General features: G+C 49.6%; 56 protein-coding genes and 2 tRNA genes. 16 read left to right on the top strand and 42 right to left on the bottom strand.

Annotated features, from left to right (window positions below):
• Positions 1-47 precede the first annotated feature (47 nt).
• The 3 genes from AC0LWF_RS20505 to AC0LWF_RS20495 form a co-directional block, all read right to left on the bottom strand.
• On the bottom strand, positions 48-698 hold the full coding sequence (locus AC0LWF_RS20505; protein WP_474653391.1) for an MBL fold metallo-hydrolase: 651 nt from the start codon (positions 696-698) through the stop codon (positions 48-50).
• A gap of 70 nt (positions 699-768) precedes the next feature.
• Positions 769-1,971 (bottom strand): MFS transporter, encoded by a 1,203-nt coding sequence (locus tag AC0LWF_RS20500; protein WP_474653390.1) that lies wholly within the window; start codon positions 1,969-1,971, stop codon positions 769-771.
• A complete protein-coding gene (locus AC0LWF_RS20495) occupies positions 1,968-3,542 on the bottom strand; it encodes an ABC-F family ATP-binding cassette domain-containing protein (protein ID WP_474653389.1) in 1,575 nt (524 codons plus the stop codon). Before AC0LWF_RS20495 ends, AC0LWF_RS20500 begins: the two co-directional genes overlap by 4 nt.
• A 164-nt stretch (positions 3,543-3,706) precedes the next feature.
• On the opposite strand from AC0LWF_RS20495, the gene AC0LWF_RS20490 reads away from it, so the two are divergent.
• A tRNA-Met gene (locus AC0LWF_RS20490) sits at positions 3,707-3,783 on the top strand.
• Positions 3,784-3,863: 80 nt separating this feature from the next.
• Here the strand turns inward: AC0LWF_RS20490 and AC0LWF_RS20485 are convergent.
• Positions 3,864-5,603 carry an ABC-F family ATP-binding cassette domain-containing protein gene (locus AC0LWF_RS20485; protein WP_474653388.1) on the bottom strand — a complete coding sequence of 580 codons (1,740 nt, stop codon included), beginning with the start codon at positions 5,601-5,603 and terminating at the stop codon, positions 3,864-3,866.
• Between the two features lie 189 nt (positions 5,604-5,792).
• On the opposite strand from AC0LWF_RS20485, the gene AC0LWF_RS20480 reads away from it, so the two are divergent.
• A complete protein-coding gene (locus AC0LWF_RS20480) occupies positions 5,793-6,644 on the top strand; it encodes a glycoside hydrolase family 16 protein (protein WP_474653387.1) in 852 nt (283 codons plus the stop codon).
• Here the strand turns inward: AC0LWF_RS20480 and AC0LWF_RS20475 are convergent.
• Both AC0LWF_RS20475 and AC0LWF_RS20470 read right to left on the bottom strand, forming a co-directional pair.
• Positions 6,545-7,264 carry an SDR family NAD(P)-dependent oxidoreductase gene (locus AC0LWF_RS20475; protein ID WP_474653386.1) on the bottom strand — a complete coding sequence of 240 codons (720 nt, stop codon included), beginning with the start codon at positions 7,262-7,264 and terminating at the stop codon, positions 6,545-6,547. The genes AC0LWF_RS20480 and AC0LWF_RS20475 overlap by 100 nt on opposite strands.
• 147 nt (positions 7,265-7,411) lie before the next feature.
• Positions 7,412-8,290, bottom strand: a complete 879-nt coding sequence (locus AC0LWF_RS20470) for a MerR family transcriptional regulator (protein WP_474653385.1) — start codon at positions 8,288-8,290, stop codon at positions 7,412-7,414.
• A 181-nt stretch (positions 8,291-8,471) separates the two neighbouring features.
• Between AC0LWF_RS20470 and AC0LWF_RS20465 the strand changes: the two genes are divergently transcribed.
• Together AC0LWF_RS20465 and AC0LWF_RS20460 are read left to right on the top strand one after the other, a co-directional pair.
• Positions 8,472-9,404 carry a methyl-accepting chemotaxis protein gene (locus AC0LWF_RS20465; RefSeq protein WP_474653384.1) on the top strand — a complete coding sequence of 311 codons (933 nt, stop codon included), beginning with the start codon at positions 8,472-8,474 and terminating at the stop codon, positions 9,402-9,404.
• Positions 9,405-9,438: 34 nt separating this feature from the next.
• The gene (locus AC0LWF_RS20460) at positions 9,439-10,440 is read left to right on the top strand and encodes an EAL domain-containing protein (RefSeq protein ID WP_474653383.1); all 1,002 of its coding nucleotides are present in this window, start codon (positions 9,439-9,441) and stop codon (positions 10,438-10,440) included.
• A gap of 148 nt (positions 10,441-10,588) precedes the next feature.
• On the opposite strand, the gene rlmH is transcribed toward AC0LWF_RS20460, so the two are convergent.
• The 3 genes from rlmH to AC0LWF_RS20445 all read right to left on the bottom strand — a co-directional run bounded on the left by rlmH (position 10,589) and on the right by AC0LWF_RS20445 (position 12,810).
• Entirely contained in the window at positions 10,589-11,068 is a 480-nt protein-coding gene (rlmH, locus tag AC0LWF_RS20455; protein WP_474653382.1) for a 23S rRNA (pseudouridine(1915)-N(3))-methyltransferase RlmH, read from the bottom strand.
• A gap of 3 nt (positions 11,069-11,071) precedes the next feature.
• A complete protein-coding gene (locus tag AC0LWF_RS20450) occupies positions 11,072-11,239 on the bottom strand; it encodes a CxxH/CxxC protein (protein WP_126012416.1) in 168 nt (55 codons plus the stop codon).
• A gap of 119 nt (positions 11,240-11,358) precedes the next feature.
• Positions 11,359-12,810 (bottom strand): S1C family serine protease, encoded by a 1,452-nt coding sequence (locus AC0LWF_RS20445; protein WP_474653381.1) that lies wholly within the window; start codon positions 12,808-12,810, stop codon positions 11,359-11,361.
• Positions 12,811-12,995: 185 nt separating this feature from the next.
• On the opposite strand from AC0LWF_RS20445, the gene AC0LWF_RS20440 reads away from it, so the two are divergent.
• Complete coding sequence (locus tag AC0LWF_RS20440; RefSeq protein WP_474653380.1) at positions 12,996-13,241, top strand: hypothetical protein; 246 nt, start codon at positions 12,996-12,998, stop codon at positions 13,239-13,241.
• Here the strand turns inward: AC0LWF_RS20440 and AC0LWF_RS20435 are convergent.
• From AC0LWF_RS20435 to AC0LWF_RS20370, 14 genes are all read right to left on the bottom strand, one after another.
• Positions 13,210-14,016 (bottom strand): MBL fold metallo-hydrolase, encoded by an 807-nt coding sequence (locus AC0LWF_RS20435; protein WP_474653379.1) that lies wholly within the window; start codon positions 14,014-14,016, stop codon positions 13,210-13,212. The genes AC0LWF_RS20440 and AC0LWF_RS20435 overlap by 32 nt on opposite strands.
• 49 nt (positions 14,017-14,065) lie before the next feature.
• The gene (gene yycI / locus AC0LWF_RS20430) at positions 14,066-14,782 is read right to left on the bottom strand and encodes a two-component system regulatory protein YycI (RefSeq protein WP_474653378.1); all 717 of its coding nucleotides are present in this window, start codon (positions 14,780-14,782) and stop codon (positions 14,066-14,068) included.
• A 50-nt stretch (positions 14,783-14,832) separates the two neighbouring features.
• On the bottom strand, positions 14,833-16,389 hold the full coding sequence (locus AC0LWF_RS20425; RefSeq protein ID WP_474653377.1) for a YycH family regulatory protein: 1,557 nt from the start codon (positions 16,387-16,389) through the stop codon (positions 14,833-14,835).
• Positions 16,389-18,227, bottom strand: a complete 1,839-nt coding sequence (gene walK, locus AC0LWF_RS20420) for a cell wall metabolism sensor histidine kinase WalK (RefSeq protein ID WP_474653376.1) — start codon at positions 18,225-18,227, stop codon at positions 16,389-16,391. The genes AC0LWF_RS20425 and walK overlap by 1 nt, the downstream gene beginning before the upstream one ends.
• The gene (locus tag AC0LWF_RS20415) at positions 18,224-19,003 is read right to left on the bottom strand and encodes a response regulator (RefSeq protein WP_474653375.1); all 780 of its coding nucleotides are present in this window, start codon (positions 19,001-19,003) and stop codon (positions 18,224-18,226) included. The genes walK and AC0LWF_RS20415 overlap by 4 nt, the downstream gene beginning before the upstream one ends.
• Positions 19,004-19,184: 181 nt before the next feature.
• Positions 19,185-20,708, bottom strand: a complete 1,524-nt coding sequence (locus AC0LWF_RS20410; RefSeq protein WP_474653374.1) for a peptidoglycan DD-metalloendopeptidase family protein — start codon at positions 20,706-20,708, stop codon at positions 19,185-19,187.
• A gap of 134 nt (positions 20,709-20,842) precedes the next feature.
• Complete coding sequence (locus AC0LWF_RS20405) at positions 20,843-21,532, bottom strand: hypothetical protein (RefSeq protein WP_474653373.1); 690 nt, start codon at positions 21,530-21,532, stop codon at positions 20,843-20,845.
• Positions 21,533-21,667: 135 nt separating this feature from the next.
• The gene (locus tag AC0LWF_RS20400; RefSeq protein WP_474653372.1) at positions 21,668-22,954 is read right to left on the bottom strand and encodes an adenylosuccinate synthase; all 1,287 of its coding nucleotides are present in this window, start codon (positions 22,952-22,954) and stop codon (positions 21,668-21,670) included.
• 199 nt (positions 22,955-23,153) lie between these two features.
• Positions 23,154-24,518 (bottom strand): replicative DNA helicase, encoded by a 1,365-nt coding sequence (dnaB, locus tag AC0LWF_RS20395; RefSeq protein WP_474653371.1) that lies wholly within the window; start codon positions 24,516-24,518, stop codon positions 23,154-23,156.
• A gap of 31 nt (positions 24,519-24,549) precedes the next feature.
• Positions 24,550-24,993: a 50S ribosomal protein L9 gene (gene rplI, locus AC0LWF_RS20390; protein ID WP_474653370.1), complete on the bottom strand. Its 444-nt coding sequence runs from the start codon at positions 24,991-24,993 to the stop codon at positions 24,550-24,552.
• On the bottom strand, positions 24,990-26,951 hold the full coding sequence (locus AC0LWF_RS20385; RefSeq protein WP_474653369.1) for a DHH family phosphoesterase: 1,962 nt from the start codon (positions 26,949-26,951) through the stop codon (positions 24,990-24,992). Before AC0LWF_RS20385 ends, rplI begins: the two co-directional genes overlap by 4 nt.
• A 19-nt stretch (positions 26,952-26,970) precedes the next feature.
• On the bottom strand, positions 26,971-27,885 hold the full coding sequence (locus AC0LWF_RS20380) for a DUF2232 domain-containing protein (RefSeq protein WP_474653368.1): 915 nt from the start codon (positions 27,883-27,885) through the stop codon (positions 26,971-26,973).
• A gap of 160 nt (positions 27,886-28,045) precedes the next feature.
• Complete coding sequence (locus tag AC0LWF_RS20375; RefSeq protein ID WP_474653367.1) at positions 28,046-28,486, bottom strand: CBS domain-containing protein; 441 nt, start codon at positions 28,484-28,486, stop codon at positions 28,046-28,048.
• A 65-nt stretch (positions 28,487-28,551) separates the two neighbouring features.
• Entirely contained in the window at positions 28,552-29,640 is a 1,089-nt protein-coding gene (locus AC0LWF_RS20370) for an LCP family protein (RefSeq protein ID WP_474653366.1), read from the bottom strand.
• Between the two features lie 196 nt (positions 29,641-29,836).
• Here AC0LWF_RS20370 and AC0LWF_RS20365 point away from each other — a divergent pair, with 196 nt between their 5' ends.
• Complete coding sequence (locus tag AC0LWF_RS20365; RefSeq protein WP_474653365.1) at positions 29,837-30,184, top strand: DUF4870 domain-containing protein; 348 nt, start codon at positions 29,837-29,839, stop codon at positions 30,182-30,184.
• Between the two features lie 88 nt (positions 30,185-30,272).
• On the opposite strand, the gene rpsR is transcribed toward AC0LWF_RS20365, so the two are convergent.
• The 3 genes from rpsR to rpsF are packed head-to-tail and all read right to left on the bottom strand — an operon-like array spanning position 30,273 to position 31,438.
• The gene (gene rpsR / locus AC0LWF_RS20360) at positions 30,273-30,551 is read right to left on the bottom strand and encodes a 30S ribosomal protein S18 (protein WP_090574546.1); all 279 of its coding nucleotides are present in this window, start codon (positions 30,549-30,551) and stop codon (positions 30,273-30,275) included.
• Positions 30,552-30,570: 19 nt separating this feature from the next.
• A complete protein-coding gene (gene ssb / locus AC0LWF_RS20355; protein WP_474653364.1) occupies positions 30,571-31,104 on the bottom strand; it encodes a single-stranded DNA-binding protein in 534 nt (177 codons plus the stop codon).
• Between the two features lie 49 nt (positions 31,105-31,153).
• Positions 31,154-31,438, bottom strand: coding sequence for a 30S ribosomal protein S6 (gene rpsF, locus AC0LWF_RS20350; protein ID WP_474653363.1), 285 nt, complete (start codon positions 31,436-31,438; stop codon positions 31,154-31,156).
• Positions 31,439-31,674: 236 nt separating this feature from the next.
• On the opposite strand from rpsF, the gene AC0LWF_RS20345 reads away from it, so the two are divergent.
• Positions 31,675-31,854: a YjzC family protein gene (locus AC0LWF_RS20345; RefSeq protein ID WP_090574541.1), complete on the top strand. Its 180-nt coding sequence runs from the start codon at positions 31,675-31,677 to the stop codon at positions 31,852-31,854.
• A 365-nt stretch (positions 31,855-32,219) separates the two neighbouring features.
• On the opposite strand, the gene AC0LWF_RS20340 is transcribed toward AC0LWF_RS20345, so the two are convergent.
• From AC0LWF_RS20340 to AC0LWF_RS20330, 3 genes are all read right to left on the bottom strand, one after another.
• Positions 32,220-32,310, bottom strand: a tRNA-Ser gene (locus tag AC0LWF_RS20340).
• 61 nt (positions 32,311-32,371) lie between these two features.
• Positions 32,372-32,611 carry a DUF951 domain-containing protein gene (locus tag AC0LWF_RS20335; RefSeq protein ID WP_474653362.1) on the bottom strand — a complete coding sequence of 80 codons (240 nt, stop codon included), beginning with the start codon at positions 32,609-32,611 and terminating at the stop codon, positions 32,372-32,374.
• A gap of 39 nt (positions 32,612-32,650) precedes the next feature.
• Positions 32,651-32,890 (bottom strand): putative Se/S carrier protein, encoded by a 240-nt coding sequence (locus AC0LWF_RS20330; RefSeq protein WP_474653361.1) that lies wholly within the window; start codon positions 32,888-32,890, stop codon positions 32,651-32,653.
• A 189-nt stretch (positions 32,891-33,079) separates the two neighbouring features.
• Between AC0LWF_RS20330 and yyaC the strand changes: the two genes are divergently transcribed.
• Positions 33,080-33,673 (top strand): spore protease YyaC, encoded by a 594-nt coding sequence (gene yyaC / locus AC0LWF_RS20325; protein WP_474653360.1) that lies wholly within the window; start codon positions 33,080-33,082, stop codon positions 33,671-33,673.
• On the opposite strand, the gene AC0LWF_RS20320 is transcribed toward yyaC, so the two are convergent.
• From AC0LWF_RS20320 to rpmH, 12 genes are all read right to left on the bottom strand, one after another.
• A complete protein-coding gene (locus tag AC0LWF_RS20320) occupies positions 33,645-34,139 on the bottom strand; it encodes a DUF4446 family protein (protein WP_474653359.1) in 495 nt (164 codons plus the stop codon). The two genes, yyaC and AC0LWF_RS20320, sit on opposite strands and share 29 nt — an antisense overlap.
• Before the next feature lie 28 nt (positions 34,140-34,167).
• On the bottom strand, positions 34,168-35,373 hold the full coding sequence (locus AC0LWF_RS20315; RefSeq protein WP_474653516.1) for an aminotransferase class V-fold PLP-dependent enzyme: 1,206 nt from the start codon (positions 35,371-35,373) through the stop codon (positions 34,168-34,170).
• Positions 35,374-35,499: 126 nt separating this feature from the next.
• The gene (locus tag AC0LWF_RS20310) at positions 35,500-36,354 is read right to left on the bottom strand and encodes a ParB/RepB/Spo0J family partition protein (protein ID WP_474653358.1); all 855 of its coding nucleotides are present in this window, start codon (positions 36,352-36,354) and stop codon (positions 35,500-35,502) included.
• Entirely contained in the window at positions 36,335-37,108 is a 774-nt protein-coding gene (locus tag AC0LWF_RS20305; RefSeq protein WP_474653357.1) for a ParA family protein, read from the bottom strand. Before AC0LWF_RS20305 ends, AC0LWF_RS20310 begins: the two co-directional genes overlap by 20 nt.
• Before the next feature lie 118 nt (positions 37,109-37,226).
• Entirely contained in the window at positions 37,227-38,054 is an 828-nt protein-coding gene (gene noc / locus AC0LWF_RS20300; RefSeq protein WP_474653356.1) for a nucleoid occlusion protein, read from the bottom strand.
• 295 nt (positions 38,055-38,349) lie between these two features.
• Positions 38,350-39,072 (bottom strand): 16S rRNA (guanine(527)-N(7))-methyltransferase RsmG, encoded by a 723-nt coding sequence (rsmG, locus tag AC0LWF_RS20295; RefSeq protein WP_474653355.1) that lies wholly within the window; start codon positions 39,070-39,072, stop codon positions 38,350-38,352.
• A 7-nt stretch (positions 39,073-39,079) separates the two neighbouring features.
• Entirely contained in the window at positions 39,080-40,969 is a 1,890-nt protein-coding gene (gene mnmG, locus AC0LWF_RS20290) for a tRNA uridine-5-carboxymethylaminomethyl(34) synthesis enzyme MnmG (protein WP_474653354.1), read from the bottom strand.
• Between the two features lie 34 nt (positions 40,970-41,003).
• Positions 41,004-42,383: a tRNA uridine-5-carboxymethylaminomethyl(34) synthesis GTPase MnmE gene (gene mnmE, locus AC0LWF_RS20285; protein ID WP_474653515.1), complete on the bottom strand. Its 1,380-nt coding sequence runs from the start codon at positions 42,381-42,383 to the stop codon at positions 41,004-41,006.
• An 80-nt stretch (positions 42,384-42,463) separates the two neighbouring features.
• Entirely contained in the window at positions 42,464-43,138 is a 675-nt protein-coding gene (gene jag, locus AC0LWF_RS20280; RefSeq protein WP_474653353.1) for an RNA-binding cell elongation regulator Jag/EloR, read from the bottom strand.
• The gene (locus AC0LWF_RS20275; RefSeq protein ID WP_474653352.1) at positions 43,135-43,911 is read right to left on the bottom strand and encodes a YidC/Oxa1 family membrane protein insertase; all 777 of its coding nucleotides are present in this window, start codon (positions 43,909-43,911) and stop codon (positions 43,135-43,137) included. Before AC0LWF_RS20275 ends, jag begins: the two co-directional genes overlap by 4 nt.
• A gap of 209 nt (positions 43,912-44,120) precedes the next feature.
• Complete coding sequence (gene rnpA / locus AC0LWF_RS20270) at positions 44,121-44,477, bottom strand: ribonuclease P protein component (protein ID WP_474653351.1); 357 nt, start codon at positions 44,475-44,477, stop codon at positions 44,121-44,123.
• Positions 44,478-44,555: 78 nt separating this feature from the next.
• Positions 44,556-44,690, bottom strand: coding sequence for a 50S ribosomal protein L34 (gene rpmH, locus AC0LWF_RS20265; RefSeq protein WP_090574515.1), 135 nt, complete (start codon positions 44,688-44,690; stop codon positions 44,556-44,558).
• Positions 44,691-45,337: 647 nt separating this feature from the next.
• Here rpmH and dnaA point away from each other — a divergent pair.
• From dnaA to gyrB, 6 genes are all read left to right on the top strand, one after another.
• Positions 45,338-46,690 (top strand): chromosomal replication initiator protein DnaA, encoded by a 1,353-nt coding sequence (gene dnaA / locus AC0LWF_RS20260; protein WP_474653350.1) that lies wholly within the window; start codon positions 45,338-45,340, stop codon positions 46,688-46,690.
• A 253-nt stretch (positions 46,691-46,943) separates the two neighbouring features.
• Complete coding sequence (gene dnaN / locus AC0LWF_RS20255; RefSeq protein WP_474653349.1) at positions 46,944-48,086, top strand: DNA polymerase III subunit beta; 1,143 nt, start codon at positions 46,944-46,946, stop codon at positions 48,084-48,086.
• 19 nt (positions 48,087-48,105) lie between these two features.
• A complete protein-coding gene (gene yaaA / locus AC0LWF_RS20250; protein ID WP_090574507.1) occupies positions 48,106-48,321 on the top strand; it encodes a S4 domain-containing protein YaaA in 216 nt (71 codons plus the stop codon).
• A 40-nt stretch (positions 48,322-48,361) separates the two neighbouring features.
• The gene (recF, locus tag AC0LWF_RS20245) at positions 48,362-49,471 is read left to right on the top strand and encodes a DNA replication/repair protein RecF (protein ID WP_474653348.1); all 1,110 of its coding nucleotides are present in this window, start codon (positions 48,362-48,364) and stop codon (positions 49,469-49,471) included.
• A 36-nt stretch (positions 49,472-49,507) separates the two neighbouring features.
• Complete coding sequence (remB, locus tag AC0LWF_RS20240) at positions 49,508-49,756, top strand: extracellular matrix regulator RemB (RefSeq protein ID WP_090575630.1); 249 nt, start codon at positions 49,508-49,510, stop codon at positions 49,754-49,756.
• A gap of 65 nt (positions 49,757-49,821) precedes the next feature.
• The gene (gene gyrB / locus AC0LWF_RS20235) at positions 49,822-51,732 is read left to right on the top strand and encodes a DNA topoisomerase (ATP-hydrolyzing) subunit B (protein WP_474653347.1); all 1,911 of its coding nucleotides are present in this window, start codon (positions 49,822-49,824) and stop codon (positions 51,730-51,732) included.
• A gap of 39 nt (positions 51,733-51,771) precedes the next feature.
• On the opposite strand, the gene AC0LWF_RS20230 is transcribed toward gyrB, so the two are convergent.
• Positions 51,772-52,533, bottom strand: a complete 762-nt coding sequence (locus tag AC0LWF_RS20230; RefSeq protein ID WP_474653346.1) for a YheC/YheD family protein — start codon at positions 52,531-52,533, stop codon at positions 51,772-51,774.
• 360 nt (positions 52,534-52,893) lie between these two features.
• On the opposite strand from AC0LWF_RS20230, the gene gyrA reads away from it, so the two are divergent.
• Both gyrA and AC0LWF_RS20220 read left to right on the top strand, forming a co-directional pair.
• Entirely contained in the window at positions 52,894-55,386 is a 2,493-nt protein-coding gene (gene gyrA, locus AC0LWF_RS20225; RefSeq protein ID WP_474653345.1) for a DNA gyrase subunit A, read from the top strand.
• A gap of 35 nt (positions 55,387-55,421) precedes the next feature.
• On the top strand, positions 55,422-56,519 hold the full coding sequence (locus AC0LWF_RS20220; RefSeq protein ID WP_474653344.1) for an HD-GYP domain-containing protein: 1,098 nt from the start codon (positions 55,422-55,424) through the stop codon (positions 56,517-56,519).
• Positions 56,520-56,852: the final 333 nt, after the last annotated feature.

Below are 56,852 nucleotides of genomic sequence, written 5' to 3'. Positions count from 1 at the left end.
AAAAGGGCACCCAGTTGTAGTTGTGGGTGCCCTTCTCTTTTGCGCTCTTACCTATAATCCATCGTAACGACGCCTGCATATCGGGCAAGACTTTCTTTAGATAGGTCTAATATCTTCACGTCTGTCGTCTGCGTTCTTGCAGCCTCGAGGAATTTGTCTACCTTAGCGAAGATAATCCTTCCGAGAAGCCCCAATGCCTTCGTGCTGTAATGCATCGGAATCGCTACAGTCGCTTGCAACTGGCGCATCACTTGAACGGCCTCCGGCCCATCGAGCGTCATCCTTCCCCCTACGGGAACGATGAGAACGTCCACTTTGCCGATAGCCTGGACTTGTTCCTCTGTGAGCAAATGCCCCAGATCCCCGCAATGACAGATCGTCAGCCCGTCCATTTGGAAACGGAAAACAATATTAGGTCCTCTTTTCTTGCCTTGCACCTTGTCGTGGAAAGTTTTGAAGCCGCTTATGCTCACATCGCCACAGCTGTATTCCTTCGGTTCATTCACAAGCAAGTAATTGCCCGAAGCAGCCTTAATCTTATTGTGATCGCCATGATTATGCGTAACGACGACAATGTCCGATTCAACCGGAACCGGCATACGGTAGCCAAGAAACTTATAATAGGGATCGATGAGAATCCTCGTTCCGGCATCCGATGTCAGCAGAAATGAAGAATGACCAAACCATTTGATCTTCATGAGTCAAGCACTCCCTCCGTACCCGGTTATGACTCCCTGCAATATTAACCGGAGACATCTCCACTTCATATTAATTTGAGAGGTCTCTGCTTGTCAAGGCGATTGACTTATGAATGTGCTTCTGAATAATAGACATCCCGATAAAGATACAGGAGGAAATAAGGGCTAATACGGAGCCTATTGTATATAACACATTAAAGTCATAATGATCGATAATCCAGCCGCCGCTGCTGCTCGCGATAAGGCTCGCCAAACTGCCAGCAATAATGGCGAAGATGGTTTGGCCTGTTGCTTTTAGGCCCCCAGGGCTCATTTCATAAATAAAGTTGACCGCCGCTGCCGTGTACAAACCGAAAGTAATCCCATGCAGCATCTGGCTCATGAACAATAGCTGGAACGTCGGTTCCAAGGAAAGCACGAACCACCGAAGGGTTGCAGCGCCCGCACAAAAAGCGAGTACATTGAAATAACCGAACCGTCGCAGCAAGTACGCAGAAAAAATAAACAGCGGTAACTCGCTTAGCGCTGAAACCGTGCTGAGCACACCGAGCTCTTGGGCTACTTCTCCGCCTAATTTATTGACAAGTAACGGGAAGAATACCATATTGAAGCCATTAGCAAGCCCGATCAAAAAAGCGGATAGTAGAAATACTACAAAATAGCGATTGGTTGCTAACTGACGGAATCCGGCAGCCATGGCATTTGTTTTTGCTTTCTTCCCTTCGGAAGACGGTTTCACTTGCAGCAGCGCGAAGAGTGCAACTAAACTCGTAACGAGATAAGTAACAAAAATCGTATTAATGCCCAAGTGATTGTACATAATGCCAAGCGGAGTCACTGTGAGCGCAAAGCTAATCGATCCTAATACACGGATGCCCCCATAGCTTTGACCATTTGCCCTGGCATGGCTGATCGTAATTTCTTCCATATTCGGCCTCACGGCCAAAGACAGAAAGAAATATACCGCAGACACAATGATATACATGTAAAACCGCTCTTTGCCTAGCAAGAAACCGAAAGTAACGACCGGCGTCAGCATTAAGCTCACCATTAACAATCGCTTTCCTATTCCATAACGATCGCTAAGATAACCCCAGAGCGTCTGAGCCGCAAGTCCGATTAACGGTCCCAGTGAGTATAGAAATCCGATCTGTTGGTTGCTTAGCCCATTCTGGGAAAACCAGTAGCTTAAGAATGGAACGAATGAGGCATTGGATATGTAGAACAAAAACATAAACACATGCATCGAATATTTGTTGATTGATGGGTTCATAAACTCTGTTCGCTCACTCCCGTTACTGGATCGAATGTCAGCATCTTGGTCCCAATCTTATCAATGAAGAAGCGATCATGGCTTACCGTAATGACGGCGCCGGGGAAGTGGATCAGAGCTTGCTCCATGACCTGAATGCTCATGAGATCCAAGTGATTGGTCGGCTCGTCCAAGATGATAACCGCCGCACCGGATAGAAGACACTTGGCTAGCGCCACCCGAGCCTTCTGGCCGCCGGACAGCTGGCTGAGCATCTTGCTCAGATCCGCCTCCGAGAATTGCAGCATGGACAGAAACTTATTCACCTTTTTGCGCGGAGCATCCAGTCCTAATCCGTACGTATTCACCGCATGGCTGACGGTATCCTTCGGATCAAGCTCCTCCCACATTCGGTTGAAGTAAGCATAGCTAACGCCCTTCTCCCAGATAACCTCTCCGGACTCCGGGTTCTCCTGCCCGGTAAGCGCCTTAATGAGCGTGGATTTCCCGCTTCCGTTCGGTCCCACGATGACCAAGCGATCTTCCTTCTGAATATCGAAGCTAACGTTCTCGAAGATCTGCCGCCCCTCGTAGGTTTGCCCGATCTGCTTCACTTCGCATAGCTTGTCCGGAAAGCGCAGTTTCTCGTAGATATCGGTGATCAGCACGTTAACGGGATGCGGCTCTATCCGCTTCTTATTATCTGCCAGCTTGCGCGAGAGACGGTCCTTGGAACCGGACTTCCTGCTTGCACGGGCGTCGATCGCCTCGGATTCCATAAGAAGCAGCTCTTCTTCCCACTCGAACTGGCGGTCCAGCTCCTTCTTGCGCATTTTCTTCTTACGGATGTAGTCGGTGTAGTTGCCTTCGTATTCTTGAAAATGGTAGTTCTCGATCTCGATCGTGCGCGTGACAACCTTGTCGATAAATTGCCGGTCATGCGACACCAGAATCATGGCTCCCTTGAATCGGTACAGCCACTGCTCCAGCCACGCGATGCCTTCCATATCCAAGTAATTCGTCGGCTCGTCGAGCAGAACGACATCGGGCAGCTCGATTAACATCTTCGCGAGCGCCGCGCGGTTACGCCATCCTCCGGACAACTCATCGATCGGCTGATTGCGAGAGCGGTCGTTAAACCCCAGCTTCGTAAGCACGGTATTAATCTCGACGGACACGTTCCAGCCATCAAGATGATCCATCTGCTCGAATAGCTCCGCCTGCCTCGCCAGCAGCTTGTCCATCTCGCTATCGTCAGTAACCACCCCCAGCTTGTCTCCGACCTCTTGCAGCTCACGTTCAATAAGGGCCACCTGTTCGAAGCAGGCTTCCAGTTCTTGCTGAACGGACAGGCTTCCTCTCAGCTCCGAGAATTGCGAGAAATACCCGATCCTGACATTCGGATCTATCTCCACCTTGCCGGATGTCGGCTCTTCTTGGCCCATAATGAGCCTAAATACCGTCGACTTGCCGGCACCATTCCGACCGATTAAGCCGATCCGTTCCCCTTGGATAACGCGAAAATAAATATCTCGAAAGATCATGGACTCTTCATACTTCTTCGTTACGTTCTCCAAACGTATTACGCTCATGGCAATCACCCTTCTGGTTTCAACACTCTAGCGTGATTATACCATCGCCGCCTTACGAATACTCCTTGAGTGAGATTTCCATTAAAGAACTTGCACTTTAGCTCGAACTGCTGTAGTATGAGAGACCTGAACAACGTTACGACCAACATGCTTAGTTATTCTATCGCGGGGTGGAGCAGCCCGGTAGCTCGTCGGGCTCATAACCCGAAGGCCGCAGGTTCAAATCCTGCCCCCGCAACCAACTTACAATCAACTCGTTCTTATATACAAATGCCTTTAACCCGCTGATTGCGGTTTAAAGGCATTTTTCTTTGTTCTCTTTTAAAGCAACTTAATCAGCTCTTCTAGCTCCTCAACCAATCCTTTTGCAAGTTCAAAATTAGCATCTTTTAGAGCCAATTCTATTTTTATTTCGAGTGCTTTTTTATTTTGTTCCGTTTCTAGATAGTCTTTATCAAAATGACTCGCATAAATCATCTGTCTAAATTTGCGCATACTCATTTTTCTAATCGTCTTATCTTCAATGATTAGAACATAATCCATACCATTTACAACCGAATAGAAATCATGAGAAATCATGATAATTGCGCCTTGATATGCCTCAATGGCTTGCTCCAGTGCTATTTGGGTATAGGTATCTAAATGGCTTGTCGGCTCATCAAGAAGCAATACGTTTGCTTTACTGGCAGCAACTTTAGCCAATTGAAGAATATTTTTTTCTCCGCCAGATAATGATGCTATCTTCTGATTAACGATTTCTCCTTCAAAGCCATAGCTTGAAATATACGATCTGACTTCATCATAAGTGTTAAACCCAGCATCGATGAATTCTTCGAGTATTGTATTAGAATCCTTTAGCATTTCGCCTTGAATTTGAGATAAATAGGCCACTTTAACATCAGCATTGATTTCAATTGAAGCATGATTATTTTTAAAGATATCTCGGAGTAAAGTCGTTTTTCCGGTACCGTTTGAACCAATAATGGCTACTTTATCCGTAGATTTTATCTCAAAGTTAACATTGTCCAACAGCAGCTCATCAAAGGAAACACGATAATCTTTGACATTTACAACAATGGCGTCTTCCATTTCATGTTCAATACCAAAACGAATATTCGGCTGCTTAATATCAACGAATGGCGCTTTAATTCTACGCGCTTCCAATCTTTCTTGAAACCTAACTCTAGCTTTTAGTGCTTTTCCTCTAGAGGCTTCTGAATTATAAGTTGCGATCACTCTAAGATTATTGATTATGTTCTCGTTTCGCTTCATTTCTTCATCCTCAGCGATTGTAATTTCTTGTAACTCAACCTTAGTCTGAAGCAATGAGAAGTTATAATCTATATATCGCCCATCAAACTCTTGAAGCTCCGTGTTCTCAAGGTGAATAATTTTGTTGAAGCAATGATTCAATAGATATCGGTTATGCGTAACAACCAGCAGCATTCCTTTGTGAGAATTAATAAGATTTTTAAGCGCATTTAGGTTTTCAAAGTCTAGAAACACATCCGGTTCGTCCATAATCATTAAGTCCGGACTACTCAGCATTTCCTTCATCACTTGAATAAGTTTGAATTCCCCACCACTGAGGTCGGATACCCTATGATCTTTTAGCCTCATGAGGTTTGCTAAATTTAGTTTCTTATTAATGCTGCTTTCAAAATCATCCCCACCGATGGAATCTAATGCGTCTAAAGCGAGTTGATACTTTTCCAATAACGGCTCAATATCCGATGATGTTTCCATTTCAGTGCAAATAGATGTTATTTCATTTTGCAGCTTAATAAATGGTTCCCCTATATATTCGAAAACGGTTGTTTCTTTGGTTTTGTCTAGCTGCGAGAATTGACTTACATACCCGATTTTGCAAGTTGGGTCTATTTCTAACATGCCCTCGAACATATGTCTTTCCGGATCCATCAGTATATCTATCAATGTGCTTTTCCCACTGCCGCTCGTTCCTATAAAAGCGCAATGCTGTGACTCTTCAAGCGTAAATGAAATGTTTTTATATAGCTCTTTTTGCGGAAATGAGAAGGATAGGTTATTAACTTTTATCATCGTGTTACCTTTCTTTATATCTAGAATGGTGTGCTCTCTTCGTAGGACATGACTCAAACGGATGCTAACCAATTGTAACATGCATTACTACTATCCTGCCCATCAGAACCGTCTTAAGCAATATTTAATACATGTAGCATATTAAGGAAGTCCGTAACGGCAGAATCTTGCCAATGCGCCACCATGAGCATGCTTGATTTTCCAAGGAACCCTTTAGAAAAGCCAGACTACACCCTTATATTCCACGATGACTTCGAGACAACCGAGTTGGATCGCACGAAATGGCTACCTTATTATTTACCGCAATGGAGTAGCCGGCAGAATGCTGCTGCAAATTATCAATTCGAGAATAGTGAGCTCTTATTGAGCATCACCAAGGACCAACAGCCGTGGAGCCCGGAATTCAATGGCACTGTGAAAGTAAGCAATTTACAAACAGGAGTATTCTCAGGACCGCTAGCCGGTGCGTTTGGCCAGCATCGGTTCTCGCCTCATTGTCTCGTTCGCGAGGAACAAGCTGAGGAGCGTTTATTTGTCCCGCAATACGGCTTTTTCGAAATACGGGCTAGAGGTCTAGGCACGCCACGAAATGTTTGCGCGTTCTGGATAATAGGCTTTGAGGATTCGCCCGAACGATCCGCGGAAATTTGCCCGTTTGAGCTGAAAGGATGGAACGTGAGGGAAGGATCATGCACGCTCGGGTTTGGCATCCATGCATTCGGTGACCCCAGTATAGAAGAAGAGTTTTTCGAACGGGATTTTGCCATTGATCCGACGCACTACCATATATACGCGGTAGATTGGACTCCTGAAGGAGTCGACTTCTATGTTGACAACGAACTCATCCATCGCTCGCAACAATCACCAAGCTATCCCGTGCAGCTGATGCTAAACATCTATGAGGTCCCGACGCAAGAGAGCGGAAATATCGAGTGGACTGACTACGCATTTGTATCCAGCATTGCTGGCATATTTATTTCTTTTACACATGAGGCTTTGGAAAGGTTCATTACGCATTTAACTAAAGAAACAATATCTTGAAGAGGAATCTGTGTGCCGTTGTATGCCGACAAGACCTTCTCAATTCCATCTTCCAATGGAATTTGGGTTGCAATTTCGCCAGGATTTATACAAGTTACGCCGATCCCATACTTTTTTACATGCTCCCTTATCGAATTTCCGATACCACGCAATCCGAATTTAGAAGCTACGAATGAAACTTGCGTGAAATCATTATGTTCAAGACCTGCCGTAGAACCAATCAAGAAAATTTTAGCGTTATCTGACTTTTTCAGATTCGGTAGAAGCTTCTGTATGCAGGTAATAGCGGAAGTCGCATTTATATTCATGATGTTGACGATCTCGGCTGGATCATCTTTCTCAAAATCATAGTCATCTCTGAACCCTTTGCTCTCCCATATCCCGACATTATATATCAATACGTCTATCGTAACGTCTTTAAGTGTATTCGCAATCAGATTGCTTGCATCAAGCTTCGCTAAATCAGCCTCAATCCAATATTTCTGAACACCATCTTCAAGATCTAAACTGTTAGGATAAGTTCTAGAAACCATCCAAACACGATCTCCTTTCTCTGGCAATCCTTTGACAAATGCCTCTCCCAATCCTTTACTTGCTCCGAAGATAATAAAATTTCTCATGATTTTTCCTTTCGATTGATCTTACTTGTGGTCCGGCTCACCGTATCATCAATAGAGCGAGAACGAAAGGCACCCGACTGGGTGCCTTTCTGTCATTGAGGTCAATTCCCTCCGCTGATACATGTCCCCTTACTGACCCAGCTTTTCTTAAGCCTTGTGCCAATCTTCCCATTGTTCGGCAGACAGGTAGCGTACGTTAGCCTTAACAGGACGCCATTCCGCTCGGTCGAAGGCCGCCCCTCCAAGGAGGAACCGCAATTGGGGATGATTCCGCGCGGCTGCTTCAATCCACTCCATGAGCTTGTCCACATAACAGCGGTCCGTAACGGAAGCCGCGATGAAAGAAACAGACTGATTTGCGATAATCCCGTCCAGATCCTTCAAAGGAGTATCGGGTCCCAAATACAAAACGGCGGCTCCGCGTTTCCGCAAGAAGAGGCTGAACGACATGAGTCCGAGATGGTGGCGTTCTCCCTCGGGGCAAAAAGCCAATACGACGGGCAAACTGGGATTCACGGGAAAGACCCGAAACAAGGCAGATAGTCTGCGCAAAATCGTTTCCGTAGCAAAATGCTCCTGAGCTACGACGATTTTGCCGGACTCCCACTCCGCTCCGGCCCTATAAAGAACGGGAACGATGATACGTCGAAACGCCTCTTCGAAGTCGTATAAGGCAAAAGCCAGATCAATCGTCTTATCCGCCTGGACGGAATTGAATTGGATTAATTCCATGTATAGCTTGTCGACCAAACCGTCGACTGTCCGGCTGCTTGCCGTCTGTTCTGCGGCCTGTTCCGGAGGGACGGAATCGCTTTGCCGCAGCAGTCGCACAGCTTCGCTGATCTTCAAGCCGTTTTGTTCGATTTGGTTTTTAAGGAAGCGAAGCCTAGATAGATCCTCTTCGCTTAATTGGCGGTGTCCGCCTCCGCTGCGTCTCGGGGCGATGACCCCGTATCTGTTCTCCCAAGCCCGGATCGTTACAACCGGGATATCCAGCAGCTCGGATGCCCTCTTCATACTATACATGATACGTTCCCTCCTCTATGTAATTATACATAATCGATACAAAATAAGGAGAGCCTGGCCAAAAAATTGTTCACTTTTAAATAATCTTTCCAAATACCTTGCTGTTTATGTATAGATTTTGTACAATTATAGTCAATAATCTATACAAAATAATCTATACACAATTGAGGAGCACATTCCAATGATTAGAGAACAGGAGACGGCTTCAATAGAGAGACAAGGCGATAAGAAGCTTTTTGCACTGATGACGGCGATTGAAAGCTCCCTTGCCATGATCGAATTCGACATGGAGAGCTGCGTGCTTTATGTCAACGATAACTTCGCGCGGTCCATGGGCTATCAACCGTCGGAAATGATCGGAATGCGACATGCGTCGTTCTGTACTCCGGAATTCCAAAACAGCCCCCAATACTTTAAGCTGTGGGAAGGTTTACGGCAAGGAAAGTCGTTCCAGGACAAAATCCAAAGAGTGAGAAAAGAAGGCCGTCTCGTCTGGCTTGAAGCGACTTATATGCCAATCCTCGACGAAGAGGGTACACCTTCCGGCGTACTGAAGATCGCGACGAACATCGACGAGCGGGAACAGGCGGCTGCCCGATTGACGGAGGACCTCTTGCAGATGTCCGAAGAGCTGCTCGGCCGGGCTCGAGAAGGCATGGCTTGCAGCAAGCAGATCGAGGAAGCGGTCGGCAACGTCGTATCGGGCTCCGAAGACAATATGGTCGTGCTGCATCAGCTGGAAAGCCAGTCCGATTCCATTCGCGGAATCGTACGGTCGATTAAAGATGTTGCCGCGCAAACGAACCTTCTTGCTCTTAACGCGGCGATCGAGGCTGCCCATGCCAAGGAGCACGGGCGCGGTTTCGCGGTAGTCGCCAGCGAGGTTCGCAAGCTGGCTGCCCAAGTCGAGCAAGCGACTAAGGATGTAAGCGGATTCGTCGAAGGAATTCAAGCCCGAGTACGGGAAGTCGCGAAAAGCACGAAAAGTACCCGAACACTTGCCACCGAAAGCCAGAACGGGCTTCAGCAAGCCGTCGATGAATTCCAGGGTATCGAGGAGGCCGCCCATAAGCTCGACGGAAAGGCGAACGAAATCAGGCGGATCCTGAATTAAACGACGAATCCGATCACAGCGGGAGGGAAAGCCATTGAGCTGTCAGGGCTGCGGACTAAATGAATTGCTAATCGATATTAAGGCCGAAGGGCCCCTTAACCTGCATTTGCTGCGTGATGCGTCTAGACTTATGCGAATTAAGAACGCCGTGCATTACACGGACGAAGACGTTTTAACGATTAAAGAATCCGGCGCTCGCGAGTTTGCGGACTTTTGCGACGATCATATGGATGGAGAGAAGATGCGGTTTCGGCTGCCGGGAGAGGACTGGAGGGCTATGTCGGAGCTCTCGGCGGTTCTTGAAACGAATTGGATCGATAAATTAATCGCCGAGCGTCGAATATGCATGTATTTTCAACCTATTGTGGACATCGAAGAACGGATTTATGCCTACGAAGCATTGGCGAGGTTCACGGACCAAAACGGCTCCATGCTGTATCCAAACCAGGTTTTCTCGGCCGCAAAGACGCGAGGCCGCCTTTATGCGCTGGATCGGCTATGCAGGATGAAAGCGGTGGAAGAAGCAGCGCCCCTCCGCGCGAAGACGTTTATTAATTTTATCCCGACGTCCATTTATTCTCCTGAATACTGCTTAAAGTCCACGATCGAATTAGCTGAAAAATTGAACGCAGACCCCTCGCTGTTCGTTTTCGAAGTCGTCGAAACCGAGAAGACGGAGGACTTGGCGCATTTGAAGCGTATATTGGCGTTTTACAAAGAGAAGGGGTTTCAATACGCCCTCGACGATGTCGGCGAAGGCTTCAGCACGGTGGAAATGCTGGCGGAGCTCAAGCCTCATTATATGAAATTGGATCGTGCGCACGTTCACGGAGTCTCTGGAGACTCGACTAAACAGCGGACGGCGGAACTTTTCCTCGAAACGGCTTTACGCATCGGATCCGAACCGCTCGCGGAAGGTATAGAGTCCAGAGAAGACCTCGAATGGTTAAAACACCGAGGGTATCGACTATTCCAAGGCTACTTATTCGGAAAACCCAGCCTTCCTCGGAGCCCAAGCGGCGCATCTGACTGCTGAAGAAGCTGCCTTTAGGCTGCATGTAAGCAGAGCCACCTATTTTAGAATCCGTAGAGACGCTTTAAGAGGAATAAGAGAATTGCTTTCAGACCGTGATCGCTCCGGATCATAGGAGCATATCAACGTGTATCCCTTTCTATGCCGTCCGTTACTTGTGATACGGTTCCCCCCGGTTAATCTTCACCGCCCGGTACACCTGCTCCAGCAGCACCAGCCGCATCAGCTGGTGCGGCAAGGTCATGCGCCCGAAGCTCAGCTTCTGCTGGGCGCGCTTCAGCACGGCGGGCGCGAGGCCGTTGCTCCCGCCAATAACAAAAGCCACGTGGCTCCGCCCATACGTGGCTAAATGATCGAGCTGCCCGGCGAGGTCCTCGCTCGACCACAGCTCACCGTCCAACGCCAGCGCGACGACATGCGCGTCCGGCTTAATAACCGCGAGCAGCCGCTCACCCTCGCGCTCGCGAACAATGGCTTCCTCGGCGGCGCTCATCGTCTCGGGCGCCCGCTCGTCCGGCACCTCCGTGAGCGTGAGCTTCACGTACGGACCAAGACGCTTCGCGTATTCGGCGATGCCGAGGACGAGATACTTCTCCTTCAGCTTTCCAACTGCTGCTATCTGAATATGCATCGCCTACACCACCAAGTACTCGGCAATGCTCTGACACATGTCGCAGGTTGCCGGCGCTTCCCATTCCGTAAATTTCGTCGTCACCAGATCGACGATATCCGGTGCATCCTCATACTCATCTACAAACTTATCAATCGCCAGCTCCACATGCTCTTTGCATACACAAAACATCGTTTCTATATCCCCCAGCTTTGTTATTTTCGTCCCCATCCACGCAAAGAGATCAGCCCGTCATACGCAGGCCTCCATCAGGAGCTGCACGAGCTGATCCGCTTCTTCATGACTATAGTCTAGTCTTCCGTCTTCTCTTCAAGCTTAAACGTCGTCGTCTGCTTCTCGCCGTCTCGATAGTACGTCATCTTGATATTATCCCCGATGGACTTCTCGCCATACAGATACTTGCGAAGCTCCAGCGTGCTGCTGATCGGCTGATTGTCCAGCTTCACAATAACGTCGCCGTACTTCAGACCCGCTTCCTCAGCCGGACCAACAGCTTGCAGCACGATAACGCCGTCATGCACATTATCCGGCAGCTTCAGCTCCCCTTGAGGCGCCATCACACCTTCACTGTCGTCGCCTGGAGCAACGCCACCGCCAGCACCCGCATCAGAACCATCCGAGCCACCTGCATCAGCGGAACCATCCGCACCATCAGTGCCGTTCGGAGCTGCTTCATCCCCGCCTAGACCACCATTACCGCCATCGCCCTGTGCCGCCGCAGCTGCTGCTGCTTGCTGATCCATGTAACGCGACAGATCCATCGTGTACACGCCAAGGTAAGGTCGCAGCACTTTGCCATGCTCCAGCAAGCTCTGCACGATCGGCATCGCCGAATGCGATGGAATCGCAAAGCCCACGCCTTCAACGCCATAATCGGCAATCTTCATGCTGTTGATGCCGACCACATGGCCGTCCAAGTCGATGAGCGGACCGCCGCTGTTGCCTTGGTTAATCGAAGCGTCAATCTGAACGACTTCCTGCTCCCAGTCATAATTGCCGTCCTGGCTGAGCGACACCGGAATGATCCGCTTCGTCTTGCTTACAATACCCATCGACAGCGAGTCGCTAAGGCCCAGCGGATTGCCGATCGCCATAACCCACTGACCTGCGCGCAGATCTTCGGACTCGCCGAACTGGGCTACCGTATCAATGCCTTTTGCATCAATTTCGAGCACCGCTAGATCCGTGATCTCATCCTTGCCGATAATCTTCGCGTCACGCGTCTCGCCATTGCTCAGCACTGCTTTCACAGCCGCTGCATCTGCAATTACGTGATTGTTCGTAATGATATGCGCCTTGCCGCCGACCTTTTCAAAAATAAAGCCCGAACCAAGAGCAGCCTGCTCCAGCTCCGTTGAACCATCACCAGACGTCTCCCCGTCGCCATTAGCACCAGCGCCCGAACCAGCTCCACCCTGACCAGCTGGCATCGCCTGCTCATTAATGATGCTCACGACAGCCGGACGAACCTTCGCCGCCGCCGAAATCGTCTTCTCCAGCGGATCGTTCATCGACACATTGGTAATGCCCGCTACTGCTTTAACCGCTTCACTGCCCCGGTCAAAGCCGGTGAACAGACCGAACACAATCGCCACCGCTGCCGCGCTAATCAGCGAAGAAGTAAGCGCAACGCGCATCACCGAACGGCCGCCGCTGCGACGCGCCGAGACCCCACGGTTCTTCTCCCAAAGCGTACGCCGCGACACACGCGTTGAATAGAAATCATCATCGAATAAGCTCATCTATAATCGCTCCTCTCGATGCCTCACTCACTCTCGCAAGAACCTGCGAACGAACGAGCAGCCATCAGAGATTATTATTTTTCGAATCTAGGAATGATATCGGTAGAATAGACTACAATAATAATATGAACTTCCAAATTAGCCCAAACACCGCCGGGCAATGGCGATAAAAGGAGCGAATCCCTATGCCGCGCAAAGCAACGCCTGCCACATCCTCATCGGCAGCATCCGCACTTGATCATCTGAATCTCGTAGCCAAGCTCGCTGATCTCAAAGAGGATCACTATCGAACTCTCCTCACGCTCAGCGCCGTGACCGAGCTGCTCATCGACAAAGGGCTAATCTCCCCAGAAGAGCTGGAACGCAGAATCAACACGCTCGACTCGGAGCTGGACGAGCTTATCGTCGCCTCACTTCATCCCATGCCGTAGGCCGGTCATGGTACGTTTCCCGCAGCGGATGCTCTTCTCTCTTAAAGAAGAATCCGTTGTTCTCGAGAATCTCGTTCACCGTCATCCGCGCAAGGTCCATCATGTTATGATCGAGGCTTAAGTGTGCCAGATAGACCCGCTTCGTCCGGTCCGTCATCAGCTGACATAAAGCTTCACCAGCCGCTTCATTCGACAAATGCCCGACATCGCTTAAGATACGCCGCTTAATATTCCACGGGTAACGCCCCATCCGCAGCATATTTACGTCATGATTCGACTCCAGCACGAGCACATCGGAATCCTCGATCATACGCCTTACTTTATCGCTTACATAGCCAAGGTCTGTCGCCAGACTCAGCTTTACATGATCATCTTCAAACACATAGCCGACCGGCTCAGCCGCATCATGCGAGATCGCGTAAGACGTCGTTCGCATAGAACCGAAGTTAGCCGTCTCGCCTGTCTCCATAATAACCCGCTGCTCCGCCGTAATTTGTCCTACATGCCGCTCCAGCGCGCCCCAAGTCGCCTCGTTGGCGTAGATCGGCACATTATGCTTCCTTGCAAAAGCGCCCAGACCTTTAATATGATCGGAATGCTCATGGGTCACAAGAATCGCATCAATCTCATGCCCCGCAACGCCTTGCATCCGCATCAGCTCATCCAAACGTTTCATACTCAAACCGGCATCGATGAGAACTGTAGAATCCTCGCACTGCACAATCGTTGCATTACCGGTCGACCCGCTCCCAAGTACCGTAAACCGAATTCCCATATCCCCTGTTCAAACCTTTCCCCAAAAGCACCTTTATTCCGTTATTCCCTTATTCCGTTACAACTTCCCCACTGATCGCATTCATGTAGTACTGCCCGCCATCCTCCAGCAGCACGCGCCACGTCGGTGCCGACACCTGCGTATCCGAGTTGAAAATCTGCCCATGATAGCCCAGCTTAATCTCCTGAATGACCGCGCCGTTCTTCAGCTGGTTCTCGATGAGGCTTGTCACTACTTTCGTCGCGGACAGAACCGTCTGCGCCTGTGCCTTCTCCGAGGGAAGGAGCTCAATCAAATCCTGCTTATATGCGGTAATCTTCTGGTTGCTGTAGAACAGCTCCAGCTTCACATCGAACATTGGACGGCCCTCTGCCATCCGGTACAGAATAAACTCATTCTCAAGTCTTGGACCAAGCGTATATTCATCAAGCTCCGGAATGATACCACCGAGACTAGCCTGTAGATCTTTATCGACAAACACCACTTTACTATCAACCGGCGTCTTCAGCTCATGCCGCTCGCCCTTGCCGAGACCGACCTTCACCTTGTACGTGAGATCACGCAGCTCAGGCGTCTCCGAAGGAATGCTCGTCCCTAGCTTAATCTTCTTCTCTTCAATGAGCGCCTGTGTCTCGGGAGACAGATCACTCACGTTCGCGCTCGTGCGCAGCCCTTCCCGGATATTGGACCAGAGCTGGTAGCCAAGCACGAGATTCAGCAGCAGAAACGCAAAAATCAACACACTCTTCGCCCTGCCCCAGTCCATCCCTTCAACCCCTTCACAGGCCATGCCATCTGAAAATAGAACCGTACCCGTTAATTGCCATTGCCAGCATTGCTCGAAGCCGTGGACGTCCCATCTACTGTGGAGCCCGCCTTCGCGCCGCTGCTTCCGCTAGCTGTGCTCACCGCATTCCCGCTGTTGGTGCTCGAACCTGCACCCCCGTCGGCGCCCGGCAGAACCATCCGCCCATCGGTCAGGCCGACGCTGCCGATGCTGCCGACGCCGCCAGTCGTTGCCGGCGTCTGCTTCACGATCGGCGCACCGCCCGGCTCGCCCGGCTGTGGCTTATAGCCGCCCGGGATTGCCGGAAGCAGCACTAACTGCGTCCCGTCGAGCAGCCGCACCGCCCATACCGGCGCAAGCAGCATCGTGTTCTTGTCCGCCGGCGAAGCTTGCAGTGCCGGGAATAGCGCAGTCACTTCCAGCCTGCGCGAGTAATGCTCGAGCGCGCTCTCAACCATGCTGCCGCCCGGCAACCAGCGAATATCCCGCTTCTGCGGCTTCTTCTGCAGCGTCAGCAGCGACCGCTCATATTCCGAGACGTTGCCCTGAAGCATCCGCAGCTTCATGCTGCCGAACAGGAACGTCTCCTGCGGAATGATTGGATACGAGCCGTAATACTGCTGGAACCGCAGCACTTGTACGCTCTGCTCGAATGAGCCCGCATGCACGAACCGGTGCATGCCGTCCCAGCCGCCGTGCTGGTTAATGAACTGAATAGCGGCGTAGACATTTTGGCTCTCATTGTCTTCTTGGCCTTGCCCGGCAACCGGATCGGTATAGCTGATCCAACGCCCGTTCTGCTCGACCTGCAAGCCGCGCTTGCCGTCCGTATAGATCTGCGAGCCGCCTCTATCGCTTATGACCCGCGTGACTCCGGGATCGAAGAACAGATAACGCTGCATCTGTTCAGGCGAATAGCTGTCATACTCGACCACCGACTGCATCGATTCGATCGGTCCGTCCGGAATATAGATATCGTCGCCGATCTTCCGGTAGCCCACTTGATACTCGCCATAGCCGACATACATTTGCACGTCTTGGGCGGTTAAATCTGCCTTCACTGATTCGTATACCGTTATATTGTCCGTGCTGAAGAAGTAGGTCCGCACTTCATCACGGTCGCTGCTTTTGTAAATCCAGATTCGGTTGATGGCGTCATTCAAGAAGGTTACATCACCCTCAAGCTTCAGCACTTTGCTGAGCAGCTGGGCCGGCACACCGCGCCCGAACCGAAGCTCAAGCCCTTGATCTCGGTCCCGAACATCATCCCAATCGACTACAACCGCAGGGCTCCGTTGGAATCCTTTGAACTCGCGGCTTTTGATTTTGCCGAAGATCAGATTGTAGAAGTTGGACGCCGGATACAGCACCGTGTGCTTCCCTTTGCCAAGATGCAGCACCATATCCTCTGGGAAAATAACGTTCTCGACTTTCTCCTCTTGCCCCATCGGTTCCGACTGCACATAACCTTGCTGCTGCGGTGTCGTGGTGACCCCGAGCCCCGGCATGCTGTAGGCAAGCAAATAGCTTTGAATCAAACTCATCACGACGAGCGCCGTCAGCACAATTGTCTTCAGCTTGTCCATTATGCGCGCTCACCTCCGCTCACTTGTGTAGGGAGGATGACCGTTACCGTTGTTCCCTCATTCAGCTCAGAATCGAGCGTAATATTACCTCCATGCGCCTTCACAATTTCCCGGGCAATTGACAGCCCGAGGCCTGTCCCGCCCATATTGCGCGAGCGCGCTTTATCAACACGGTAGAACCGGTCGAAGATGCGGCCGAGATCCCGCTTCGGAATGCCGATACCCGTATCCTTCACGCTGATCGCAATGGAGGCGGGTTCGATCTTGCGGGCAGCGATCTCAATGTGTCCGCCATCAAGCGTATATTTGATCGCATTGGACACAAGGTTGTCCAATACTTGATCGATCTGGTCCCGGTCGAGCCACACTAACGAGATGGAATCCTCCACCCGAACGGTCGCCCGAATCGCCTTCTTACGCAGCTGGAAGGAGAACCGATCGGCCACTTCTTCCAGCATATCCGGCACATTCGTCTGCTGCCGGCGCAGCGGCGCCTGATTCGAGTCCAGCCGCGACAGGTGGAGCAAATCCGTGACGAGCCGAATCATCCGCTCGGTCTCGTTCCGAATAACACCGACGAAGCGCTGTCCAAGCTCTCTCTCATCCATCGCGCCGTCATCAAGCGCCTCCGCGTAACTCTTGATCGTCGTTAGCGGCGTCCGCAGCTCATGCGATACGTTCGCGACGAACTCGCGGCGCGATTGCTCCAGCCGCTCTTGCTCCGTCACGTCCTGTAGCACCGCAATCGTGCCTGAGATGCCTTGATCGCGGCGATGAATCGGCGTCATCGTGAGCCGCAGCATCTCTTCTTCCTCTTCGCCCTCTGTCTGCACCTGGTACAGAACCGCCGATTGATCGCCGCCTCGCAGCAGCGCCGTAATCTGCGACTCTTCCATGCCGAACAGATCGCCGAGGCGGATGCCTTCGTAATCGTCCCGGCGCAGCATCTCCTGCGCCCGCCGGTTCGTAATCATAACGACGCCGCGTTCATCTGCTGCAACGACGCCGTCGCTCATGTTTGCGAGAATCGAGGAGATCTTCTCCTTCTCCTCTTCATTCGCCGACAGCGCATCGCGCAGGCGCAACGTCATATCATTGAACACTTCGCTCAGTCGGCCAATCTCGTCATTGCCGAGAATCGGCACGCGCTGGTCGAATTGACCTTCCGCAACGGCCGCGGCCTGCCTTGTCAGTGCTTTTATCGGATTCGTAATCGTCGTTGCCAGCAGAATGCCGAGTACGCCGGTGAGTCCAAGCGCGAGCAGCATTCCCGACATGAAGATCCGGTTGATTCGGTCGACCGTCGCATATAGCTCCTTCATCGAAGCGACAAGGTAGACGGCGCCTACAATTTTGTCACTGTATACGATCGGCTTTGCGATGACCTTCTTGCGAATGCCATCCTCATCAATAATCTCCTCTTCATTGTCACGAATGCCTTGCAGCGCGCGGCTAACCACGAGCGACGTATTCTTCTTGCCAATGTAGGATTGATGGGACTGCAGCGACGTCGCTAGCACCTTGCCGCTCGCATCTAGAATTTGAATCTCAGCCTCGCTAATGCTGAACAAGCTGCTAACGAGCACACCGAGGTACTCCTCCGTTGTCTGCTCGCCGGTATTGCTTGCCTGATCCGGTTGATTCGATAATGTCTGAGCCGAGATTTGCGAGAGCAAATTCGCCTGCTCGTTCATGTTATTGGTGAACGTCGACGTTAGCGACGTCTTCATCGTGCTTATGAAATAAACGCCGATCAGCTGCATTGCGATGAGAATGAGCAATACATAGATGATGATCAGCTTCACTTGAATCGTTCGGAAAAAACGTATCCCGTTCATCCGTAGCCGAACCCTCCGGATTTCGGATTGCGCATTAAATACCCGAGACCCCGGCGGGTCAAAATATACTCCGGACGGCTTGGGTCGTCCTCAATCTTCTCGCGCAGACGCCGTATCGTCACGTCGACAGTACGCACATCGCCGAAATACTCAAATCCCCAGACCGCTTGCAGCAAATGCTCGCGCGTCATGACCTTGCCGCAGTTCCGCGCCAGGTAATATACAAGCTCGTATTCGCGGTGAGTCAGGTCAAGCGGTTCATTGTCCTTGTAGACGACATACATGTCCGTATCTATAAACAGATTGAAGATGCCGAGGCCTTGCTTCTCCTCCACACCAGCTGCCGCCCCTGTACCTGCACCGGAAGCAGCTCCACTAATCACAGCAGCTGCAGCAGCCGAAGCAGCATCGTTCTTCGTCCGGCGTAAATGCGCTTTCACCCGTGCAAGCAGCTCGCGCGTGCTGAATGGCTTCGTGACGTAATCGTCTGCTCCAAGCTCCAGGCCGAGCACTTTATCAAGCTCTGTATCTTTCGCTGTCAGCATAATGATCGGCGTCTGCAGACGAGTGCGCACCTCGCGGCACACGTCCATGCCGTCCTTCACTGGCAGCATCAAATCAAGCAATATCAAATCAGGCAGCTCCTCGAACGCGAGCCGCACCGCTTCTCCCCCATCGAAGGCGCAAATCACTTGATAGCCTTCCTTCTCGAGGTTGAATTTTATAATGTCCGCAATCGGTTGTTCATCATCAACTACTAATATTTTACCGTGCATCGCTACACCGCCTGTCGCTTATGCAATCTTTATCTATTTTAACATAGGTAGGACAGCAGTTCCCAATGAAAGTTCCCTCATATCAGGGGAGATTTGGTCATAATCTGTCACCGCCCGGTCTTTCCTTACAAAACCAAAAAAAAACACCACCCGGCACAACGACCGGATGGTGTCTCGACTCTTACAAATATTTTAACGGATTTTGCAGAACCCCGTTCTTATGAACCTCAAAGTGCAAATGCGTACCGAAGGAGTGGCCCGTATTGCCCATAACTCCAATACTTTGTCCTTGCTCGACTGTCTGGCCCTTCTTGACCGTAATTTTGCTCAAGTGGCCGTAGTACGTTTCGTAGCCGTTATTGTGATTGATAATGATACAGTTGCCAAGCCCCGGGCGTGTCCCAGTGAACGTCACCGTTCCATTGTCCGCAGCCTTAATGTTATGGTTGCCGACCATGTCGACACCGCGGTGAAGCGCACCCCAGCGCTGACCGAAGAAGCTCGTCAGGCGATGACCGGTAACCGGCCATGCGAAACGACCGCTTCCCTCATTCAGAACGACCTTCGTACCTTTCATAACAATAGCCGGCACGGAAGGCTCCAGAACAACCTCGCTGATCAGCTCCTCGCTCATCAGATAGCCATTTTGCTTCACAAGGCGGTACACGAGCTGTTTCTTCCCGCTTTGCCCCTCGCGAATGACCTTCTGTTGGCCTGCCTTCATGTTGCTGTTCTTCTGAATAACGGTTTGCGGATCAATCGATTCCGTCTCCGTCACGTTCTCTACCGTTTGAACGGTCACTTGCGGTTTAAGTACAGTTAGATCAAGCACGTCACCGACTTTAATCATATCGTCCTTGATCCACTTGTTCCGCTCATAGATAACTTGAGGGGATATGTCGAACTTCTGTGCGATACAACCGACACAGTCGCCATCTTGAACCGTATATTTGGTCGGTTTCACCGTACCCTTAATGATCTGCAAGTAAAGCTGCTCCGGATCGGCAATGTCCGTCGGCTGTACATCCGCTGCTTTCAAAGCGACGTTCTCGACAATCTTCATGGACTTGAGCGCCGTCTTGGATTTCACGCTGCCGTCGCCGGAATACGACAATGCGGTCACTTCCGCCGCTACCTTGCCGGTCTTCATCTGCGGTTTATACTTGTTCTGCACCCGCTCAAGCAGCGCAGTTGCTGTCGCTTTATCTTTTACCACACCGACACGCTTGCCGTTTACGACCATCTCAACGCCTTCAGCATGAGAACTGAATAAGCCTTCAAGCTTCTGCAGCGTAATCGCTGTGTCCGGCTCAGCCTTGTAAGCGCTCTTAGCCCCGAATGTGATCTTACCTGTATCGAGGACCATTGTCAGATCAGCTTTGCTTGCTTTCAATTCCTGCTTCTTCTGGCTAATGAGGTCTGCGACTTGATCCTTCGACTTCACTTCGCCAATAAGATTGCCGTTCTGATATACTTCAACAAAATCTACTGTATGAGCTTTCACATAGTGAGTGCCGGTTAATCCGACAATCGCAAGCAATGCAATTCCGCTGACTGCAGCTACGAGCGGCTTCTTACGCAGCATCCGCTTTGCCGTATTGCCTTCACTCGGTGCATCTGCAGGTCCAAGCGTACTAGCGGGTCTATCGCCCCGGATAGATTGAATCAGCTTCCGGAATCGACCCTTATCATTAAAAAAGGCCATATTCGTCTCCTTATTTCGCGATATGTTTCGTAAAATAGATCGTTTTCGACAACAAAATCGTTTATTGTCAGGCTACGAGTTATACTTTAACATAACGCAATATAACGGTTCAACCAAACGGCCATATAGCAATATTAATATTTGCTCAGAATTGACAGCATTTCATCATACTCATTTCGGTCCAAATGCTGCGCCATCAGCTGCTGTACCTGAGTCAGTTCGCTGTCCGTCAATCCGTCCTCCATCAGCTTCGAGATCGTCTGCCATGCATCCTGAGGAAGCTTCTGCATCATAACGCCGAACAGCTTCTCCTTATCTGCATCGCTAATTTGCGACTTGGCCTCATTCAACTGATCAGTCGTCATCGCTACTTCATCCTTCGAAGCATCTGCACTCTCCTGCGATTGCGACTGTGACCCGGCGTGATCGGTATCGGTATCCGTCCCTGCGGCGCTGCTATTACCCTTCGGTCCCGTTCCTCCTCCAATATCGCTAAGCTCGCCTGAAGGCTGCTGGCTGAACGCATCAACGGAATCCGCCTTATCCTTGTCATCCTGGTTGCTTGCCGCCTGCGTCTTATCGGAACCCGAATCTGCAGCTGTACTGCCACTCGACTTTACCGCCGGATCGGCTCCCCATAGCTCGCCCCATACACTACTAAGCGCGAATGGCTTCTCTTCAAGCGGTATATGAAACTGCTTGAGCAGCGTCTCCACATAGCTATTGACGATATATCCGGTTGTCCAGATCGACAAGAAGCTGATGAGAAGCGCCGCGGCGATCGTCTTCGCCAGCCATCCGGTTATTTTCGTTAGTTTCCACATTTCGTTCACCCTCCCCTGAAGGGCATTTTGCCCATACTTCTTAGTATTTCCCCCCTTTCCGGTAACCATTCATCCCCATGGCAAAAAGAAAGAGGATAGCGGCAATAAAGCCACTATCCTCTAACATTCAATTGATTATACGTAAATCGGCATAATCGGGTTCGTCTGCTCGCGGTTACGTCCAACCGAGAAGATTGCAATCGGAATACCTGTCAGCTCGGATACACGTTCCACATAACGGCGCGTATTAACTGGCAAATCTGCAAGTGTCTTCGCGTTCGAGATATCCTCGCTCCAGCCTGGAAGCTCTTCGTACACCGCTTCACACTCGGAGATAAGCTTGAGGCTTGCCGGATAGTGCTCGATAACTTCGCCGCGCAGCTTGTAGCCTGTGCAAATCTTAACCGTTTCAAGACCCGACAGCACGTCGAGCGAGTTCAAGGACAAGCCTGTAATGCCGCTAACACGGCGTGCATGGCGGACGACAACGGTGTCGAACCAACCTACACGACGCGCACGTCCTGTTACAGTACCGTACTCATGACCTTTCTCACGAATCCAGTCGCCGGTTTCATTGTTTAGCTCCGTTGGGAATGGACCGTCGCCGACACGAGTTGTGTACGCTTTCGCCACGCCGATAACTTGCTGAATCTTCGAAGGGCCAACGCCGGAGCCGATACATACGCCGCCGGCTGTCGGGTTCGACGATGTCACGTATGGATACGTGCCTTGGTCGATATCGAGCATAACGCCTTGTGCGCCTTCGAACAGCACCTTCTGGTTCGCGTCAATCGCATCGTTCAGAACAACTGAAGTATCCGTTACATAACGACGAAGCGTTTCTGCGTAACCAAGATACTGACCGAGAATTTCGTCAGCATTCAGCTTCTCGCCGCCGTATACTTGTTCGATTACTTGGTTCTTCTCTTCCACGAGGCGGCGCAGCTTCATTTCGAACTCTTCTGCATCCATCAGGTCCGCGACGCGAATACCGTTACGAGCAGCTTTGTCCATGTAGCATGGACCGATCCCTTTGCGCGTTGTGCCGATCTTGTTATCGCCTTTGCGTTCTTCTTCAAGACCGTCCAGAACCAGATGATAAGGCATAATCAGATGCGCGCGGTCACTGATCTTCAGGTTCTCCGTCGAGAAGCCATTCTCTTGAATATAATTGATTTCATCGATCAAAGCAGCTGGATTGATGACCATGCCGTTGCCGATGACGCATACTTTATTTTCGTTGAAGATTCCGGATGGAACCATTGTAAGTTTATATTTTTTATTGTTGATGATGATCGTGTGGCCAGCGTTGTTGCCACCTTGGTAACGTGCTACAACATCAGCACCATCCGCCAGAAAGTCGGTAATTTTCCCTTTGCCTTCGTCTCCCCATTGGGTTCCGACTACTACTACCGTTGACATGGTTATACCCCCATTACAAGTTTTGCAAGTGTATGACTAACATGACTAAAATGGCCACCAGTCTTTGGCAGCATGATAAGTGTAGCAGTCCACCCCTGTAAAGTCAACGAAATTCCGAACGATTGTGGTTAGTGTCACACAATCGTTCGGAATTTCTGTAAGGTGTCTGTCGGAGTTGGAACACCGCTGGCGAAAGCCTTTAGGAGGCCTGTCCAGGATCCTGATGCGTTCGGTCCAACCCGACGAACTTATTGAAGCTCTTTAGGAACGCCAGCTCGACCGTGCCAACCGGGCCGTTACGCTGCTTGGCAATAATGATTTCGATAATGTTCTTCTTCTCGGATTCCTTATCGTAGTAATCGTCCCGGTAGAGGAACGCTACGATGTCGGCATCTTGCTCGATGGAACCCGATTCCCGAAGGTCGGACATCATCGGACGCTTGTCCTGCCGCTGCTCAACGCCACGGCTCAGCTGCGACAACGCGATTACCGGCACTTCAAGCTCACGCGCGATTTGTTTCAATGTACGGGAAATTTCCGATACTTCCTGCTGACGGTTCTCGCCTGCTTTGCCGCGCCCTGAAATGAGCTGCAAGTAATCAATTAGAATCATGCCGAGACCGCGTTCTTTCTTCAGACGGCGGCACTTCGCGCGAATGTCTGCAACGGTAATTCCCGGTGTATCATCAATGTAGATTTGCGCTTCGGACAGTGAACCAATCGCCATCGTTAGCTTTTCCCAATCGTCCCCTTCCAAATACCCCGTACGCATACGACCTGCATCGACATTTGATTCCGCGCAGATCATACGCTGCACGAGCTGAGCCGCGGACATCTCTAGCGAGAAGATCGCGACGGTCTCTTTGGCACGCACGCCTACGTTCTGCGCCACATTCAGCGCGAACGCCGTCTTACCAACGGAAGGACGAGCCGCGATAATAATCAAGTCGCTTCGTTGGAAGCCGGCCGTCATCTTGTCGAGGTCAGTAAAACCAGACGGAATACCGCTCGAGCCGCCTTTATTCGTATAGAGGAACTCCACCTTCTCGAATACTTCCATCAGCACGTCGCGAATGGAGATGAAGCCGCTGCTCGATCTGCGATTGGAAATTTCCAGAATGCGCGACTCCGCTTCGCTCAGCATGCTGCCGACATCTTCCGCCGCGGCATAGCCGTTCGAGACGATGTTCGTCGCTGTCCGAATCAAGCGGCGGAGCATCGACTTTTCTTCTACGATTTGCGCGTAGTAGTCGACGTTCGCTGCCGTCGGCACGGAGTTGCCGAGCTTCGCCAAATAGCTGACCCCGCCGATCTCCTCCAGCTGCTGATGGTCCTGCAAATAAGCAGTCAGGGTAACCAAATCGATGGGCTGACTTGACTCGCCGAGCTCAATCATCGCTTCAAAAATCAGCTGGTGCGAAGGCAAGTAGAAATCCTCGCTCTTCACCCGCTCCATCGCCGTAATCAACGCTTCCGTCTGCAATAGAACTGCACCGAGTACCGCTTGCTCTGCTTCCATATTCTGCGGCGGCACACGATCAAACATCAGCTGCTCGTTACTCATCTGGTCGTTTGAATCCCCCTTGAATGGCTTATTATTCTTCTGTTGCATGGACACTCAGCTTCGCTTTAACTTCCGGATGCAGCTTCACAGGCACCTGTGTTACACCTAGGGTGCGGATCGGCTCTTCCAATTCGATCTTGCGTTTATCAACCTTAAAGCCTTGCGCCTCAAGCGCCTCGGCGATTTGTTTGCTCGTAATGGCGCCGAATAGACGGCCGCCTTCGCCTGCTCTTGTCTTCACGACGACCTTCAACGCTTCCAGTCGTGCAGCAAGCGCCTGCGCATCTTCCTTCTCTTTCACTTTCTTCTTTACCTCGGCTGCGTTTTGCAGGTCAAGCGTCTTCAGGTTGCCGTCGGAAGCTGGCTTCGCCAAGTTCTTCGGGAACAAGAAATTGCGGACATAACCCTCTGATACTTCTTTAACCTCACCCTTCTTGCCTTGCCCCTTCACATCTTGCAGAAAAATTACTTTCATTCGAATAACCCCTCTTCCTTCTCGAGATCATGCAGCACCTGCTTGAGACGCTGCGCTACTTCTATAACAGTGCCTTCCTGCTGCGCTGCGGCGTTCGTCAGATGCCCGCCGCCGCCCATGCGCTCCATTACAACCTGCACATTCATATGCCCCAGCGATCTCGCGCTAATACCGATGAGACCGTCCGGCCGTTCGCCAATGACGAACGATGCAAGCACATCCGTCATATTCAGAAGCGTATCTGCCGTCTGCGCAATTAAGAGCTGCGAATACTGGCGTCCTTGCTCCGTGACGGCAATTGCAATATGGTCATAGACGATCTCGGCTTGCTTGATCATCTCTGCCTTCTTGATGTACTCGGCTAGATCCTCTTTCATCATCCGCTGGATAAGCGCTGAATCCGCTCCATGGCGGCGAAGGAACGATGCCGCTTCAAACGTTCTGGAGCCGGTACGTAACGAGAAGCTCTTCGTATCGACTGTAATTCCCGCGAGCAGCGCCGTCGCCTCTCTGACGTCCAGCAGCACTCGGTCATGGATATATTGGAGCAGCTCAGTAATGAGCTCGCACGTCGAGGATGCATAAGGCTCCATATAGACGAGAATTGCGCCTGCAATGAATTCTTCGCCGCGACGATGATGATCGACAACGACGATCTTATCCGTTTGCGTCAGCAGCTTTGGTTCCTTCACCAATGACGCCTTGTGCGTATCAACGACAACAACGAGCGTGTTGCTGCCGATAAGAGCCTGCGCCTGATCCGGGGAAATGAACCGCTTGGCGATGCGCTCATCCTCGCGCAGCATCTCCATCATCTTCTGAATGGACGCATTGACGCCCTCCAGTACGATGAACGCTTCCTTGTTGTACATCATCGCGGCCTTCAGCACGCCGATAGCTGCGCCGACCGAATCCATATCGGGCATCTTATGCCCCATAATGACGACGCGATCGCTGTCGCGTATCAAGTCGCGCAGCGCATGCGCAACTACCCGGGCGCGGACGCGAGTCCGCTTCTCAACCGCATTGGACTTGCCGCCATAGAATGACTGGCGCTGTCCAACCTTTACAGCCGCCTGATCCCCGCCGCGGCCAAGCGCATAATCGAGGCTCGTTTGCGTCCAGTGGCCGAGCTCTACGATGCTCTCCGCACCAGATGCGAACCCGATGCTCAGCGTCATCGGTATCTTATTCTCAGCGGTAATCTCCCGCACTTCATCAAGCAATACAAAGCGTGACAGCTCCAGCTGCTTGAGGGTCCGCTGATCCGTAATGACAAGATAACGATCTGAGGTGAGGCGCTTCAAGTACACGTGGAACTTACTCGCCCACTCTGTAATTTCCGCCGTCGCCTTTGACATCAGCGAGCTGCGCTGCTGATCATCCATGCCTTGCGTAACCTCATCGAGGTTATCCATCATGACGATGCCAAGCGCGAGCTTCTCATCCTCATAGCGCTTCGCTAGCTGCCAGCGCTGCGTAATATCACGGATATAGAGCAGCCGTTCATCAAAGCGGAACATCAGCTCATACACCGACGTGCCAATGACCGCTTCGACGGTTCCCTCACGCTCCTTCGCCTGCGACAGCGTTGGGAACAGATCGTCCAGCGACTCACCTACAACAGACTCCAGGTCGAGCATATGCGACACAAACCCGTTATGCCACTCGACCGTTTTATCCTCGTTGTACAGAATAATGCCAAGCGGCAGATCGCTTATAACCTCTCTGCCGGCTTTCTTCACCCGGTACGACAATGTACCGAGGTACACCTTCAAATCCCGGCGAAACGCCCGCTCCGCCATCACAGAGTAGAAGCCGACCGCGCCTGACAGCACGAGCCCGATAATACCAAGCTTCCATTCGTATGCGGCGAGCGTCACCGTTAATAAAATCATCAGCACGAATGCCCACAGATGGTGCATACCGTGCCATCGTTTGATTAGAAACTTCGGCATCCTCTACACGCCCCTGTAGTTACGATTTCTTGAACGCTTTTCGAATGGGGAATGCGACATCGAATACCCCAATTAAGCTAAGCGGATGGAGAAAAATCGCAACCAGCACGGATAAGAGCACCGGCACAGCCTTGTTCCACTTTCGCTCATGCGCAATGAAGAAGAAAAGTCCCATCGCTTGAATCGTGAATGCGATCTGCATAAGCGGAATGAGGTTCAGCAGCACCACTGTCATGTACGAAGTGCCTGTATCCGGCGTAACCATATCCGCCAGAAGAGCAATCAAGTAATAGAAGACGAAGATACGCGGCAACCGCCACTCTCTTGCTGGCTGCAGCTTCGCAATAGATAAGCCAGACGAGCGCAGCGCCGGAGCTGCAATCGCATGTGCGACAACAGCGAGTATGAAGGATAGCGTAATGAATGCCATCGGTATGGAATGAATCAAATATTGAATGTACGTTTCTGTGACCTCTGAGGTCCAGATGCCCGGCATTAAGCCGTCTGCTCGCAAGTTTTCCGTCGTCGTCATAATCACTTTGCGAATTTCGCTCAGCAGCGAGAAATCAAATATCACGTCAAACAAAACAAGCTCAAGCAGCAGCTCTGCGAGCAGCGTTAGAACGGTGGCTGTCAGCACCTTGCGCGCAGATGCGCCAGTGCGGTAATAATGTCCCATCACAATAGAAGGAACCAAGAAAAACAGCCCGACGATTATTGCAGGCAGCCCGAGTACAAGAACACCAATTCCATATACAGCAGTCATATGCAGTGTGAAGGCCCGTTTAGACAACATCGTATAAAGAATAACAGTCGGAACCATCATGACTGCAGCCGCTAACGTGTTCAATCCGGGTACCGCAATGGAGAGCAGAAGCAGCAGCGCCGCAATGCTCCATAATATCGACTTTAAGCCGGTTTTCAAGCTGTTCACCTCTTGCCAAGTTACTAGTACGACCTTTAAGCTTTACTCCCCATTATAGCATAAAACCTTAGTGGCAACACAGGAGACGTTGTCCAGCCAGGGCTTCACGCTTGACTCGACCGGCAGTAAGCAAAACGCCGCCCCCATATGTAGAGGACGGCGATTTCCATTAGCCAGCAGCCATTTCTTTATTGGATTGCGCGGATGATTGAACGATAAGTGCTTCACAGTAATCAATGATGTCGCTCCGGCGTACGATGCCGATAAATCGGTTCATATCATCAACGACAGGCACGAAGTTCTGTACCTTTGCAAGCGATACGAGGTCTTCCATGTTGGCGTCAATCTGCACTGCGCGGTTTGAGAGCCGCATCTGCACTTCCGACAGCTTCACCTTGTTCGTCTGATCGAACGTGATATGCGGGTTGTTCTTCATATACCAGAGGAGGTCGCCTTCCGTCAGCGTACCTGCATAGCCGCCTTTATTATCGAGAATTGGAACGGCCGTATAACGGTGATGCTCCATCCGTTCAAGGGTCTGCCTCAATGTGGCATCCATCGTCAGCCATACAACTTCCTGCTTAGGCAATAGGAAAAATGCAATGTTCATGTTTGAATACCCGTCCCTTCTTCTTCATTCCTTATGCACGAAGAGCTCTGGGCTGTTACTTGCCTTTACTTCTTCTCTGCTGTTCGTTTCGATTCCCTTGCGGAAAGCGACTGAACCGGTTTTTGTTCCTTCTGCTCATATTCCTCTGGAAGAGGCAGCGTTTCTTTCGTCTTCGCCGGATCTAGCCAAGCTTTGATCAGTGAGGTTGTTTTGGCCAAATCCTCTTCATTGGCAAAATAGTACCACGTACCGTGTGTGACCTTGCGACGACCTTCACCTTTGAGCGTGTGGCTGTAGATCGTTCGCTGATCGCTTTGCAGCATACTTTTGGTTAGATCGATCATGTGCTGCGGCGTCAGATCGGTAGAGAAGTTCTGTCCCATAATATCGATAAGTTCGGGAATTTTCGTCCACTGACCGACCTGCGAAGCTTTGTTCATAATCGCATTCAAGAAGATTTGATGGCGTCCTGCACGGCTCGTATCACCGCCTGCGTCCTCACGGTAACGAACATAATTGAGTGCTTCTGTACCGTTATATAGCTGTTTGCCAGCCTTCACCACGAACTTCTCATGCTCTGGATCATCATTGACGAGATCCTCTGTAATTGGCAGCGAAATGCCGCCCATCGCATCAATGACATCGCGGAAGCCGGTAAAATTAATTGTAGCATAATGATCGACCTTCGAGCCAAACAACTTCTCGACAGTTTCTATCGACATTTTCGCTCCGCCGAATGCATATGCGTGTGTAATTTTATCCTGCCACTGATTGCCGGCCTTCGTTGTTTTGCCAACGATGTCTACGTAGGTGTCACGTGGAATGGATACCATCAGAATGGCGCCATCCTTCGGTCTTACAACCGTGTAGATCATCGTATCCGAGCGGCCTATCTCCTTATCCCGCTGGTCAACGCCGAGCAGCAGCATCGAGAACGGATCCTCCTTCTTATAGGTCGTCTGCGAAGGACTGTGCCCCTCAAGCGGCTTATACGAATTCTCCAGCTTCTTCTTTACGCTGTCCGACAAGAACAGATCGAATCCCCACATTGCCAGCGCATTACTGTTATAATAGCCGGCTGTCCCTGCTAGCAACAGAACGACAAGCACACCCGCTAACCATTTATACATACGTATTTTTTTTGGTTTATTCATGATGAAATGTAACGCTCCTTACCATTCATATTTAAACGCAAGCTTCCTTAATTTAAACGAATTTGCTTAGGTGAAAGTTACAGATGATTAACATCATTCCGTTGTCAAAAATGGTGCCTTCTAACATTTCGATTACTTCCGCATAGTTCGCCTATTGCTGGAATACATACGTAATAAAGGGAAGGTGAGCATCCATATGCAATCGTTCGGACCTGATCCTTCATCGACGGGGATCGATCCTAAAATCGTCGGCTTGTTGTGCTATCTAGGCAGCTTTGTAACCGGCATTCTGTTTCTTGTGCTGGAGAAACGAAGCACATTCGTGCGCTTCCACGCCATGCAGTCCATTCTCGTCTCAGTCGTATTGGTTGTTCTCAATATTGTGCTCGGCTTTATCCCGTTTATCGGTTGGCTGCTTGGCATTTTGCTTGCTCCGCTGTCATTTATATTATGGATTGCATTAATGCTCCTCGCGCTGCAGGGCAAACGGTTCAAATTGCCTTTCATCGGTGATTATGCCCAGGAGCAGTCCAGCCGTTTCTAAGTCACATGGCTGAGCATATAAGAAGACATCAAAAAGAGGCAGCCCCTGAGGGCTGCCTCTTGTTTAAACGCGTTACGCGTTATTCATACTATTCCGTAGTGTAAGGCAACAACGCTACTTGACGGGAACGCTTGATAGCGACTGTCAGAAGTCGTTGGTACTTTGCGCTAGTACCAGTTACACGACGTGGCAAAATTTTGCCGCGCTCGCTGATAAATTTACGAAGCAAGTCCGTATCTTTATAGTCGATGTGTGTAATTTTGTTAGCTGTGAAGAAACATACTTTACGGCGTTTGTTACGGCCTTTGCGGCCGCCGAATTTGCGTTCTGGACGCTCGTCGCCACCATCTCTTTGCTTAAAGCTCATGTTTAATCCGTCCTTTCAGTTAGAATGGCAAGTCATCTTCCGATATATCGATCGGGCGTCCGTCGTCTGAGAACGGATCACGATTGTCGTTCCTTGGTGTGCCACCTGGACGGCCTCCACCTTGTGAATTACCTCCGCCGAAGCCACCTTGTTGGCTGCCTCCGCTATAGTTGCCGTTACCGCCGCTGTAGCTTGGTGCACCTTCTTCACGAGGACCATTATCGCGGTTACCGGATTCTAAGAAGCGAACGTTATCGGCAATAACTTCCGTCACGTAGACGCGCTTGCCTTCGTTGTTCTCATAATTCCGAACCTGGATACGACCTTCGACCGCTGTTAGACGGCCTTTGCGTAGATAGTTCGCACAAGTTTCAGCGAGTTGACGCCAAGTTACGATTGGGATGAAATCCGCTTCCCGCTCGCCGCCTTGACCTCCGCTTTGGAACGGACGATCCACTGCAAGCGTGAATTGCGTTACCGCAACGCCTGCTGGTGTATAACGCATTTCAGGGTCCCTCGTTAATCTGCCAATGAGAATAACACGGTTCAACAATTGTAAATCGCCTCCAATCGAACATCACTTACGTAAGTTTGACGAGCAATTAAGCTACGTCTCTTGTGATCAGGCAACGGATAACTTCATCCGTAATCTTCATGACGCGGTCAAGTTCAGCAACAACTTCATTAGTGCCGTTGAAGCTAACCAGTACGTAGATACCGTCACGAATCTTGTTGATCTCATACGCAAGGCGGCGTTTACCGATCACATCGTGTTTGATGATCTCTCCACCGTTTCCGATGATCGCTTGGAACTTTTCAGTGATAGCTTGTACCGCTTCCTGTTCCACTTCCGGACGAATGATGTACATCACTTCGTATTTGCGCATATGTTTCACCTCCTCTTGGACTATGCGGCCCCCATAAATGGGAGCAAGGAGCGAGTTAGTTTCTCGCATACCTGAATACTATACCAAACTTCGCATACCCTTGACAAGTGCTGATTAAACAAAACCCACCTGCCTCATTCTTCCGTTCATGATCTGTCCACGCAAGATGCACACTATAGGTCAGGACATGCGCTGCGTCCTCATTTATGAATTCTTCATGGAGGTGTACTCGAATTATGGGTGAATGGACGGAATTCCGAGAAGGCGATCGTGCGCCTAATGATGGTCTCTATATCGAGATCGGTGAAGCTTCATTCCATATGGGGGTTAATAAGCCGCAGAAGGTGCGGTTAGCGAAGGGCGATAAATTCCCGGCTCTGGCGAATAAAGATCGCAAGTGGAAACGAATGCATTAAAAAGTTTGCAGCTTACCGGTATAGGATGACGGCTTCTGGAGCATCATATCTTTTGACGGTGTAAAGAGAGGTGTGGTTCCATTGCACTTTAATGATAACGAACCTCAAGGAGCTTTTGTCCACTCAGCATAGAAGCGGAGGGATGTGCCAAAGACTAGTGTCTGTAACACACGCTCATCGATTAAAGCCCGATGAACCAAGGTTTCTTACGAAGCTTGTAGTGATGACTGTTTTCTAAATGCACACCGTCAGAGGGAGACTCGAAAGAGTCTCCCTTTCTTGTTTGTATGCACGAAAGATTCGCTTAAAAATAAGCACAAAAAAAACGACTCGTTATAAGTCGTTTGCGTTGTTTTTGAAGGGAATGGCGGAGAGGGTGGGATTCGAACCCACGCACGCTTTGACACGCCTAGCTGATTTCGAGTCAGCCCCCTTGGGCCTCTTGGGTACCTCTCCATGAATGTCAGTCAGCAAAAACTATATTAGCATGGGGCTCGTCCAAATGCAAGCATTTATTTTAAATATGTGTGGACGCTCCGCCCTCTCCCTCTTTTTCACCTTCTGACGCTTTCGATCGGAGCACTTTCTTCATGTTCTTCTCGAACTTTGCCCGCGGAATAAGCACACTGTGCTTGCAGCCTACACACTTAATGCGAATGTCCATCCCCATCCGAATGATCTCCATCTCATTCGTACCGCACGGATGCTGCTTCTTCATCTGTACGATATCGCCCAGTTCAAACTGTTTTCTCTCCATTGCAGCCATCCTCTCCCTCTTTTTTCTCATTGTATTTATCTACATTTCAATCGGCTCGTACCGGTCTTCGATCTGCTGGAAGATACCACGAATTTCGACCCTCTCTTGTACAATAACCTCTTTCACCACTACCAAATCAGCCTCGGGAAAATGTATAGATAGTGCGCAGCCGGCTGTTATTTGCTTCGGCGTCGGGCAGATGTCTATTTCAATATCCGCATATTCTAATAGCATCTCCGCACGGAGCGCCTGCTGTGTGGAGTCAAACGCGATAAGCATGCTCCCCCACCTCCTGATTGATTTTATTGACGTTTGATCCTGCTACCCAAGTATAAAATGGTTGTCCTGACCATATACTAGTAACCAAGCGTAAACAGGCAGTTCACTACTAGTTTATCTCTATTCTAGCAGGCTGCTGCATGTTCATCTCGGTAATCATCATTCATAGAGTTGGCGGGAGGGGAATCTATGAAGTTGCCAGGAATGAAAGAAACACCGCTCAAAGTACCGTATACGGAGCCTAACATTACCGGACTTCTTGTTAACCGTATTACATACCTATTGGGCAGCGTTTCTACAGACCGCAGAATCGTTGTTGTCTGTGTAGGCACGGACCGCTCTACAGGGGATTCACTAGGGCCGCTTGTCGGCACTTCGCTCAGTAAATTCCGCAGTCCCTTCTTCGACCTCTATGGTACGCTGGAGGAACCCGTCCATGCCATGAATCTCGACGAAACGCTGCAGGACATTAACAAGTACATTCGCAAGCCGTTTGTTATCGGCATCGATGCTTGTTTGGGCCAGGCGGCAAGTGTCGGCTGTATTCAGGTTGGTCTAGGACCGGTTCGCCCAGGAGCCGGAGTGAACAAGGATTTGCCTCCTGTTGGCGATATTCACATCACAGGCATCGTCAACGTCGGCGGTTTCATGGAGTACTTCGTCCTGCAGAACACGCGTCTTCATCTCGTGATGCGCATGGCTGATATTATTTCACACAGCCTCTTCTCGTCCATTATGAAATGTGCGCGACCCGCTACGATCCCTGCCGCGACGCAAGACTGATCGCTTCGAGCTCTTCCGGAGTGAGCGGATATTGGCTTTTGCCATCCTTAACCGGCTTGGCATACACAAACGTCTGCTCACGGCCGTGAATGCCGCTTAGCACCATGCCGTCTTCACCATCATCGACGACAGCGATGGAGAAGCTCAGATCGCTCCCTCTTTCTGCAAAAGCATTATAACGAAGAATGCCGATATTGCCTTTCTTATTCTTCAGCGTATCTCCTAATGACTGAACGGACTGCTTCAGCTTGCTCTGGCCATCTTCTTGCGCATCTAAGCGCTGTTTGAGATTAATGATGACACTCTCCAGCTCTTCAACACCTGTGCCTTGCATAAACCCCGTGTAGCTGCTGCGAAGTCGTTTAAGCTTACTGCTTAACATGAAGCTGCGGATAAGCAGAATAAGTACAAGAACAAGCAGACCTGCCGTTATCCAGTCAGTCGGCTCTTTAATTATTTGATCCATATTACGTTAGCTCCCCCATAGATGAACATTAACTGTAATGCTGCTTAATTTCCTTTACCGCCGCAATGAACGTGTTAACCTCGTCCGTCGTCGTAAAACAACCTACACTCGCGCGAATGGCGCCGGTCTCCGTCGTGCCTGCTGTTTCATGTGCAAGTGGTGTGCAGTGAAATCCTGTTCTTACCGCAATTTGATAATGCTGATCCAGAATAAAACCGATTTCCGATGGATCTGCGCCGTCAATGACGAAGGATACGATGCCTGTACGCGGCTTGCCAAGCGCAGGTCCCAGTACACGAAGGCCATCCATGGAAAGCAGCCCCTCCATCATCTGCTGCGTTAGCATCCATTCACTAGTATGGATTTTTCGCACCGTCTCATGCAGAATATGCTTTACCCCGGCACGAAGCCCACTAATGCCAACCGCATTCTGCGTTCCCGCCTCATATCGGTCCGGTCGTACAGAAGGCTGCTCGATCGCTTCGGATTGACTGCCCGTGCCACCGTGCAGGAGCGGCTCGAGCTCTATATCCGGATGAATGTATAGACCACCCGTCCCTTGCGGCCCTAGCAGCCCTTTATGGCCCGGAAACGCGAGCATATCAATCCCCATCTGCTCCACATCAATTTCCAGCAGTCCAGCCGTCTGAGCTGCATCGACTAGCAGCTTGATTCCCCGCCCGCGCGTTATTTCACCAATGTCACTTACGGGCAGGATTGATCCCAGCAAGTTCGAGCTGTGATTCACGACCACCAGCTTCGTGTTGCCTGTCATCGCATCCTCAACCTGCTTCGCATCGAGCTCACCATCTACATTCGGCTCCACGTAGGTCACATGAATGCCATTGGTTTTCTTCAAGTATTCCAGCGGCCGCCGAACCGAGTTATGCTCCACAGCCGTTGCGATGACATGATCGCCTGGCTTCAGCAATCCTTTGATCGCTGTATTGAGTGCCATCGTCGTATTGAGTGCAAATGCAATATCATTCGGATTTTTAACCCGGAACAGCTTCGCCAATAATTTCCTTGTATCAAAAAGAATACGGCTAGCACGCACTGCCATCGCATGACTGCCTCGCCCTGGATTAGCACCATCCCGCTGCATCGCTTCCATAACCGCTTCGAGCACTTCAGGAGGCTTCGGCCACGACGTTGCAGCATGATCCAGGTAGATCAGTTGTTCCTGCTGTTCTGGCCTCTGCTGCTGTCCCTGTCCTTGCTCATGCAACTGCATATGCACACCTCTTCCTTTCACTACGTTCACTTGCGCTAATGCTAATAATAGCATACTTGACTGGCACCTACCTGAGCAGCGGTTACCAATCGAGTATGCTATTTAAGTTTAACCTATGAGGGTAAATTATGAGGACAATTGCTGTAACAATTCTAGCAGACGCTCTAAGTCCTGCTTATTGTAATAAAGAAGCTCTATCCGCCCTTTATCCTTCTGTTGTTTAATCTTCACCGTCGTTTTAAACCGATCTCTCAGCGATTCTTCAACCTCAGCTATAAAAGGGTCCTGCTTCTTCGAAGGGAGCGGTTTCACCTTCGCAGCCGCAGGCTGGTCAAGATTTTTAATCGCTTCCTCGAGCTGGCGTACGCTCCACTCATTCGTAATCGTTAGCTCTGCGAGTTCTTTCTTGCGAGCATCCTCTTTCACGCCAACAATTGCTCTAGCATGTCCCATTGATATTGTTCCACGTGAAACATTTTCTTTAATCTGCTCCGGAAGAGCCAACAGTCGCAAGAAGTTCGCAATATGCGATCTCGACTTGCCGACCTTCATAGAGAGCTCTTCTTGCGTTAGATTAAACTTATCCATTAATGCCTGATAGGCGATCGACAACTCAATTGCATTCAGATCCTCACGCTGCAAGTTCTCAATGAGCGCAATCTCCATAACCTGTTGATCGGAGAAGTTGCGTACAACTGCCGGAATCGTTGCATTGCCGCAAAGCTGGGATGCACGGAACCGTCGTTCCCCTGCGATAATTTCATACCCTTTAAGTACAGTACGAACGATAATCGGCTGGATAACGCCATGCTGTTTAATGGATTCCGCGAGTTCTTTAATCGCTTCGTCATCGAACGTTTTACGAGGTTGGTACGGATTCGCTCTCAGCTGAGAGAGCGGAACTTCAACGACCTTATCATCCTCGCTTACAGAGAGCGACGGGATGAGCGCATCAAGTCCTCTACCTAGCCGCTTGCTCATACATAATCACTTCCTTCGCAAGTTCAAGGTAAACCTCTGCCCCTTTGGATCTTGGATCATATGTGATAATGGACTGTCCATGCGATGGAGCCTCGCTCAAACGGACATTCCTTGGAATGATCGTCTGGTAAACCTTTTGTTGAAAGTACTTCTTTACTTCTTCAATTACCTGAATACCAAGATTTGTCCGCGCGTCAAACATCGTCAGCAATACACCTTCGATTTGAAGGGTTGTGTTCAGATGTTTCTGGACAAGACGTACCGTATTTAGCAGCTGGCTAAGGCCTTCCAGTGCGTAATATTCACATTGAATTGGAATGATAAGCGAGTCCGAAGCCGTCAACGAGTTAATGGTCAAGATGCCGAGCGATGGCGGGCAATCGATTAAAATATAATCATACTGCTTCTTCACTAACGCTAGCGATTTCTTGAGTCGTTGTTCACGCGAAATCGTCTGAACAAGCTCGATCTCTGCGCCAGCCAGTTGAATCGTTGCTGGAATAATATAAAGTCCTTCAATATTAGTAGGGCAAGTCGCTTCGCTAGGGTGTACATCATTAATAAGCACATCGTAAATACAATGAGCGACATCTGCTTTTTCAATACCAATTCCACTTGTCGTATTGCCTTGCGGGTCAATATCGACGAGCAACACCTTTTTCCCCAGCGACGCTAAACACGCACCCAAATTGACGGACGTGGTCGTTTTTCCGACACCGCCCTTCTGGTTCGATATTGCAATCGTTTTAGACAAACCGTTCACCTCTATGCTGATTACTTAATAAAGCTATGAAACGTCCGTTCAGCGGGCAATGAAATGTTGTTACTACAAATGACGATGCCGTCCCTGTAATGGACGGCTGTCTAAAGTGCTATGAGCGCTTAGGAATTTGGATCACAATCTCGTAATGATCCTCATAATCCTGTTCTTTCGTCTTAATCTCTAAGCCCGATCCAGACACCATGTCAATGGATTGTCTAATTGTATTGAGCGCTAGCCGTACATCCTTCGTGAAGGAGATGCGCTTCGGTTTCTTCGTTTCCTTAGTAGCTTCTTTATAGAAAGCCACTCGAGCTTCGGTTTGTTTTACATTAAGCTCTTTAGCAATAATATCGTCTAGCACCTTAAGCTGCAACTCTTCGCTATCAAGAGATAGCAAAGCTCTCGCATGACGCTCCGTAATTTTGCGTTCCATCAGTGCATTTTTAACCGTATCACCTAGGCCGAGCAATCTAATCTTGTTCGCAATGGTCGACTGACTCTTGCCAAGACGCTGCGCCAAGCTTTCCTGTGTGAGGTTGTGAAGGTCAATGAGCTTCTGATAAGCAACTGCTTCTTCAATCGAAGTAAGGCCTTCACGCTGAAGATTCTCTATGAGCGCAATCGAAGCAGCCTGAGAGTCATTGAATTCCCGAATGATGGCTGGGATTGTCTCAAGCCCTAGCTTTTTCACCGCACGAAACCGGCGTTCTCCCGCGATTATCTCATATTTTCCGTTACGCACACGTACAACAATCGGCTGAATAACGCCATGTGTGCGAATCGTCTGGCTGAGTTCTTCAATCCGGTCATCATCAAAGACAGTACGCGGTTGATATGGACTCGTATCCACATCAATGATCGGTAACTGCTTCACTTCATCTTGATTTGTGTTTTTCGATTCAGTTAATCCGAATAAACGTGAGAACTGTTCTTTCATAGCGTCAACTACCACCCGATTTCAAAGTGCCGAGTTATTGTCATTCCAAGTGCAAACGGCTATCGTCTATCCTGCAGATGACGATAGCTGGCGTTTCACGGGGATCACACAGAAACGAATAAAGGGAACCCAATAGATTATGTGTGATTACATAATTCGTCGGCTGTAAGTTGATTTCCTGCTTGACAGTAATAAATATAAGTAGTCGGCCCAATACCCGAAAGCTGCTTGTGGAATGTTCGAGTCAATCCGATTAAAATTTGTTCCACGTGAAACAAATATTGGACTGTTGTCATTATATAATAGGTTGTTTCAAAGGCAAACCCGCTTTTCTTGGATATTTAGCTGGTGTAGCGCCGAGCTTCTCCATCATAATAATATGACGATCCGATTGCTCGAATGGAAGCTTCAGATGATGAGTATGCACAAGCTTTGCTTTCAGCTCGATTAAGCTGCGCTTGGCTTCCGCCGTTTCCTCTGCAGGATCCGCACCTTTCATCGACGCAAACGTTCCGCCTTTCATTGCAAAAGGTAGACAAAGCTCATTCAGGCCGCTGAGCCGAGCAACTGCTCTAGCTGTAACGACATCGTACGCATCGCGGTGCACCGGTAGACGAGCGATATCCTCTGCTCGCCCATGCACGCAAGTGACGTCCGTAAGATCAAGCGCTTCCACAACATGCTGGAGAAATTGAATGCGCTTATTGAGCGAATCAACAATCGTCACCTTCAAATGCGGGAAGCAAATCTTAAGCGGTAGGCTAGGAAAACCTGCTCCTGATCCAATATCGGCAAGTGACTTCACTTTGTTCATATCCATAAAGAAAGAGAGGGCTACGGAATCATAAAAATGTTTCTCATAGACCGCTTCCCTCTCTGTAATGCCAGTTAAATTCATTTTTTCGTTCCATGAGACGAGCAACTCATAATACGTAGCGAACTGCTGCAGCTGAAGCGGCGATAACGCCACTCCCCGCTCCTGCAGCAATTGAACAAACCATGTTTCTGTTGAATTCATCGTTTAATTACCCCCGTGCAGCAACAACCTTATTGTAATGCTCAAGATAAACGAGAAGGATCGAAATGTCTGCCGGCGTAACGCCGCCAATCCGAGATGCCTGCCCAATCGACAATGGACGGATGTTCGACAGATTCGTCTTCGCTTCCTTCGATATATTCGTTATGACCGAATAATCAATGTCGTCTGGAATCCGCTTCTTCTCCATCTTCGCCAGACGTTCCACTTGAAGCTGCTGCTTCTCGATGTAACCGGCATACTTGATTTGAATCTCGACTTGCTCCTTCATATCCTCAGTCAACGGCTCTTCTGCCGGAGACAGACGATCAACCAATGCATACGTCACTTCTGGACGGCGAAGCAACGAAAGCGCATCTGTCGTTTGCTGTATAGGTGCAGTGTTAATCTCTGCCAACATTTGCAACACTTCTTCATCCGGACGCACTTTTACTGTCTTCAAACGCTCGATCTCTTGCTCCACCATCAGTTTCTTGTGCGTAAACTTCGAATAGCGCGCTTCTGAGATCAACCCAATCTCATAGCCAGTCGGCGTTAGACGCAAATCAGCATTATCATGACGCAGCAGCAAGCGGTATTCCGCACGAGACGTAAGCAGGCGATATGGCTCCGTAGTCCCTTTTGTAACAAGATCGTCTATTAGAACTCCGATATAGCCTTGCGAACGATCTACAATGACTGGTGGTTTCTCTTGCACTTTGCGAGCTGCATTAATGCCAGCCATAATCCCTTGACCTGCTGCTTCCTCATAACCCGATGTACCGTTGATCTGACCAGCTGTGAATAGACCAGGTACAAGCTTCGTCTCAAGCGACGGCCACAGCTGCGTTGGCACAACGGCGTCATACTCAATTGCGTAGCCTGTACGCATCATCTCAACCTTCTCCAGTCCTGGAATCGAACGGAGAATGCTCAGCTGTACATCCTCAGGCATACTCGTCGAGAGGCCTTGAACGTAATACTCCGACGTATTCTTGCCTTCCGGCTCCAAGAAGATCTGATGCTTCGGCTTATCGGCGAAACGTACAATCTTATCCTCAATGGACGGGCAATAGCGCGGTCCTGTACCTTCAATCGCTCCCGAGAACATCGGTGCACGGTGAAGGTTGTCATTAATAATCTTATGGGTTTCTTCCGATGTGTACGTCAGCCAGCAAGGCAGCTGCTCATTGTCTGAATACTCCGTTTCATAAGAGAAGAACTTCGGCTTCTCATCGCCTGGCTGAATTTCGGTTTTGCTGAAATCAATCGTATCCTTATGCACCCGCGGCGGTGTGCCCGTCTTGAAACGAACGAGCTGCAAGCCAAGTGAGCGCAAGCTCTCGGACAGCTTTACCGATGGCTGCTGATTGTTAGGGCCACTCTCATACATGAGCTCACCCATAATCACTTTTCCGCGCAAGTATGTGCCCGTTGTCACAACGACCGCTTTCGCGCGATATTCCGCGCCAGTCTTCGTCACGATGCCGACACAGGCACCATCCTCAATAATAAGCTCCTCCGCCATCCCCTGGCGAAGAGTCAAATGATCTGTCTCTTCAATCGTTTGCTTCATAAAATGTTGATACAGAAACTTATCCGCTTGTGCACGCAGCGCATGAACAGCTGGACCCTTTCCCGTATTCAGCATCCGCATCTGAATAAACGTCTTATCAATGTTGCGTCCCATTTCCCCGCCAAGCGCATCAATTTCACGCACAACATGACCTTTTGCCGGCCCGCCGATCGATGGGTTACATGGCATAAACGCGACCATATCGAGATTAATCGTGAGCAGCAGCGTCTCACACCCCATTCGGGCAGCGGCCAATGCTGCCTCAACCCCCGCGTGGCCGGCACCTACTACAATTACATCAAAATCCCCTGCATGGTATCTCATTTTGCTATCCCTCCCTGCCTCTTTCACTCCAATTTTATTTACCTAAACAGAACTGAGAGAAAATCTGATCAATAAGCGAGTCAGCCACCGAATCACCTATCAATTCCCCTAATTGCTCCCAAGCTGTACGTACATCAATTTGCACAATATCAATCGGAATCCCGATATCTGTCGATTCCATCGCATCTAACAAAGACTGCTTCGCATGACCTAATAGCGTAATATGACGAACGTTGCTGACATACGTCATATCCGCAGATTCCAGCTCACCGCTGAAGAACATTCGGCTAATGACGCTCTCGAGCTCTTCTAGCCCTTGCTCATGCAGCACGGAGAGCTTTACGATCGTATCCGCCGGGAAGATCGACTCCACAGCCGAAGTATCAAGCACGGCTGGCAAGTCCGTCTTATTCAGCAGCACGACAACCGGTCTGCCCCGCAGCTGCTCCATCAGCAGCTGATCGTCCGGGTGCAACGGCTCATTCACATTCAGCACGAACAAGATCAGATCCGCTTCCTCAAGCGCCGTACGGGATCGTTCGACACCAATACGCTCTACCACATCCGCTGTTTCGCGAATACCTGCTGTGTCGAGCAGTCGCAGCGGAATACCGCCAAGCGTAATATATTCTTCGATGACATCACGTGTCGTCCCGGGAATGTCGGTCACGATCGCTTTATTCTCCTGCACCAGCGCATTGAGCAGCGACGACTTGCCGACATTCGGGCGGCCAACAATTGCCGTCACAATGCCTTCTCTTAATATTTTGCCTTCCGCAGCTGTTTTTAACAACCGGTTTATCTCGTCGCGAGCTTCGCCGCAGCGCTCGCGAATGTACGCACTTGTCATTGAAGCGACATCGTGCTCTGGATAATCAATATTCACTTCAATATGAGCAAGCAGCTCAATTAGGCCGTGGCGAAGTGCCTTGACCTTCTTCGACAGCATTCCCTCCGCTTGCTTCATTGCAATGGAGAAAGCACGATCCGACTTGGATCGAATCAAGTCAATAACTGCCTCTGCTTGTGTCAGATCGATTCTTCCGTTCAAGAATGCACGCTTCGTGAACTCACCAGGCTCTGCAATTCGTACATCGCCTGTACGCAGCAGCAGCTCCAGCACCCGCTTCACAGCGACAACGCCGCCGTGCGTGCTCAATTCGACAACATCTTCCGCAGTGAACGAGCGCGGCCCCCGCATAATCGTGAGCAGGATCTCCTCCACCGTCTCGCCGCTTATCGGGTCTACAATATGACCGTAATGCACGGTATGCGATGCTGCTGCGCCAATATCCGACTTGGAACGGAAGATCTTCGCACATTCTGTAACCGCATCAGGCCCACTGACCCGTATAACGGCAATGCCGCCTTCTCCGACAGCTGTCGAAATGGCGGCAATCGTGTCTTGTATCATCATCGTTTTTTCCCTCATTAACTTGTGAACTCGTAATTAAAAAAACGAGCAATGACCGCAAAGAGTCATTGCCCGAGCACTTATTTTAGCGTAATGACTACGCGGCGATTCGGTTCATCGCCTTTACTGAATGTTTTAACCTTGGCGTGATTTTGCAACTGTGAATGGATAATCTTCCGCTCATGCGGGGACATCGGCTCAAGCACCACTTCTTTGCGCGTGCGCACGACATGCCCTGCAAGGCGATCAGATAAATCCTCGAGCGTCTTCCGGCGGCGCTCGCGAAAATCTTCCGCATCAAGCACAATGCGAAGATGACTGTTGGAATAACGATTGGCCACAATGTTGACCAAATACTGCAAAGCGTCAAGCGTTTGACCTCGGCGACCGATTAACATGCCAAGATCACCGCCGCCCGAGATCGCGAGCGTTAATTCATCTTTCGAATCGTTACGTCGAATCGCAATATCAAGCCCCATCGTTCTTGCCACTTCGGTAATGAATCGTTCCGCTTCAAGCAGCGGATCCTTAGGAGCCGCGACTGCAGAGACCGACGCCTTCTCTTGCTCGGGTACGAGCACAGGCACGAGCACTAGCTCAACTTTAGCGGCTCTCGCCCCAATTAAGCCGAACAAGCCTTTCGACGGCTTCTCCAGAACGGTCACATTAACACGATCCGCAGACACTTGCAATTCCGTTAAACCATTTTGTACAGCATCTTCGATCGTTTTGCCCGATGCTACGATTTTCTTCATTTTGCAGGCACACTCTCCTTGCCCTTAGATGAGTTGCGTACATATAGGAAATAGTTTTGCACAATCGTGTATGTGTTACTGAAGATCCAGTACAGCGGAAGCGCCGCCGGGAAGTTCAGTGCCATAACGAAGATCAACACTGGGAAGATCATCATGATGCCCTGCATAGCTGGCATAGCCTTCTGCTGGGACTGCATCATTTTCGACTGAATAAACGTCGTAATTGCTGCGATAATTGGGAGCACGTAAGTGTGGTCCTTCTCACCGAGCTGGAGCCACAGGAACGTATGCTCACGTATGTTCTCATTCATATAGATCGAGTTGTAAAGAGCAATAAAGATCGGCATTTGCACAAGCAGCGGCAAACAGCCGGCCAGTGGATTAACTTTATGCTGCTGAAACAGCTTCATGGTTTCCTCTTGCTGCTTCTGAGGGTTGTCCTTGTGCTTCTCTTTCAGCTTCGCGAGCTCCGGCTGAAGCAGCTGCATCGCCTTCGAGCTGCGGTACTGTTTAATAGTAAGCGGAAGAATAATCGTTCTGACGATAATAACCATAAGCAGAATGGCAATACCGTATTCACCATTAAACCATTTAGCGAACTCTTCAAGAGCAAGCGAGAAATAGTAAACTACATTACGCTGCCAGAAGTTTCCGTGCTCCAAATCATTCATTGATACCGGGTTCCTAGTTGATGAACATCCGCTCAAAAAAAGCATTACGGCAATAATAGAAGCTGCCGTTAACCATGATCGTTTCGAAATACGGGACAACATGTAAATCTCCTCTCTGTGCACCAGGGGCATAATCGCCCTTCATTAAAGAAATTACAGCAATTTCATTCACGTAAACTATATCACATTTATTGGCACAAAGAAACAAGCCTCCAGCGCCAAACTAAAACGGTTTCACCGCCTGAACAGGGCGGTTTCGTTTTGCGCGAAGACCATTCAAAAGTATAACAGGATTCCTCTAGTTAGAGCACTTATACGCTCTGCTTCGAACCCTTCAGAAGACCTGCCCGTTTCAGCACATGAAGCATGCTCTTCTCAAGCTCCTTCATCTCAAGCCCGACCGCCGGCTTCCGGACAATGACGATCAGATCGAGCTGCCCGTTCATTCGGTCAAGCTGGTGCCGGACAATCTCCTTCACAAGCCGCCTCATTCGATTCCGAACGACGGCATTGCCAATCTTCTTGCTGGCCGACACACCGAGACGGATTGGATCCGACTGCATCTGACGCGACCAGTAAACAACAAATTGACTATTGGCGAACGATTTGCCGTTTCTATATATACGGCTGAAATCTTCGCGGTTACGCAATCGCAGCTTTCTTTGCACGGCGCATCTTCACCGAACCTTTATCCCTTTAGTATTACCTTAAAAATGAAAAAAAGACCACTTGACGTGGTCTTAAGCTTACGCGCTCAATACTTTTCTTCCCCGTTGACGGCGGGCGCTCAGCACTTTACGTCCATTTGCCGAAGCCATGCGCTTACGGAAACCATGAACTTTCTTACGTTTGCTAACGTTAGGTCTAAATGTCGGTCTCATTCCTATGCACCTCCTATACCTAGTTAAATCGAACTTGCATATCCTATTTCTTATCGTCTGCACGATTAGCGATCGTCTGTTTGTTTAAGCGGAAACAGCTACGCAGTCCCTGAACCTCAAACCACGAGCGCTCCTCGCCAAAAAACGCCTTTTTCAATTAAACCATGCCCCCACCCAAAAGTCAACCGAAATCAAGAACGGTAAGAGTCACCAAAACGATATCGGAAACTCATCTGTGGATAAATGTATAAAAGGGTCTGCGTAGGCGGCAAATTAATAACATGTGGATGAATTTATCGGGTTTTCGTAGATTTTGTCGAAATGGTAACAAGATATAAACAATATCTAGTGTTGTCGATAACTATTATACACAACCTATAGAATTTGTGGATAAAAACGCTGGAGTCGTTGAATATCAAGGGTTATTTTGCTATGATGGTTATGTTTTCTGTGTGGATGACTTCAACTTCCCCTCAACATTATTAACAGGCTGTGGATAATACTGTGAACAACATTTATCCCCTATTGATAATTTTTCTGTGCATTCCCTTAATAATGTGGATGAATGAGTACAGATTATACGATGTTTCGACATCTGATGCACAACTGCGCCCATTGCGCATGAATTGGATAAGGAGTGACAATCTGTGGATAGCCATACGCACGAAATGTGGCACCAGGTGCTGTCCATCATTCAAACGAAGCTCAGCAAGCCAAGTTTCGACACTTGGTTTAAAGCGACTAAGGCTTCGTTTAGTGGTGATTCAACCGTAATTGTGACAGCTCCAACGACTTTTGCAGCCGAATGGCTCGAAAGCCGGTATACAAAGCTTGTGCGGACGACACTACAGGAATATTTGGGGCGCCAATATGACATTAAATTTGTCATAGAAGAGAATAAGCCGCCAGAGCCTGCAGAGGCCCAGCCTATCGTCATGCCAGTTGTACAAACCGGGCCGGACGAGCCATATACGCATATGCTTAACCCTAAATATATGTTTGATACGTTCGTCATCGGCGTAAACAACCGTTTTGCCCATGCGGCATCACTGGCTGTAGCCGAGGCGCCGGCCAAAGCGTACAATCCGCTGTTTCTATACGGTGGCGTAGGACTTGGCAAGACGCATCTTATGCATGCGATCGGGCATTATATTTTGGAACATAACCCGAATACACGAGTGCTTTATCTGTCTTCGGAGAAGTTTACGAACGAATTCATCAATGCGATCCGCGACAACAGAGGCGAGAGCTTCCGCAATAAATACCGGAATATCGACGTGTTGCTCATTGATGATATTCAATTCCTAGCGGGCAAGGAGCAGACGCAGGAAGAGTTCTTCCATACGTTTAACGCGCTGCATGAAGAGCGCAAGCAGATCGTCATCTCCAGTGACCGGCCTCCTAAGGAAATTCCCACACTAGAGGAGCGGCTTCGTTCTCGCTTCGAGTGGGGGCTGATGATCGACATCCAGCCGCCAGATCTGGAGACGCGGATTGCGATTCTTCGGAAGAAGGCGAGAGCCGAGAATCTTGATATTCCGAATGAAGCGATGGTCTACATCGCGAACCAGATCGATACGAATATCCGCGAGCTCGAAGGCGCGTTAATCCGGGTTGTAGCGTATTCCTCTCTTATTAATCAAGACATTACGTCACACCTGGCAGCCGAGGCGCTTAAAGATATTATTCCATCCAGCCGTCCAAAAATGATTACGATGCACGATATCCAGCAAAAAGTCGGCGAGCTGTACGGATTGAAGCTTGAGGAGTTCAAGGCGCGAAAACGTACGAAGGCTGTCGCTTTCCCACGGCAAATTGCGATGTATCTGTCGCGTGAGCTGACGGACTACTCGCTGCCGAAGATTGGTGAAGCGTTCGGCGGAAGAGATCATACAACGGTCATTCACGCCCATGAGAAAATTACGCAGCAGCTGAAAATTGATGGTGAGCTATATAAGATCATTCAGACGCTATCTGATAAGATTCGCAACCACACCTAAATACGAAGAAGCGGTATAACGTCAATTCGACCAAAAAGTTATGCACTTTCTTCAACATTTAATTAGCAAGCCTATGCACACGCTATACACATGTGGATAGGCTTGCTTTATCCGTGTTGCACCCACTTATCCACATATTCAGTGCCCCTACTACGACTTCTACTAATAATTTAAATAAACATCATCAAAATATAGGTGAAACGAGAGGCCTTTCTCAGCCCTCGCATCACCCGCTTATTTTAGGAGTGAAATTATGAAATTAACGATTCGTAAAGATCAATTAAATGACGCTATTCAACAAGTATCCAAAGCCTCTTCATCCAGACCGGCAATTCCAATTCTCGGCGGTATCAAAATCGACGTTACTCACCAAGGGGTAACATTAACCGCCAGCGATACCGATATTTCAATTCAAAGCTTTATTCCCGTTGAGAACGGCGAATTCGTAATTGCGAAGGTCGAGAAGCCTGGCAGCGTCGTGCTTCCAGCTAAGTTTTTCGTTGAAATTGTTAAGAAACTGCCGTCGGATGAGCTTGAAATTGAAGTAAAAGAACAGCATCAAACAATGATCCGTTCCGGTTCAACCGATATTCAAATGGTTGGTCTTGATCCGGAAGAATTCCCGGTTCTTCCAACAGTCGAACAGAACGAAATCATCTCTGTTCCTGGCGATCTATTGAAGTCCATGATTCGTCAGACGGTATTCGCTGCTTCGACTAGCGAACAAACGCCAATTTTGACAGGCGCCTTGTGGAATTTGACTGAAAATCAATTGAAATTTGTAGCAACAGACCGTCATCGTCTTGCAAGCCGCAGCGCTACTGTTGAGACACCGGAAGGCTACCGTTTCTCCAATGTGGTTATCTCCGGCAAGACGCTGGGTGAGCTATCCAAAATCGTTCCAGACGATCATACACATGTGGATATCGTTGTTGCGGACAATCAAGTGCTGTTTAAAGTCGGCAACGTGCTGTTCTATTCAAGAATCTTGGACGGGACTTATCCTGACACTTCCAAGATTATTCCGCAGCAGTTCAAAACAGAACTGGTGCTGCACACAAAAAAATTGACGGATGCGATCGATCGCGCGTATTTGATGTCGCGTGAAGAGAAGACGAACATCGTTCGCCTCGTTACGCAAGAGGATGGCTCCATTGAAATTTCGTCGAGCTCGACTGAGCTTGGACGTGTAACGGAGTTGCTTGAAGTGAACGAGATGAAGGGCGAACAGCTCCGAATCGCTTTTAACTCCAAATATATGCTCGACGCGCTCAAAGTCATCGACAGCGAATATCTTTTCATCGGATTTACAGGGGCAATGAGCCCAATCATCATTAAGCCGACCGATCACCAGCACAGTTTGTACTTGATTTTGCCGTATCGGACAACAGGCTAAACGTTAAGGAGAACCCACCATGAAGGAAATTGGAATTTCGACAGAATATATTGCGCTCGGACAGTTTCTGAAACTATCCGAATGCATTGACTCCGGCGGTGCGGCAAAGTTTTTTCTGCAGGAGTACGAAGTGCTCATTAACGGAGAGCCTGACAACCGTCGCGGACGGAAGCTGTATGTGGGCGATAAGGTTGATGTGAAAGGATTTGGCGTCTTTACGGTCGTGAAGCGATAGTAAAACGAGGCCGAGCAGTAACCGGGAGGCATCAATCAACGTGCGTTTAAATTCTATCCAACTGCAGCATTATCGGAACTATGAGCATATTGAGCTTGCGACCGACAGCCAGGTAAACCTGTTTGTCGGCCGGAACGCCCAGGGCAAGACTAATTTGCTGGAAGCGATTTATGTGCTGGCGCTGACGAAGTCCCATCGGACGAGCAAGGATAAGGAGCTCATCGGTTGGCAATCGAACGAGGCTCGCATTCGCGGCGAGGTTGACAAGCGTTATGGTCCGGTCACTTTAGACTTATCATTGTCTTCACAGGGGAAGAAAGCGAAGATCAACGGACTCGAGCAGCGCAAGCTAAGCGAATTTGTCGGTACGCTCAACGTTGTCATGTTCGCGCCAGAAGATTTAGAGATTGTGAAAGGCACACCGGGCATACGCCGGCGATTTCTCGATATGGAGATCGGCCAGGTACAGCCCGGTTATTTGCATGCGCTCGGTCAATATGCCAAAGTGCTGCAGCAGCGCAACAATTACTTGAAATCATCAGCCCCGGGAAGCAGCAATCAAGCGATGATGGAAGTCTGGAACATGCAGCTTGCCGAGCACGGTGTTAAAATTGTGAAAAAAAGGCAAAACTTTATACAGAAGCTGCAAAAGTGGGCTCAGCAGATCCATTCCGGAATTACAGCGGGCAATGAAGAGCTCACAATCGTATATCGGCCCTCGTTTGAGAGTGACCCCGCCGAAGATGAATCTATATTATTTAATCAATTTATGTTAAAGTTAACAGATGTAAAAGATCAGGAACAACGCCGTGGAATGACGCTTGTTGGTCCTCATCGTGACGATATGGCCTTTTATATTAATGGCAAAGAAGCTTCAGTTTACGGCTCACAGGGCCAGCAGCGAACGACTGCGCTCTCCTTGAAATTAGCCGAAATTGAGCTTATTCATGAAGAAATCGGCGAGTATCCTCTGTTGCTTCTTGACGATGTGCTGTCAGAGCTTGACCAGCACCGGCAGACGCAGCTTATCGAGACATTCCAGAGCAAAGTACAGACGTTTATTACGACAACCGGTCTAGAGAGCGTCAATATTAGCAAGCTCAATGACTCCCGTGTATATCAAGTAAAGGACGGTCATGTCGAGCGGTAACAGCGCTAATGGCGTGAAGACGAAGGGGTGGGACTTATGTACATTCATTTGGGCGGAGAGAAGATTATTCGTGCTGCGGAACTCGTAGCTATTTTTGATATTTCGATCGAGCAGTCCTCTAAGCTGTCCAAGCAATTTGTTGCTCAAGCCAGAAAGCGTAAGGACGTAGAAGTTATCGGAGAAGAAGAAGCCAAGTCCATCGTGGTGACTAAGAGCAAAGTCTACTATTCCCCGATTTCGTCCTCTACGCTGAAGAAACGCTCGCACCATTTTGCAACCACTTAGGTGGCTAATTCGAAAGCTCATATAGTTTGTGGCAAGAGTAGTTGAGAGGAGCAGTGAAATCCAGTATGTCGTCGAATCAGCATACGTATGATGAAAGTCAGATACAGGTTCTTGAGGGGCTTGAGGCGGTACGTAAACGCCCCGGGATGTACATCGGTTCCACTAGTGGCAAAGGGCTTCACCACCTCGTATGGGAAGTCGTTGATAATAGTATTGACGAAGCGCTTGCAGGTTACTGTACCCGGATCGAAGTGAACATTCATGAAGATAACAGCATTACTGTCGTCGACAACGGACGGGGTATTCCAGTCGGTGAGAATGTGAAGCTGAAGAAGTCTACGCTCGAAGTTGTTATGACCGTTCTACACGCAGGCGGTAAGTTCGGAGGCGAAGGCTATAAAGTATCCGGCGGTCTTCACGGCGTCGGTATTTCCGTCGTTAACGCATTGTCGGAGCATGTAGAGGTAACGGTTAAACGGGAAGGTAAGATCCATAGGCAAGAATATCGCCGTGGTGCACCGCAGGGTGATATTCAAATCATCGGAGAAACCGATGAGACCGGAACAACGACTCGTTTCAAGCCGGATCCGGAGATCTTCACTGAGACGACTGTGTACGAATACGAAATCCTGCAATCGCGTATTCGCGAGCTTGCATTCTTGAATAAAGGGATTGAGATAGCGCTAAGCGATGAGCGGACAGGCGCTAGCCACACATACAAATACGAGGGCGGTATTATCGAGTTCGTCAAATACTTGAACCGCAGCCGTGAGGCACTCCACGAAGTGCCAATCTACGTTGAGGGCGAGAAGGACAACATTCATGTTGAAGTTGCGCTGCAATACAACGACAGCTACACAGAGAACATTTATTCGTTCGCGAATAATATTAATACGCACGAAGGCGGTACGCATGAATCCGGCTTTAAGAGTGCATTGACACGGATCATTAACGAGTATTCCCGCAAATCGAACGCGATTAAAGAGAGCGACAACAACCTCTCCGGCGACGACGTTCGTGAAGGCTTAACAGCGATTATTTCGGTCAAAATTCCAGAGCCTCAGTTCGAAGGCCAGACGAAGACGAAGCTTGGCAACAGCGAAGTTCGCGGTATCGTCGAATCCTTCTTCGCGGAGAAGTTCCAGGAGTTCCTTGACGAGAATCCATCCGTCTCGAAGAAGATTGTCGAGAAAGGTCTTCAAGCAGCGCGTGCTCGTGAAGCTGCGCGTAAAGCTCGTGAGCTCACTCGCCGTAAGAGTGCGCTAGAAGTAAGCGCCCTTCCAGGCAAGCTGGCAGACTGTTCCTCCAAGGATGCGTCCATTAGTGAAATTTACATCGTAGAAGGTGACTCCGCAGGTGGGTCGGCGAAGCAAGGTCGTGATCGCCATTACCAAGCTATCTTGCCACTGCGGGGTAAAATTTTGAACGTAGAGCGCGCGCGACTAGACCGGATTCTGTCGAATACCGAGATCCGTGCGATCATTACCGCTCTTGGTACCAGCATTGCCGATGACTTTGATATTGCGAAAGCGCGTTATCACAAAGTCATCATCATGACGGATGCGGACGTCGACGGCGCACACATTCGTACGCTGCTGCTCACGTTCTTCTTCCGCTACATGCGCAAGATCATCGAGGCTGGATATATCTATATTGCACAGCCGCCGCTCTTTAAGGTCGAGCGCAATAAGGTAGTCCGTTATGCGCAGAGTGAGAAGGAACGCGATGCAATCATTGCGGAATTCGGAGAAGGCGCGAAAGTAAACGTTCAGCGCTATAAAGGTCTCGGCGAGATGAACGCTACCCAGCTATGGGAGACGACGATGGATCCTGAGAGCCGTACGATGCTGCAGGTTACGATCGAGGATGCGATCGAAGCGGATAATATTTTTGAAACTCTTATGGGTGACAATGTCGAACCACGACGTGAATTCATTCAAGAGTTTGCGAAATTCGTTAAAAATTTGGATATCTAAACAAACAGCAAGCCGTCCGGCGATTCGGGCGGCTTGTTTTTACTTAGCGCGACGTTTGAACCTTCCGTAGCCGACACAATAACGGTGGATTCTGCGGAAGACCGATTGGTCGTTAAGCTTGCGAAAAATGAACGGATCAGGCAATGTATTGACTTCCAGAATCCAAGGCTGGAAGGACTCATCGATGGCCAGATCGATGCCGATTTCTTTCAAGCCGGGGTAGGTGGTCTGCAGCTGTCTTGCGATTGCAATGCCAAGTTCGGCAAGCCATGACTTGTAGCTATTAATTTGACCTGGTAACAGATGCGGGTTCATGAGCTGGTCGATGGACATCGGTGTGCCGCCGCTATGATAGTTTGTCACGATTTTGGCAGGATGGCTAAGCCGGCCAATAATACCGGTCGTCTCCCATGCTTTTTGCGAATTATGCTGAACCATGACGCGAATGTCGAAGCGGCGCCCGTCATATCTCAGCAGCTGAATGCCTTGTTGAATCAAGTAACGCCGGCTGCCGATAAGTCTCTGAAGTGAGCGCGATAATGTCTCGAAAGAGTTGAACTGCATAATCTTTGTATCATGTTGATAGCAGTAGGCGATGTCGGATTGCTTTTCAACCCGGATAACGCCAAGACCGAACGTGCCTTGGTCGGGCTTCACATAAACCATACCGAACTCTTGCAGCAGCTGCTCCAGCGCAGAGGGGCCCCATACTTTTGTAACTGGAATACGAGCTCTGAGCTGTTCGGAATTCATCAGCACTTTCGTTTTGGCCCATTTGCTTTTGACACGTTGAATGGCCAAGCGGGGCTCCTCCTTTCGTAAGTGGAAGTAGAAGCATATGCGAACAAGCCTGCAGGAGACATGGGTAGAAAACGATGTTATAATAGGGATAATGCCTATTTTTTGCTTTCATCGCTATAGATGCCAATCGTGATTACATAATCATGTTACATTATGGCGGATGAGGGCACATGGAGTGGGCGGATGACCTAACTCGATAAAGTTATGTTTATGACCGATAAACGTTTAAGGACAGCTCAATTTAGAAAAAATGGTATCTATTACGCTGTTATACGATTATCCCTGCATCTAACAATAGTTGCAGTCACTGCATTTTATTGTTAGACGCTTATTGTTATATGCAACCCTAGGAGGTTTACGATGGCAGAAGAGAACAATCTGCAAGTGCGAGATCGCGATATCGGTGTCGAGATGCGCGAGTCGTTTATGGACTATGCAATGAGTATCATCGTGAGCCGTGCGCTTCCAGACGTCCGCGACGGACTGAAGCCGGTACATCGCCGTATACTTTTTGCAATGTCTGAACTCGGAATGTCTCCGGACAAGCCTTATAAGAAATCTGCGAGAATCGTCGGTGAAGTAATCGGTAAGTACCATCCGCATGGTGACTCGGCCGTTTATGAAACGATGGTTCGTATGGCGCAGGACTTCTCGCTTCGTTACATGCTGATCGACGGTCATGGTAACTTCGGTTCCATCGACGGCGATATGGCTGCGGCGATGCGTTATACAGAGGCAAGGCTGTCGAAGATCGCGATGGAGATGCTTCGCGATATCAATAAAGAAACGGTTGATTACGCGCCTAACTATGACGGCGAAGAACATGAACCGGTTGTTCTGCCGGCTCGTTTCCCGAACTTGCTCGTTAACGGCTTGACGGGTATTGCCGTAGGTATGGCAACGAATATCCCGCCGCATAACTTGACGGAAGTCATTAACGGCGTACAAGCGCTGATCAGCAACCCGGAGATTACTCCAATTGAGTTAATGGATTATATCAAGGGTCCGGATTTCCCGACAGCCGGCTTCGTAATGGGCCGCGAAGGCATGCGCCAGGCGTATACGACTGGCCGCGGCTCCGTGACCATGCGTGCGCGTGCAACGATCGAGGAGAATGGCGGTAAAGCACGGATTATCGTACACGAGCTGCCTTACCAAGTGGTCAAAGCACGGCTCGTTGAGAAGATCGCTGAGCTCGTTCGCGAGAAGAAGATTGACGGCATTACCGACTTGCGTGATGAATCAGACCGTAACGGTATGCGCGTTGTCATTGAGCTTCGCCGCGATGTAACACCAACCGTGGTGCTCAACAACCTGTATAAGCAGACACAGATGCAAATGAACTTCGGCTTCAACATGCTGGCACTCGTTAAAGGTGAGCCGCGCACGCTGAACCTACGCGATATTCTGTATTACTATTTAGAGCATCAAGTCGAAGTCATTCGCCGTCGCACGGAGTTTGACTTGAAGAAAGCGGAAGCCCGTGCCCATATCCTCGAAGGCTTGCGTATTGCGCTTGACCACCTGGATGAGGTCATTGCGCTAATCCGTGCTTCGCAGACGACGGAAGAAGCGCGCGAAGGTCTAATGTCTCGCTTCAACCTGAGCCACGATCAGGCGCAAGCGATTCTGGATATGCGTTTGCAGCGCCTCACGGGTCTGGAACGCGACAAGATCGAAGCCGAGTACGCAGAGCTGCTTCGTAAGATTGCGGAGTACAAAGCGATTCTCGCTGATGAGCAGCTTGTGCTGCAAATTATTAACGAAGAGCTCGAGGAAGTGAAAGAGAAGTTTGGCGATGAGCGCCGTACAGAGATTATGGCGAGCGAAGATGAAATATTGGATGAGGATCTCATTCCTCGTGAAGATGTTGTCATTTCGATTACGCACACCGGTTATGTGAAGCGTCTGCCTGTAACAACTTATCGCAGCCAGAAGCGGGGCGGTAAAGGGGTCATCGGCATGGATACGAAAGATACCGACTTTGTCGAGCATCTATTCGTGTCGAATACGCACCACTTCCTGCTCTTCTTTACGAATAAAGGGAAGGTCTACCGCCTGAAAGCATACGAGATTCCAGAGCTAGGCCGCACTGCGCGTGGAACGCCAATCATTAACCTGCTGCAGATCGAGCAAGGCGAGACGGTCAACGCGGTTATTCCAGTTGAATCATTCGAGCCGAACCAATTCCTGTTCTTTGCGACGAAGCAAGGTATCGTGAAGAAGACGCCGCTTGATGATTACTCGAACATCCGGAAGGTCGGTCTCATAGCGATCAACCTGCGCGAAGACGATGATCTCATTGGCGTGAAGCTGACCGACGGTAACCAGGAGATCATTATGGGTACGAGTCAAGGGATGTCGATCCGATTCCCTGAACAAGATGTACGTCCAATGGGACGTTCAGCGACTGGGGTAAAAGGTATCAATACTGACGAGGACGATCTCGTTATCAGTATGGATGTTGTTGTTCCTGAGCATGACGTGCTTATCGTTACAGCCAATGGTTATGGCAAGCGGACGCCAATTAGCGAATACCGGAGCCAGAGCCGTGGCGGTAAAGGGATTAAGACACTCAACGTTACCGAACGCAACGGAGCAATCGTCAGCCTCAGAGTTGTTCAGAACGACGAGGATCTTATGATCATGACTTCTACGGGTACAATGATTCGTATGAGCATGGACGGCATTTCCTCCATGGGCCGCAATACGCAAGGCGTGAGACTGATTAATATTCGTGAGGATGATTCCGTTGCAACCGTAACGCGAGTCGCCCGCAATGAAGAATCGGATATCAACGACGAAGAAGCGGAAGGCCAGGAACCAGAGAACAACTCTTCTGACGAAGAATAGAGCGTTTTAACACATGCAGGGTGGAGGAGAGCATCATGGCGACAGTAGCAGTTTCGCAAGTAAAGCTTGGGGACAAGATTGCACAGGACATTCTCACCCCCCTTGGCAGTGTTCTTTTTCATAAAGGCAAAGTCATCATGCAGCGCGAGCAAGAAATTATGCATGCATTTATGGTGACACATGTAACAATAGAATCACCTGGCGATAAGAAGGATGCAGAGGAAGCGACAGCTGACAAGACGCAAGAGGCATCGAAGGATGGAGCCGTTTCTTCCAAAACACCACTGATAGATCAGTACGACATTACAGTTGCGCTGCTCAAGAAAGTGTTCAACCAGATGGCAAGTGGTGGAGTGGCATTCCCGATTCTTGAAGTCCGTAATCAGCTCGAAGCTTTGCTTCAATATAGCCATGAGTACAAAATGCTTACATTCGCACCGCAAAATGTTCCGACAGAGGACTACCTCTACCATAAGAGTGTAATGTCGGCATTAAGCTGCTATATGATGGCTCAGTGGAATGGGTTGCCTAAGAAGGACTGGGTACAGTCGGCGCTTGCCGGACTGCTTCATGATATTGGTAATGCCAAGGTGGACAGTAATATTCTGAATAAGCCAACCAAGCTGACGCTAGCTGAAGTTGAAGAAATGAAGCGTCACACCGTTCTTGGCTACCAGTTGCTCAAAAATGTAACTGCTATTAACGAAGGTGTTAAGCTTGCAGCACTTCAGCATCATGAGCGCTACGATGGTAGCGGGTATCCGCTTGGAATCGGTTCAGAGAAGATCCACCCCTATGCGAAGTTTGTCGCGATCTCAGATATCTTTAATGCGATGACGATGAAGCGGGCATACCGTAAAGCTTCTTCACCTTATCTTGTGCTTGAGCAGCTTCAGCAGGACTCCTTTGGTAAGCTGGATGCTGCATATGTACGCACCTTTATTGAGAGAGCCACACAGTTCCATAACGGAACAATCGTCCGTCTCAACGATGACCGAGTGGGGGAGATCGTATTCTCTGACCGGAATCACCCGACAAGGCCGTGGGTTTCCATCGGCGGAACGATCGTGAACCTTGCGAACGAGAGGCAGTATTACATTGAAGAAGTACTGTCCAAATCAAGCGCGCATTAAATTGAATATGAGGGTTGACCTCACTAAGTTGACTGTGTTATATTACTCCTTGCCGCTTTTAAGGGCCGGGATAATGTAACACAGTTTTTAATTTAATCAACAAATTAAATTAAAATAATGCTTGCAATGATGTAGGCGAATGTGATATATTAATCAAGTCGCCGCTGAGAAGTATGGCGGATTAGATAACAATTTGTTCCTTGAAAACTGAACAATGAGCGACCTGTCAAAAGGTCTAAAACAAGCTAGTTTTTTGAATGAGCTAACAAGCAAATTCATTTGGCGCGAATGGCTCCGCCATTTCGCCTTTTATGGAGAGTTTGATCCTGGCTC

The organism is Paenibacillus sp. sgz302114, from assembly GCF_056120345.1.
Note: the sequence above shows the minus strand (reverse complement) of the source record. Positions and strands in the feature narration are given on the sequence as shown.

What these genes read in the sequence shown, in the direction of transcription:
- AC0LWF_RS20275 (WP_474653352.1), bottom strand. Translation starts at nt 43,911, where the DNA reads ATGTTGTCCCGTATTTCGAAACGATCATGGTTAACGGCAGCTTCTATT.
- AC0LWF_RS20370 (WP_474653366.1), bottom strand. Translation starts at nt 29,640, where the DNA reads ATGAATAAACCAAAAAAAATACGTATGTATAAATGGTTAGCGGGTGTG.
- AC0LWF_RS20495 (WP_474653389.1), bottom strand. Translation starts at nt 3,542, where the DNA reads ATGAGCGTAATACGTTTGGAGAACGTAACGAAGAAGTATGAAGAGTCC.
- gyrB (WP_474653347.1), top strand. Translation starts at nt 49,822, where the DNA reads ATGTCGTCGAATCAGCATACGTATGATGAAAGTCAGATACAGGTTCTT.
- rpmH (WP_090574515.1), bottom strand. Translation starts at nt 44,690, where the DNA reads ATGAGACCGACATTTAGACCTAACGTTAGCAAACGTAAGAAAGTTCAT.
- dnaB (WP_474653371.1), bottom strand. Translation starts at nt 24,518, where the DNA reads ATGAGTAACGAGCAGCTGATGTTTGATCGTGTGCCGCCGCAGAATATG.
- AC0LWF_RS20505 (WP_474653391.1), bottom strand. Translation starts at nt 698, where the DNA reads ATGAAGATCAAATGGTTTGGTCATTCTTCATTTCTGCTGACATCGGAT.
- AC0LWF_RS20470 (WP_474653385.1), bottom strand. Translation starts at nt 8,290, where the DNA reads ATGTATAGTATGAAGAGGGCATCCGAGCTGCTGGATATCCCGGTTGTA.
- AC0LWF_RS20320 (WP_474653359.1), bottom strand. Translation starts at nt 34,139, where the DNA reads ATGGATCAAATAATTAAAGAGCCGACTGACTGGATAACGGCAGGTCTG.
- mnmE (WP_474653515.1), bottom strand. Translation starts at nt 42,383, where the DNA reads ATGATACAAGACACGATTGCCGCCATTTCGACAGCTGTCGGAGAAGGC.
- AC0LWF_RS20485 (WP_474653388.1), bottom strand. Translation starts at nt 5,603, where the DNA reads ATGATAAAAGTTAATAACCTATCCTTCTCATTTCCGCAAAAAGAGCTA.
- AC0LWF_RS20445 (WP_474653381.1), bottom strand. Translation starts at nt 12,810, where the DNA reads ATGAGCTTATTCGATGATGATTTCTATTCAACGCGTGTGTCGCGGCGT.
- AC0LWF_RS20450 (WP_126012416.1), bottom strand. Translation starts at nt 11,239, where the DNA reads ATGTTTTGTGTATGCAAAGAGCATGTGGAGCTGGCGATTGATAAGTTT.
- dnaN (WP_474653349.1), top strand. Translation starts at nt 46,944, where the DNA reads ATGAAATTAACGATTCGTAAAGATCAATTAAATGACGCTATTCAACAA.
- AC0LWF_RS20400 (WP_474653372.1), bottom strand. Translation starts at nt 22,954, where the DNA reads ATGTCAACGGTAGTAGTAGTCGGAACCCAATGGGGAGACGAAGGCAAA.
- yyaC (WP_474653360.1), top strand. Translation starts at nt 33,080, where the DNA reads ATGAAGTTGCCAGGAATGAAAGAAACACCGCTCAAAGTACCGTATACG.
- walK (WP_474653376.1), bottom strand. Translation starts at nt 18,227, where the DNA reads ATGAACGGGATACGTTTTTTCCGAACGATTCAAGTGAAGCTGATCATC.
- AC0LWF_RS20465 (WP_474653384.1), top strand. Translation starts at nt 8,472, where the DNA reads ATGATTAGAGAACAGGAGACGGCTTCAATAGAGAGACAAGGCGATAAG.
- AC0LWF_RS20475 (WP_474653386.1), bottom strand. Translation starts at nt 7,264, where the DNA reads ATGAGAAATTTTATTATCTTCGGAGCAAGTAAAGGATTGGGAGAGGCA.
- rpsR (WP_090574546.1), bottom strand. Translation starts at nt 30,551, where the DNA reads ATGAGCTTTAAGCAAAGAGATGGTGGCGACGAGCGTCCAGAACGCAAA.
- AC0LWF_RS20415 (WP_474653375.1), bottom strand. Translation starts at nt 19,003, where the DNA reads ATGCACGGTAAAATATTAGTAGTTGATGATGAACAACCGATTGCGGAC.
- rlmH (WP_474653382.1), bottom strand. Translation starts at nt 11,068, where the DNA reads ATGCATATTCAGATAGCAGCAGTTGGAAAGCTGAAGGAGAAGTATCTC.
- AC0LWF_RS20410 (WP_474653374.1), bottom strand. Translation starts at nt 20,708, where the DNA reads ATGGCCTTTTTTAATGATAAGGGTCGATTCCGGAAGCTGATTCAATCT.
- AC0LWF_RS20435 (WP_474653379.1), bottom strand. Translation starts at nt 14,016, where the DNA reads ATGGGAATTCGGTTTACGGTACTTGGGAGCGGGTCGACCGGTAATGCA.
- AC0LWF_RS20345 (WP_090574541.1), top strand. Translation starts at nt 31,675, where the DNA reads ATGGGTGAATGGACGGAATTCCGAGAAGGCGATCGTGCGCCTAATGAT.
- mnmG (WP_474653354.1), bottom strand. Translation starts at nt 40,969, where the DNA reads ATGAGATACCATGCAGGGGATTTTGATGTAATTGTAGTAGGTGCCGGC.
- AC0LWF_RS20315 (WP_474653516.1), bottom strand. Translation starts at nt 35,373, where the DNA reads ATGCAGTTGCATGAGCAAGGACAGGGACAGCAGCAGAGGCCAGAACAG.
- AC0LWF_RS20375 (WP_474653367.1), bottom strand. Translation starts at nt 28,486, where the DNA reads ATGAACATTGCATTTTTCCTATTGCCTAAGCAGGAAGTTGTATGGCTG.
- jag (WP_474653353.1), bottom strand. Translation starts at nt 43,138, where the DNA reads ATGAAGAAAATCGTAGCATCGGGCAAAACGATCGAAGATGCTGTACAA.
- AC0LWF_RS20385 (WP_474653369.1), bottom strand. Translation starts at nt 26,951, where the DNA reads ATGCCGAAGTTTCTAATCAAACGATGGCACGGTATGCACCATCTGTGG.
- AC0LWF_RS20220 (WP_474653344.1), top strand. Translation starts at nt 55,422, where the DNA reads ATGGCGACAGTAGCAGTTTCGCAAGTAAAGCTTGGGGACAAGATTGCA.
- yaaA (WP_090574507.1), top strand. Translation starts at nt 48,106, where the DNA reads ATGAAGGAAATTGGAATTTCGACAGAATATATTGCGCTCGGACAGTTT.
- rplI (WP_474653370.1), bottom strand. Translation starts at nt 24,993, where the DNA reads ATGAAAGTAATTTTTCTGCAAGATGTGAAGGGGCAAGGCAAGAAGGGT.
- gyrA (WP_474653345.1), top strand. Translation starts at nt 52,894, where the DNA reads ATGGCAGAAGAGAACAATCTGCAAGTGCGAGATCGCGATATCGGTGTC.
- yycI (WP_474653378.1), bottom strand. Translation starts at nt 14,782, where the DNA reads ATGGACTGGGGCAGGGCGAAGAGTGTGTTGATTTTTGCGTTTCTGCTG.
- noc (WP_474653356.1), bottom strand. Translation starts at nt 38,054, where the DNA reads ATGAAAGAACAGTTCTCACGTTTATTCGGATTAACTGAATCGAAAAAC.
- rsmG (WP_474653355.1), bottom strand. Translation starts at nt 39,072, where the DNA reads ATGAATTCAACAGAAACATGGTTTGTTCAATTGCTGCAGGAGCGGGGA.
- AC0LWF_RS20365 (WP_474653365.1), top strand. Translation starts at nt 29,837, where the DNA reads ATGCAATCGTTCGGACCTGATCCTTCATCGACGGGGATCGATCCTAAA.
- AC0LWF_RS20440 (WP_474653380.1), top strand. Translation starts at nt 12,996, where the DNA reads ATGCCGCGCAAAGCAACGCCTGCCACATCCTCATCGGCAGCATCCGCA.
- remB (WP_090575630.1), top strand. Translation starts at nt 49,508, where the DNA reads ATGTACATTCATTTGGGCGGAGAGAAGATTATTCGTGCTGCGGAACTC.
- AC0LWF_RS20330 (WP_474653361.1), bottom strand. Translation starts at nt 32,890, where the DNA reads ATGCTTATCGCGTTTGACTCCACACAGCAGGCGCTCCGTGCGGAGATG.
- AC0LWF_RS20310 (WP_474653358.1), bottom strand. Translation starts at nt 36,354, where the DNA reads ATGAGCAAGCGGCTAGGTAGAGGACTTGATGCGCTCATCCCGTCGCTC.
- AC0LWF_RS20425 (WP_474653377.1), bottom strand. Translation starts at nt 16,389, where the DNA reads ATGGACAAGCTGAAGACAATTGTGCTGACGGCGCTCGTCGTGATGAGT.
- AC0LWF_RS20480 (WP_474653387.1), top strand. Translation starts at nt 5,793, where the DNA reads ATGCTTGATTTTCCAAGGAACCCTTTAGAAAAGCCAGACTACACCCTT.
- AC0LWF_RS20405 (WP_474653373.1), bottom strand. Translation starts at nt 21,532, where the DNA reads ATGTGGAAACTAACGAAAATAACCGGATGGCTGGCGAAGACGATCGCC.
- rpsF (WP_474653363.1), bottom strand. Translation starts at nt 31,438, where the DNA reads ATGCGCAAATACGAAGTGATGTACATCATTCGTCCGGAAGTGGAACAG.
- AC0LWF_RS20500 (WP_474653390.1), bottom strand. Translation starts at nt 1,971, where the DNA reads ATGAACCCATCAATCAACAAATATTCGATGCATGTGTTTATGTTTTTG.
- AC0LWF_RS20335 (WP_474653362.1), bottom strand. Translation starts at nt 32,611, where the DNA reads ATGGAGAGAAAACAGTTTGAACTGGGCGATATCGTACAGATGAAGAAG.